Origin of the sequence: Rhodococcus sp. IEGM 27, from assembly GCF_033142305.1 — a bacterium.
GTDB classification, from domain to species: domain Bacteria; phylum Actinomycetota; class Actinomycetes; order Mycobacteriales; family Mycobacteriaceae; genus Rhodococcus_F; species Rhodococcus_F oxybenzonivorans.
In genome coordinates this window covers 1-41,728 of sequence record NZ_JAWLSG010000022.1, presented here as the reverse complement: position 1 = coordinate 41,728, position 41,728 = coordinate 1, and the positions used below count along the sequence as shown (strand labels likewise).

Here is a 41,728-nt window from a genome sequence, read left to right as displayed (position 1 = left end):
AACCGAATCCTGACCGGCCGAGAACGGCCGAATCATGCTCACCGGGGCGCCTCGTTTTTCAGGTCGAAGTAGCTAGCCCAGTGCGCGACAGCCCAGGGCATGGGCACGGCCGGTTCCTGTGCAGCGTCTCAAAATGCCACCGGCAGTGAGACGCTCCAGCCATGTAGGGTCTCGCGGCTGACGTCGTAATCTCACGGGCCGCGTCGTACCAGTACGACATCACCGTGAGACTAGCGTTTGGGTGGTGCTGCTCAGCGCCTCGTCTCGTACCTGGTCACGACCACGCCGCCGGGAAATGTCCGCGTCTCCACAAGGTTCAGGTTCACCCAGCTGTCCAGCGCGGTGAAGAACGGCGTGCCGCCGCCCACCAGGACTGGATAGGCGGCGATCGCGTACTCGTCGATCAGCCCGGCGCGCATGGCCGACCCGGCGAGCGTTGCGCCGCCGATGTTCATGGGGCCGCCGTCCTCGGCCTTGAGCCGGGTGATTTCGGCGATCGCGTCGCCGGTGACCAGGCGGGTGTTCCAGTCGACCTGTCTGTCGATCGTCGAGGAGAACACCACCTTCGGCGTGTCCCGCCAGTTCCGCGCGAACTCGATCTCCGCCGGGGTGGCGTTGGGCTGTTGGTCGCCGGTCGGCCAGTAGGAGCTCATCGTCTCCCACAGCTTGCGCCCATACAGCGAGAGGCCACTCGCCTGCTCGTGGTCGAGCCACCATTGGAACAGTTCGTCGCTCGGCGGTCCGCCCCAACTTATGTCGTCGCCGGCCGCAGCGATGTAGCCGTCCAGGGTCAAATTCATGCCGTAGATCAGTTTCCGCATGGCACAGCCTTTCCGTCCGTGGGTGCCCGGCGTATAGACCGGCGCGGCGCGAGAAACTCATCGGTGCGCGATCTGGGCTCGCCGGTAGTCCTCGTGCTCGCTGCTCAGCGTGGTGGACGCGGCCGACTCTTGCAAGCCGCCTGATCTCGACCGTCCGGAGTGCCTACGCCGTTCTGGGCAGGGTCGTGCCGGCATGCGCCTGCATCCGCAGCGCCTCGAGATTCTGTCGAATCTGGGGTCGCATGTCTCGATGCTGCGGGAGCAGACGTAAATAGAGCGCGAGCAGTGGGCGGTACGGCAGTCGGTCGATCCGATACGAATGCGTCACCTGCGTTCCGTCGCCGTCCGCTCTGAAGGTGTAGGTCCAGGTTGTCGAGTCGTGGTACAGCGGGTTGCGACGCTCCGAGACCGTATGGAACTCGAACGTCCTACCCGGGTCGGCGACGGTCACCTCGCACAGCCGCGACCAGCGCAGGTGATGTGCACGGTTGTGCCCCCGGAATCGGGCGCCCACGGATCCCGGTGACCGTCCCGGCAACCATGCGCAGCGTCGGCACTCGGGGCTGCGTTCGTCGATGCGCGTGACGTCGGCGACCGCGTCGTACAGCTGTCGGGCCGGGGCGTCGATCCACAGCTCCACCGACCCCTCGGTGCGAGGTGGCCGGTGGAGACGGGGGCTGACGTCGAGATGAGCGCCCCACCGGGCGGCGCACGCCCGCCGATAGGGTCGCGCGAACGTATGGAGCAAGATGAACCGAGTGACGGGACCGACTTTACGGACGGCGACGTCGCAATCCTCGCGATCGACACCGTCGACGATCCAGTGAGCTTCGGTTCCCAACTCCCGCTTGGTTTTCGAGGTGATGAAGACGCGCTGCTCAACCTCGTCCCATTGCCGACCGGTCAGGGTCCGGGCGACGACCGGCATCATCTCGTCCTCTTCACGCTGCAGATGCGGCAGGAGAACGTGCTTCAGAACGGTAAGGGAATGTAGAAGGTCCTGTCGGGCAGCGAAATCGGCACGATATTCGATTGCCGCGGCGGTGACCCGCTCGATCTCTGGGCCGATCCGAGCATGGTCGGCGTCCATCACGTCGAGGAGTGCTCCGGCGGCCGGGTTCAACTGACGGACGAGAGGCCATAGGGCATCGTCCTCGCCGCTGTGGTGCAGGTGAAGGAAATGCATCATCCACACGAGGTGGTCGGCGAGGGCGACCCGCTGGGCCGATGTGGGCGCAGGGGCAGCGCCCAGCACCTGTATCGCGCGAGCAAGGTCGCGGCGTAGCGCGTTGTGCACGATGCGCATGATCCGGGTGTCGGCGTGGGGCAGAGTGTCGGTTGTCATGACGGACTCCAGATAAAGGCGCACGAGAATTCAGCTCGGGCGGTTGAGGATTTCTGCGATGCGGTCGATCAGCCACGACTCGTATCGGACTCGAGTCCAGCCGCATTCTTGTACGAACAGGGCATACACCTGGTCGCTGGTCTGGACGCACAGTTCGTCGACCTGACCGGGGTCGGACTGACGGCCCATGATCATATTTGCGACGTCGGCAGCCGAGCGCCTGCGCTGCCCTTCCAGGTCGACGGACACCGCTGCCAGCGTGGTATCGACCGTCGCACCCTGGCGGACTGCCCCGGCCAGGCGGTAGATGCGCTCGTTGATCAAGGCGATCATGCGCGCAGCGATCTCGATGCGGTCGCCACCCGTGCGCCCCGCACCGATTGCCGTGTAGACGGGCCGGTCGGCCAACGGCACCTGCGCGTCATCGCCGACAATGGCGACCTCGAGCGCCGCCTTCAACAGGTAGGCCTTGGAACCGAACGTCGTGTAGACGGTTTCGACGGACACCGTCGCGGCCTGCGCGACATCCCTGATGCCGGTGCCTGCCCAGCCGTGCTCGGCGAACAACCGCGCGGCGGCCTCCAGTACGGCCGCTCGAGTTTGAGCTGCCTGCATCCGACGCAGCGGAGAACGATACCGGCGGGATTCGGACCCGCTTGGCGCCGCCGAATCACGACCGACCGTGGCCATACCTCAGCCTAGAACGGGCAAGTTTTCGATACAAGAGCGTTCAGGTGATTTCGGTGCTGCCTTCACGCCCGGACCTTCGGCACGTGCACCTCCTCCCGCCGTCAGACGGACGGCGCGGTGGCCATGCGGTCGGCGGCGCCGCGTAGTGCGCGTGAGATCGCGTACATGGCGGGGGTGTACTGGCGGCGGGCGAGAGAGGCGATGTAGATGACGCGCGTCGGCACGCGGTCCTGCTTACGAAACGTCACCGTCCGGACGTCCGGCCGGTGGTAGGCCACGGCGAGCCTCGGAACCATGGCGATTCCGACGCCGGCGGCGACCATCGCTTCGATCTCCTGGTAGTCGTGGGCTTCGTAGACGACGTCGGGTTCGAATCCGGCTGCGCGGCAGCTACGGAGAAGGACCTCCCCTGCCGGATGGTCGTTGCTTCGGATGATCCAGCGAGCATCGCGAAGATCCGGTAGCGCGATCTCGTCGTCGCTCTGATGATCGATGGGAAGCAGCAGGACCGTCTCGTCCTCCATCAACGATTCAAGCGACAGCGACCGCTCGGCTTCCTCAGTCCACGAGTAGCTCCACAGCAATGCCAGATCCACCTCGCTCGAGTGCAGCATGTCGAGAAGCTGCGGGCGTACCGCTGAACGCACCCGCACGTCGACTTCAGGCCACCGTGAGTGGTACTCCTTCAGCGCGTCAGAGAGCAGCGACGCGCTGACAGTAGGGAAAGAACCGAGCCGCACCGACCCGCGCTGCAGGCCCCGGATCGCTTCGAGGTCGCCGCTCGCGGCGCGCATCTCGCGTCGGAACAGGCGTGCGCGGCTGGTCAGGACTTCACCGGCCTCGGTGAGCTGGACCCCACGGGGCAGCCGGGTGAGCACCGGCTGCTTGATGCTGTGTTCGAGCTTGGCGATGCGCTGCGACGCAGCCGAAGGGGTCATCCGAGCGCGCTCGGCACCGGCAGTCAACGAACCCGCTTCCGCAATGTCGAGCAACAGGAACAGCGTGACGACGTCGAATGAGTGCTGCACTCGACCTCCCGACTTCAGTTGAGCTAAAGGGATCTATAGCGAAACGGTATTGCCCTTAACCGGTGCCGTCAATAGTGTGATTTGGACGACGTTCAAGCGCTGAATGTGACCTTCTGCCCACGCCTGGAAAGCTCTCTTATGACCTCCATCGAGATCCTCCCACTCATCGCGCTCGTTGCGATGTTCGCGATCGCCACCTTCTTTCCGATCAACATCGGCATTCTCGGCTTCATCGGCGCTTTCGTCGTCGGCTATTTCGCACTCGGGTACGACGACAAGGAAATTCTCACCGCGTTTCCGAGTTCGATCGTGCTCACCATCGTCGGAGTGACCTACTTCTTCGGCATGGCCAAGCGCAACGGCACCATCGACCTGCTGGTCAACAGCTGCATTCGTGCGGTGAACGGACGGGTCACGGTGGTTCCCTGGGTGTTCTTCTTCACCGCATCCGTGCTCACCGCACTGGGAACATTCAGTCCCGCCGCCGTCGCTCTGATCATCCCTGCCGCGATGGCGTTCGCCGCCCGCACTCACATGAGCCCGCTGGTCATGGGCATCATGGTCATCAATGGGGCCCACGCCGGCGCCTTCTCGCCGATCTCCGTCTCCGGTGTCCTGGTCCGAGACATCGTCGAGTCGAACGGCCTCTCGATCGCCCCGTGGACGTTGTTCTTCTCCAGTTACGGCATCAACCTGCTGCTCTCGGTGCTGACGGTGGTCGGCTACGCCGCGCTCGCCCGCACCCGAGGACTGGAGTTCTCCGCGACCGGATCGACTGATGTAGCGCCCCTCGGCGGTTCACGTGACGGCGCGCCGCACCGGACCACACCGCCCACGGGCGGCGGCAGCAGCAGCTCCGGAGCGCCGGGCACGCGGGTACTCACGCGGCCGGTCTCGACGACCCTCATCGATGCACCCGCAGCCGTTACCCGCGCCCAAAAGCTGACGCTGTTCCTCATTGGCGCCCTGCTGGTGCTGGTCCTGGTCCTGCATCTGCCGATCAGCTTCATAGCCATCGCGGCGGGAGCTGTCCTGGCGTTCACCGATCTGAAGAAGCAGAACGACGCGATCGCGGACATCAGCTGGTCGACGGTCCTCCTCGTGGCGGGCATGGTCACCTACATCTCCATCCTGCAAGAGGTGGGCACCATCGACCACCTGGCAGAGATGGCCATCACCATCGGCGCACCGCTCATCGTCGCGCTCGTGCTCTGCTACGTCATCGGCGTCACCTCCGCCTTCGCATCCTCCACCGCACTGCTCGCCGCGGTGATTCCGCTCGCCATGCCGCTGCTGGGAACGGGAGCGCTACCAGTGGTCGGTGTCGTCGCCGCTCTCGCCATCTCCGCCACCGTCGTCGACGTGTCCCCGTTCTCGACGAACGGCGCCCTCGTTCTAGCCAATGCCCAGAACATCGAGCGGCCGCGCTTCTACCGTCAGCTGCTGCTCAACGCAGGCATCGTCGTCGCCGTCGCCCCGGCGCTGTGCTGGCTGATCCTGGTCGTCGTGCCGGCACTGCTCTGACTCTTAAGCCGCACTGAACGACCACGACAGATTTCTCCATTGTGCTTGAACCTCGCGGACCACAGCCTGGAAGCACAGACACGATCGAAAGGTCCACCCGATGTTCACTCTCCGAGGCACCTGGATGCGAGGCGGGACCAGCAAGTGCTGGCTCTTCAACGCCGTCGACATCGACCCCTACATCGCCGGCGCCGGCGGACTCGACAACATCCTCACGGCCGCTTTCGGGTCCGGCGATCCGAGGCAGCTCGACGGCGTCGGAGGCGGTAGCTCCACCACATCCAAGGCCGCCATCGTGCGGCGATCCACCGTGCCGGACATCGACGTCGACTACCTGTTCGCTCAGGTGGCGATCGACGACCGGACGGTCGAATGGGGCAGCAACTGTGGCAACTGCGCCACCGCGATCGGCCTCTACGCAGTGCAAGCCGGGTTGGTCGCCATCGACGACACCCTCACGATCGTGCGCATGCGGAATCAGAACACCGGAGCCGTACTGCGGGCAGAGATCGCCACGCCGGGTGGCCACGTCCCCACCGAGGGAAGCGCCTCGGTCCCGGGCACGCCCGCACTCGGCGTGCCGGTGGGTCTGACGTTCACCGGGTTGGACGCCGATCGCACCACCCTGCTGCCGACCGGCCAGGCCGTCAACCGAATCGAGCTCGGCAGCAACATGTATCGAGGAACACTCGTCCGGGCCGGCGCTCCCGCCGCGCTGTTCGACGCGACGGACCTCGGGCTCACCGGCGCAGAGGACAACGCCACCCTCGCCGACCGGCTTCCCACGCTCATCGCCCTTCGCCGCGAGGCTGCACTCCTGATGGGACTCGCACGGCCCACCGATCCGATAACCCACGCCATCCCGAAAGTGGGAATCGTCGGACCACCCACGGACTACCGCACCGCAACGGGAAGTCTGGTGCGCGCCGAGGACTACGACGTGTCGGTACGCATGATGTCGATGATGGCGCCCCATCCCGCGATCGGTCTCACCTCTGCTGTCGCAGTGGCGGCAGCCGTCACCGTGTCGGGCGGGACCGTCGCCACCAACGCCCGAATCGGCTGGCCGGGTTCGCTCCGTATCGGCACCGCTGCAGGCGTTCTCGACGTCGACTACACCCTCGACCCTCACGGCATCCTGCAGACGGTGACCCTGCATCGAGCCGTACGACGAATTGCAACCGCAGATCTCTTCGTAGCAATCTCGGCTTCCGCGCTCGTGGGTGCGGGAGCCTGAAGGGAAACGGTTCACGCTCGTCCGGACCTCCTCGGGACGCGTGCCAACGTCGAGAGCGAATCAGACTGCGTCTCGAGTCCGACTCCGATGACGCACACCCGGCGACCACCGTGCTGACCAAGAGAACCGGGGTCATGATCCCTGCGCGCCCTCAGCCCGCCGCACCAGCCATTGGCTGTTCTACCACACCCGGGGCGACGCCCGAGAAGTCCTGACCTGACAGGGAGCGTCAGTTTTCCACGGGTGCAAGGTCACTCGCTACCAGCGCGAGAATGTCGTTCGCGTGGCTGACGGCGATGAAATGACCACCACCACTGATCGGGTGCCAGACGGCGCCCGGGGTCTTGTCCGCTACCGTCTTGTTGATGATCTCCGGCACCAGGGTGTCGGCGCTTCCCTGCCAGAAGTGCACGGGGCGAGACACTGTCGTCATGTCGAACGGCCAGGCCTGGTAGAGCATCGTGGCATCGGCGACAAGTCCGTCCGCGCCATGCCGAAAGCACTCGCGCCCTGCCCTCAGAAACGCGTCGAGGACCTTTTCGTCAGCCAACACCTCCCGATCCGCGGTGCACGCCGACTGCGTGATCGCCTTCGCGTAGCGATCCGCGAAATGGGTGGCACTGATACCGAGCACGTCGTACATGAGTGTGAAACCGGGATGGAAGTGAAGCGCCAGGCGGCCGCCCAGCGCGTCGACGCTACTGAGGTACTTCGCGGCCCAGTTCGATCCGAACGTTCCGTAATTGCCCCCGGCGATGCACACGACATTGACCAGCCGTGCGGGATCCAGATACGCGGCGGCCGCGAGGGCCCACGGTCCACCCTCGGACCAACCGGTTACTGCGAATCGGTGTGCGCCGAAGGAGTCGGCCAACAGCAGGAGGTCATCGGTCCAGCCTTCGAAGGTGCGGCCCCGCTGAAGATCTGACCCGCCCATGCCCGGCCGGTCTGCGCATACGAATCTCAGTCCATTGGCCTTCGCATACGGATCGAACAGTTCCGCCTCCAGTCGGCTCGAGGGTCCCCCGTGGTTGTGCAGCACGAGTGGTCCGCCCGGGTCACCGGCTTCGAGATACGTGATGGTCCGGTCGCCGACCCGGATACTTCCCTCTCGCGTCACGTGGACTCCTCACAGTGTTGGCCGGAACCCGAACCCGGGTCGGCGGCGTCGAAACCGCAGTTCCCTCGCAGACGTCAGCGACGCTGCTGAAGCCAGTCCCGATAGTGCGTGGACGCCAGACGAGCGTCTGAACCCGCTGTGAGCACGTCTCCGGTAACTGCGCCGAACAAGCCGGCGTTCTCGTCGAGAGTCACGGTCCGGGCATCGCCCTGCGCCGCCAACGTGATTCTGCCGAGTTCATCGAGAGGAAAACCTCCGGACCGGCAATGTCTCGGATACCTCCCAGCGGTGTACCGGTGGAGACTTCGACGAGCGCATCGACCACCTCCGCAGCGGCAATCGGCTGGAGTGGGGTGGAGGGCAGCCGCACTGTGTCACCGTCGGAGGTCCACGACAAGACGGCGTCGACGAACTCGAAGAACTGGGTGGCACGAAGAATGGAGTACGGTGTCGGCCCGTGCCGGAGCAGGTTCTCCTGGAGGGTCTTTGCCCGGTAGTAATCCAACTGGGGCACTTGATCGACACCGACGATCGAGAGGACCACCTGATGCCGGACACCGGCACGTTCCCCGGCCGCCAGCAGGTTACTCATGGAGGCGCGGAAGAAGTCCAGGGACGCCTCATCGAAGGTCGGAGAGTTCGAGGCATCGATCACCACATCTGCACCCGCGAGTGCGCTGTCCAGACCCTGACCCGAGATCAGGTCGACGCCGGTCGACTGCGATGCGGGAATGGCCTCGTGGCCGGATTCGTTCAGCTTGCGGACCACCTGCGATCCGATCAACCCGGTACCACCGATGACTGCAAGCTTCATCGTCTCACCTTTCACGGCCGTCGCCGACGGTCGGCGCCGAGATGCCGGAGGCCTCTGCCCATTCTCCTCGCTCGGCAACGCGCTGTGAACCGCTATCGCCGGGTTCGTTCGTACCTCGACATCATCGGACGACGGGGACTTTGACCGGATGCGCCTTCATTATCGGAGCGGGCTTCGACCCCGGTCCTGCGCGCTCACGATCGCTGCCGCGGTGGACGCGATCGTCCGGTCGCCGTCGTCGGTGAGCCTGTCGAGTGCCGTCCGTGCCGCCGTGCCGGGAATCTCCGCGAGGGCCTGTGTGATTCGCAACCGGGTGGGCGCATCGTCGGCGTGGTCGAGCTCGCGCTGCAGGGCCTCGACGATATCTTCCGCCGGACATGCAATGGTCGTCAGCAGGCCAAGGACTTCGGCCGCCTCGACATCGCGCCGCCCGTCGACGACCATCTCGAGGAGGGCGGGTATCGAGTCGATGTTTCCACGAGAGCCGAGAGCCAGGGCGGCATATCCGCGGATGCCGGTATCCGGATCATCGAGGGCTCGTCTCAGATGTACCGTTGCCTCCGCTGTGTGGACAGCCGCTATCGCGGCAGTCGCGCGACGCCGGACGTCGACCTCCTCCGCGTCGAGACCCTTGGCGAGATGCGCAAGTCCGTGACCGGCGACCCTCGCCAACGACCAGTGCAGCGCACCGGCCACATTGGGGTCTTCCTCCGCGAGGGCGGCCTCGACCAGCGCTTCGACGGGTAGCGATGCCTTCCCGCTCTGCGACAGGATCGCTTGTTGACGACGGGCCGCAGACTCCGATTCGAGTGCCCGCAGCAGGGCGACGATGCGCAGCACATCTTCCCACTCCGCCGGGGAGGCGGCGTCTACACGTTCGAGTTTCGCGAGCAGTTCCTGATCGGCAGCGATTCGCTGGCGGGTGTGCCGGATGAGGTCTCCCACCAGATCGGCCGGAGCGAAATCGGGCCCGTCCAATGCTCGTTTGACTTCGTTCAACGACAGCCCCAACGTCCTCAGGCTTTCGACGTGGAACAGCCGTCGGATGTCGTCGGCGGAGTATTCGCGGTAGCCGCCAGGGGTGCGGCCGGTGGGACTGACCAATCCCAACGTGTCGTAGTGACGCAGCATTCGCGTACTGACGCCGCACCGCCGAGAAACCTCGCCGATCAACATCCCCTCTCCTTCCGCTACGTGCCCGGGCCGGCGACCGCGACGCGCGTCGCCATCTCGAGTGCAAGGCTGAATCCGGTGTCGGGGTCGTAGAGCTGCTTCGTAGCACCGGCATGCGCACGAATCCGCGGATCGGGACTCGCCCCCGCGTCGTCGAGGACCGGTAGGACAGCGTCCCCGAGTCCGACCAGCGCACGGCTCAGACTGAGCTGCAGGTGCTGATCGCCCCGACCTAGTTCTGTCGCCAGATCGGCCGCGAGCGCGGCCTCCTCGCCCGGCGGCACGAGCACCACGGCCGCCCGCCACGCGCTGCGCGCGACCTCGTCGTGCTCGTCGTGCAGCAGTCCCGACACCCCTGGCCAGGCAATCCGATCCCCGATCTTGGACAGGGTGTGCAGCGACTGACTACGGGCCTGCGCAGTGTCGGACCCGAGCTCTCGGATCAGTCTCGGCACTGTGAGCTCGCTGGGCAGGCGGCACAAAGCCCAGGTCAGCATGTCGCGGACGAAGAAGTCCGGTTCGACCGCGCACCGAGCGACGAGAGCGTCCGCGAGCTGGGGGTCTGGGCGCGTGCCGGCAGCGAGCGCCGCCCGAAGCCGGCTCGATGGGCCGCCTGCTGCCAGAGTGTCGACGAGGTGAGCGTTCGGCCCACCGTGGTTGGTTGTGTTCACGACAACCACCTCCTTCGCCGACCATTGGAGTCCTTGTCACTGTGTCAGGGTCAAGCGTTGTCGTCAGGGTGGGCGTGGTTCAACTCGCAGATCCGGTTGCACGAGAGAAGTCGCCGGCATCTCTACTGTGAGGGGTGCGAGTTCCACCGATGAGTTTGTCCGGCTCGCGGAGTCCAACCATCATCACCCTCTTCGACAGTGCAGGAGAAACTGAATGGATCAGCTGCTGAGAGTCCAGAACTTCACGGTGTCTCGTGACGGGTTCGGCGCCGGTGAAAACCAGACCTTCGAGAGACCGTTCGGCCACGCCGACCCCGGTGAGATGTTCGCCTGGGCCGGCGCCACGGCGAGCTGGCCCATGCGGACCGACCCCGGTGGGAGCCGCGGACTCGACGACTACTTCACGCGGGATTTCGCCCGAAATATCGGCGCCGAGATCATGGGCCGCAACAAGTTCGGACCCCAACGCGGGCCGTGGGAGGACCACAGCTGGCGCGGCTGGTGGGGCGACGAACCTCCGTTCCATACCCCGGTATTCGTGATGACTCATCACGAGCGTCCGTCGTTCACCCTCTCCGACACCACATTCCACTTCGTCGGTGGTGACCCTGCCACGGTTCTCGAGCAAGCGCGTGACGCCGCGGGCGGCAAGGACGTCCGACTCGGCGGCGGGGCTACCACCATCCGGCAGTTCCTCGACGCCGATCTCGTGGACACGATGCATGTGGTGGTCTCTCCGGTGCAACTCGGGTCCGGCGTGCGCCTGTGGGACTCCCCCGATGAGCTGCTGGACCGGTTTCACCTCGAGGTTGTGCCGAGCCCCAGCGGTGTGGCACACCACCTGTTCTGGCGCAGGTGATCACTCTGCCCGACGCACCTGCGGGGAACCGGCGCCTGCCGGTTCCGTCGCAGGGCCGAATCGGAGCCGCGCGGCGAGTTCGGCGCGACTGCGAACTCCCGTCTTCGCATAGACGGATTTCAGGTGATCCTGCACGGTATTGGCAGTGATGGCACGACGCTGCGCGATGTCGGACGTGGCGTATCCCGCCACGACGTCGCTACAGATTTCGCGTTCTCGTGCGGTCAACCCATAGGCGGCGAGCAGCAGACCGGTGAGGTCGCTGCCACCGGCCGATTCGAAAGTGACCACGGTCTGCGGTTCGTCGCCACCGAGCATGGCAGTTGCTCGCACCAGAATCCAGCCGCCGTGTGCGTCACGGATGCGGGCCCGGAATACCCCGGAACTGCTGGACCGTGCACCGAATGTCGCGGCTCGTAGCACCACGGTCATCCGCCCGTGGGCGACTTCCTCGACGCGATCCCGCCAGGTTCGGGCCGCGGAGGTGAAGGAAAGGGGTTCGCCCGTGGCACTTGTCAACACCACTGCCAGCCCCTGATCGTCCGGTGGGTGGGTAGTAGCCGGAGCGTGCACTGCCGCTGCCCGGGTCGCGGCCGCCAGCCCCGGCGCCACCAGCGCGAGGAACTCGAGATCGCGGTCGGAAAAATCCGGCCCCGATCGAACGAAGCCGGCTCCACCCCAGCAGGTTCCGTCCACTCGGAAGATGACCCGAACCTCGCGTGGGAGACCGAGGGGCCGCCACACGGAACTGTGCCGGAGACTGCGCGCCACCTCGTCGACGGGCAGGTCGGAGGCACGTGCGACTCCACGACCGGTACAGGCGAGATCGGCGAACGTCGCGGGATCACTTCCGCCGTATTCCGATTCGGCAAGCAGCGGCTCGTATTCCTGAGGAATTCGAGTGCGCCCGCTGGTCATCGAACTGATCGCGAGCGACTCCGGGTCGATCATCGCCCAACACGTCAGGTCACTGCACACCGTCTGCTCGACCAGCTCGATGGCGCGCTCGTGCACCTGAGTGACGCCGGCACCCGATGCCGCCAACGCCACCAATTCCCGGCGGATCCTGTCCGCTCGGATCTCGAGCATGCAGCCAAGTATGCGCTGCTCACACCGTCGCGGCTATCCCAGATTTCTGGGATAGGCCACCGATCATCCCGGTCTTACGGTCGCAGTATGTCTACTGACGTTCACATCCTCCGCTCCTGTGAAGGCCCACGCCTCACCATTCCCGACGCCGATATCACGGTGCTGGTACCCGGCGAGGTCACCCGCGGGGCGTACGAGGTCTTCCTGGTCGAGAGTCGGCAAGGCAGACCGGGGCCACTGCATACCGAGCCGTGGCCGAAGTCCTACCACCTGTTGCGCGGCCGGATTCTCGTTCAGGCGGCCGACACCGGTTACGAACTCGCCGCGGGTGAATCCATCACCTTCCCCCCGGGAACGATGAACACCTTCACCGTTCTCAGTGAGTCGGCCGAGTTCCTCCTCGTCACGGCCGGTGCGGACATGAGCGGGTTCTTCACCGAACTCGACGCTCTCGGTCGCGCTCAGCACTCGGAGGAGGACGCCGCGCCCCTTCTCCACAAGCTCGCGAACGAGTACGGGATCACGCTGGCGAGCCAAGCAGGTGCGTCATGATCGTCATCGCTCAGATTGCGACGCTGATCGCGGCGGCCGTTCATCTACTGGCGTTCGTGTGGGAGTCGGTGGTGTTCCTCCGGCCGTCGGTGCACGAGCGGCTGTTCCGGATTCCCACCTCCGACGTACCGGCCGTCCGCCTGTGGGCGTTCAACGTCGGTTTCTACAACTTGTTCCTCGGTTCCGGCGCGGTGGCCGGTGTTGTTCTCTGGTGGGCCGGGTCGGACACCGCAGGCCGCACCCTCGTGATCTACACCTGCATCTTCATGTTCCTGGCAGGAATCGCCCTGGCCGTCTCGGACCGTATGGCCTTGAGCCGCCCTCGCGGGTCGGGCGTCGCTGGAGCCCTGTCCCAGAGCACACCTCCACTGGTGGCGTTGGTGGCCCTGGCGATCGGATGAGCACGATTGTCTCGCGATTGCCAGTAAGTTCTCAGGCTCCGAACCCACCCGGGAGCGTCGCCGGGCGGCACCATGGAGTGATGTCACAGATGACCGTGCTCGCCGTCGGTGGCACCGGCGAATCCCGTCCCGATGACCGCCGCACCGAAGTCACGGGCCTCCTCCGCGAGGTGACCGTCCGACTCGACGACCGTTTTGCGCCCCGATGGGTCGGTTATCCGGCGTCGTACGGGCCGGTCGCGACGGGCGGCCTCAGCTACGTGCAGAGCACCGAAGCGGGAGTCTGCGCGTTACTCGACCGACTCCGGGAAGACCCCGGCCCGATCGCCCTGATCGGCTACTCGCAGGGGTGCACGGTCATCCGGGAACTTCTCGGAATGATTGCTACGGGCATTGTCCCAGTGGGCCGCATCGTTGCCGCCGGATTCATTTCCGATCCGCAGCAACCGGCCGGGGTGGTGCCAGGCTGCGAGGGACGCGGCGTCGCCGGCGAAGGCCCGCCACTCCCCGCCGGGGTTTCGGTGATGTGGGTGGCGAACCCCCAGGACATGATCTGCAATGCCAGCGACGACAGCTACGTCCGCGACATTGCGGATCTCACCCGATCGATGTCCTTGCACACCGTGCACACCTGGTGTGCGCACATGTGGCAGCTGCTCCGCCACAACAGTTTCCAGAACGCGGCGAAAACCCGCTTCAGCCCCCGTCAGTGGCGTACCGACCTCCGGCGTCTGCGTATCGCACTCGTCGAAATTCTTGGCTACCTCCCGCCACGGCTGGCCTGGCGTGGCATTCGTATCGCCAACCGGCGGGGTGGACGGCACATCGCGTACGCAACCGAGCCCCTCGACGCGCGTGGGCTGACCGGATGTCAGGTGTTGGCACGCTGGCTATGCGACACGGCGGATGACCACACGGTCTCCGAGTCACTGAGCCCCGCCGCCTGAACCGAACGCGCTACGACAGCCATCGACGCTCCCTCACCGACCGCACTGTGCACTGCCATCAGTCCGCCGAGCGAAATGAGAGCCACGCCCGCGTCGAGCGCCAACCTCCCGACAGCGAGTGCATCGGTCACCGTTTGTCGCACACTCATCTGGATCTCCCTCCGGTGGTCGACCGCTCTGACACCTTCCTATACAGACGTGCCCGGATACCCGATTGCTCAACCACAGCTTCAGACCTGCGCCTTGAACGCCTCCTCTGGCGCCGACCGCCTCCGAAGTTCTGGAACGCCCTGGTTCCACATCGAAGGGGCGCGGGGTCATAATGGGTCGTTATGGACGCATATCACGCTGATGCGGCCACCGCAGACTCCGTCCTCGCCTCACCCGAGGACGCCCCCGCGGTGGTGAAGAAGGTTGCCCGGTCTGCCGCGACGCTGAGCGTCGAGCGGTTGGCCGCGTTGGTGACCGCTATGGGTGGATCGATCTCCGACGAAGATCACCTGGTGGTTGTACTGCAGCGAGCAGTGGAGATCGCGCACGAGGCGATCGACGGCGCCGACAGCTGCGGCATCACCATCGTGTCCGGCGGCCGTACCTTCACCGCAGTGCACACCGATGCGCGAACACTGCAGGTCGACGCCCACCAGTACGAAATCGGCGAGGGTCCGTGCCTGCATGCGGCCACCACGGGCGAGACCGTGCGCGTAGACGTCGACAGTGCCGACGCACGCTGGCCCCAGTTCATCGCCGCCGCGAAAGAAGAAGGCGTCCGCTCGTTCCTCGCTGCCCCGCTCTACACACCTAGCGAGCGTTTCGGTTCGCTCAACATCTATGGTCGCAGGCCCGACGCCTTCACCGAGCAGGACGAAGCCGTCGTCGATGCCCTGACCGCCGCTCTGGCCCGTGCCATCGGCGACTATGCGCGCTTCCGGCATGCGCGGGATCTCGCCGACGGGCTACGCGAGGCCCTCGAAAGCCGCGCCCCGATCGAGCAGGCCAAGGGCATGCTGATGGCCATCCACCGGATCGACGCCGACGCCGCCTTCCAGATGCTCGCCGAGAATTCACAGCGCAGCAACCGAAAGCTGCGGGTTGTCGCGAAAGAACTGCTGGCCGCCGTCTCCGGAGTCGACGCCGCAACCGCCGACGAGACGGCCAAAGAACCCTCCTGATCCGCTCACTGCAGCACAAAGTCCTGCCCGGCATACGACCACCGAACAGGACCGTGCGCGCCCTCGGAGCTGCTTTCTCAACTCCGCGCGCTGAGCAGATGCACACGTAGGAACGAGCAGCCACTTCCGGACGAGAGTACGCGTGCTTCGGCGGCCCACGCCTGCGACAATGGGACGGTGTACGACGACGTCACCACACTGGGCAGTGACAAACTGACCGCCATCCTGGCGGAGCAGCGGGCGCTCCTCGGAGAATCTGTTGCCAACGACTACGGCGAGGCGTACTGCATCCACGCCCGTGAGCGCATCGAAGAACTCGAGGCCGAGGTCGCTCGTCGCGGGTTGTAGTTCTCGCCGCACTGTCCCGGGTACGTGATCTGCTCAGAGCTCATAGTCCACGACCACCGGAGCGTGGTCACTCATCCGGCGGTCCGCCGCCGGATCCCGGTCGGTGCCGGCCGCGACCACCGCCCCCGCCAAACCTGGCGTCGCAAGGTGGTAGTCGATGCGCCACCCGACATCATTCACGAACGACTGCCCCAGCCACGACCACCACGAGTACGGACCGTCGATGCCCGGATGCTGTCGCCGGACGACGTCGACGAGCGTGCGCGGCGACAGGATGGAGTCGAACCACTCACGTTCCTCCGGCAGATAACCCTCCACCTGGTTGCTGCGGCGCCAGTTCCGAACGTCGTGACGGGTGTGCGCAATATTGAGGTCACCCATCACCAGCAGTTCCCTGCCCCGTGCGCGTGCCGTGCGGCGCGCGCGGGTCAGCTGTCGCGCGAATGCGGAGAGGAACCGCATCTTGCGGTCGTAGCGGGCTCCACCGTCGGGCGCCTCCCGCATGCGCCCCGGCTTCTGCAGGTGCGCCGGAAGGCCGCCCTTCGGGAGGTACATCGACACCACGGTGATCGGCGCCTCGGCAAGGTCCACCTCGAGGTACCGGCCCTCGTTGGCGAACTCCCCCAGCCCACGGGCCAACGGCACGGGGTCGAGTTCGACTGTCTCCGTGTGCATTTCCCCCGGCCGTTGCACGAGCGCCGCACCACTCCACGTTCGAATCGCGAGAGGCGCACACCGGGTCAGGACCGCGACACCGTTACGGCCCGCGAGCTCCCCCTCGTCGTACGCCAGGTGGTACTCGCCGAACACACCCGGCGGGATGGCGCTGGCACGAGCCCGCATTTCCTGAATCGCGACCACATCGGGTCGACGATCAGCCAGCCACTCCTCGAATCCGCGCCGCTGCGCCGCACGAATCCCATTGACGTTGAAGGTCGCGATCCGCACGAGGCACAGTGTAGGGAACCGTCTCGAGTGGCCGAACTCAGCTGGGTGGTCAGCCGGGTCTAGACGTTGAAGCGGAACGCTTGTGGCGCGCGCGAAGACCGATCTACCTGCGCTTATGCTATGCGCCGGGGGTGCCGTAGCCCCGTTGTAGCCCCCCATGGTGCGACCGTTGTCGGCGCACTTCGTCACAATGATCAACATGGCATCAGAAAAGATCAGGATTGGTAACGACGCCGACAAGACCGCGGATGAACCGGAGCGCAACCCTGACACACTGCCCTACAGCGGGGACCCCAGCGGAACATGCCCCCGATGCGGACGCACGAGCAACTTCGACCAGGTCGCTCAATGGACCCTCGTGAGCCGCGGCATCCCGGGAAGCAGCAACAGGGTAACGATGCAGCGGGTAGTCGTCCTGAGGTGCCATGGATGCGAGGAAAGTACGGTTGTAATTGAGGAACGACAGAAGGCTCCTGCAGGAGCCAGCCGGAGTATGGCTCCGATTCACTGGTGGCCGTTCCCTGGCGCAGACACCTCCAACATGCGAGGCATCGTGCCGGATCGCATGGCGACGATGTATGAGGAGGGTATGCGTTCCCTCTCCGTTCAGGCCCCGCATGCAGCCGCAGTGATGGCACGCGGCGTCCTAGCGTTCCTCGTTCAAGAGCGCGGTTCGGGAGAAGCCAAGAGCCAGCGCAACCTGTACGAGAAGCTTAAGAAGATGGTGGAGGAGGGCGACATCCCGCCTTCCTTCAAGGAGTGGGTGGACGTAATCCGCACAACGGGCAATGCCGGAGCACACCCCGACGAATACGAAGAGGTCAGCCAAGACGAAGCAGCCGACCGACTGTCCCTGGCCTACGGACTCATCGACCAGCTGTACATCCAACCTGACCGCGTGGCGAAGATGAAGCGGGCGCGGAAGGTTCCCAAGGGCTAGCTCCTGGTCGCCAATCGTCAGAGCCGATCCAGGTACTCAGCTATGTCGTCGGCGATCCACGTGTACCGTTCTGCATCTTCTTGAGAGAGTTGAAGATCCTCATGCACAGCTTTGTTCCGAAGAGTCGCGAGGTCCGCAACAATGCTGCGTAGGCCCTGGTCAACGTCCGCCTTCGCAGAAAGGAGCTTCAGCGCCCTATTCGGAGGCATCTGCCGTTGCAGCGCAATGCCGTGACGGTCCAAGGCTCGTGCAATCGCCTTCTCGACAACCCGATATGCTCTTAGCAAAACAACGAGCGGGTCTTCGCCAAGCGCCGTGGTCTCGCGCTGTTCTGCCCCAGCTGTCCGAGTCCCCTCCCCTACCTTGGCACCGTCGGTCGCGCTAGCGCCATCGGGTTCAGCCTCGGTCGCGCTAGCGCCATCGGGTTCAGCCTCGGTCGCGCTAGCGCCATCGGGTTCAGCCTCGGTCGCTTTCGCTCCTGCCGCCGATTTCGTGGCAATCTCTTCGACCTCTCTCTCAAGTTCGTCCAGCTGCTCGCTGAACCTGAAGGAGAAACCTGGTCCATTGAGCTCAATAAGCTCGGCAAATCGCGCGATCAACTTCCCCGCGAGCTCTTTGATCTGGCGACGCAGGACGACTACAACGATCAACACAACGATCGGCCAAGCCAGCGATCCGACTATCGCTGCGATGAATTCGAGGGCACCCACAGGCGGAGCATAGACGACGGCCCAGACAAACCTCGCTAACCCCTGATCGCTCGCACGTTCGTCGGCTCCGCGGTTGCCTGGGCCGTGAAGGCGGCGTCCATGGCATTGGCGACCGTATCGCTGGCATCCTCGTACAGGTGGCCGTAGGTGTCCATCGTGATCTTGAAGGACGAGTGGCCCAGGTGCACCTGGATTGCCTTGGCCGGGACGTTGGCCGCGATGAGCAACGCCGCGCAGGTGTGCCGCAAGTCATGGAAGCGGAGTGCGCCTGGTAACCCGGCCTTGGCAACGGCCAGCTTCCAGTACGGCAAGTAGAAGTCGCGCCCCCACATCATCGGCTCGGTGCCGAACGCGGCCTCCTCGGTCGCGGGACCGGGCCAGACGTACAACTCGGGGGTGAATGCCCCGTGCGAGCTGCGCTCGGTCGCCAGGGCGTTCAGTGCGTCCCGCAGTGCGGGTGGGACAGGCACCACGCGGGTCTTGCCGTTCTTCGGCGGCACGACGGTCCAGTCACCATCACTCAGCGACGAGATGGACTCCGACACGGTAATCCGGCCCCGCAGCAGGTCCACGTTCTCCCATCGCAGGCCGCAGCACTCCCCTGCGCGCATCCCAGACTGTGCAGCGAACCGCACCAGCAACGCCAGGGCGTGGTCGCCGCTGGTCTCCTCCATTGCGACGGCCAGCCGTTCCACCTGGGCCGCGCTCAGGTACGGGGTGGAGGTGGTGTCGCGGTGAGCCTTGGGTAAGTCGTCGCGGGTGAGGCCGTGGGCCGGATTACCGCGCAGGTACCGCGCACGCACCGCTGCGTCCAACACCTGCCGCATCACCCGCACCGCGTTGTGGACCGTCCCAGGTGCGAGCGGCTTCCCGATCGGTGTCTTGCCTGCTCGCTCCCGGTAGCGGGCGTCTCGGGCGGCGCGCTTATTGGACGGGTCCGCAGGTCCCTTGTTGTTGTGGCCGACCCGCTTGCCGTGCAGCGAAAGGTCCGTAACCCAGGCAACCAAGTCCATCGTGGTGATACTGCCGATGGGCCGCTCAGCGAACGTCGGGTAGATCCGCTGTTCCAGAATCGTCCGGTACGACTGCGCCGTCTTCGGCCGCAGGTTGCGACTGCCGATCCAAAGTTCCGCGACTTCTCGGTAGGTGCGCTTTGAGTCGCTGGGGTCTATGTAGTCACCCCGGTTGCGGTCGGCCTGAATCCCGTCCAAGAACTTCTTAGCTGCGGTCTTCGTCCCGAACGTCTTGCTGCGACGCTTCCCTCCGTCGTCATACCAACGCGCCTGGAATCGCCCGGTGGTCTGTTCACGAATTGCGTAGCGGTTCGCCATCTTTCAGCCTCTCGTCTGTCCAACACATACCACCCTACCCGTCCAAACGTTCAGTCCAAACGCCATAGGGTCTGTCAGACTTGATGTTTCACCTGCACGATCATGCGAGGCGACCGTCCACTTAGCCCCACACCAGCCCTGAAACCACGGTTCCTGCGACCATTTCGGGGCTCTCCAGTTTGCCTGCGCGCTTGAGTATTGGCGGGTAGGTGCGCGGGTTGCCCAGCAGCCCCGCAAGGCCGCAGGCGGGACGCTCAGACGGCCGCGAATGGCCTACTGGCGCTTATTGCGGCGGCGGGCCTGTGGTGCGGGTGGCGGCGACGTGGCCTGTAGCTGCGTCAGCGCTTCATCGAGCGGGAGGAGCCCCGAGGACGCAGACTCGGGAGCCGGGGTGGGGTTGTCGCGACGAACGAGTGGACGCGCAGGCTCGTCCTCGTCCACGAACTCGGCATCCACCACGTTCAGTTCGTCCGCCAGCCAACCGGGTAACCCCGAGTCTGGAACTCCCCGCGCCGCTCGGCTTTCCGCCCTACTGCCGCCTTCAAGCATGCCCGTGAGAATCGCTTCAAAGGGCTTGGTCGGGCCGACCTGAACCTCCAGAGCAGTCTTCTCTGTGATGCCGATACGACCCAGTGCGTCCCGGATCGCCGCCAGCTTTATCGCGTCGGAAACGTCCGGATCGTCAATAGCGATGCGCAGCAACTCTTTCGCGAGTTTATCGCCCGCCATTTCGAGACGTATCCGCGCCTTCTCTTTCACCTGCGGGGCTCGGCCCCCGTGCGTAGTGCAGACGGTCGCACCCGTCACGCGCTGCTTGCGGCAGGGTTCGCCGTTCGTCTTCCGCGCGGTGCAGATGCTGTCCGGCCGGGGTGTACGCCCATCCTTCCACTCCACAACACGATTCGATGGGTCGCTTGATTCGTTCTGCTCGAACATCTTCGTTCCTTTTCGTTGAACCTGCGAATAATGCGGAGGGGGTCCGCGAGAGCGATACGGCTACGGAGGCCCGTCGACTGCCCCTTGACCGGGCAAGTGACCGGGCTGGCTGTAGCGCATTTCCCCAGGTGGCGGGGTCTCGACAGGTGCATTTCCCCAGGTGACCGGGCTGACCGGGCAAAACGCACAAACTAGGTGCTATACAACAAACAGGTACCCACTGCCCTATGCACCATGCCCCCTACACCAGTACCCCTATTTACTTGCTACACACCCAAATACGTTGTTTCTACCTGGTCAACCCGGTCAACCCCTGCAGAAACAGCCCTCTACCAGCGAAAACATGTGACCGGGCTCAGGGCCATTTGCCCGGTCACTGCCCGGTCAAGCCCGGTCAGAAGCCTTTCGAGCTTCTGCTCCCCCGTCCCCCTGATCACGGGGCAGGTGGACAGTCCTGCTCTTCAGGGCCAGCCCTTCGTAGGCTGGCCTACCGTCAACTCCTCTCTTCTTGCGGTCGAACGCCACATCGGGGTACGCCCCCTTCATGTAGGACCGCAGCTCAGCGCCGAACTTCGCTTTTCCGAGAGGCTTCCCGTTGCGTCCCACGAAGCGCTCGTACTCGTCGTAGAGCCGTTCCGTGGAAAGGCGGAAGCCGTTGCCAACGTCGCAGCAGTCGCGGACAAAGGCCCCCATCGGCGAACCGAGTTCTGCCGCGTCTTCCAGCACTTCGCGGCCAGACGCAGGCTGTACGAACCTCCCCCGCGTACTCAAACAGGCCAGGCCGTCCAATGCCCAGTTGAGGATTCCCGACACCTCCTTGTTCAGGTCGTGCTCCAAGGTGGAGCTCATCGCGTCTGTCCCTCGGAACTTCTGGTTCATCGCCAGGGCGTAGAGGCGATCCAGCGGAGCTCCCGAGTTGTCTCGGAAGTCGGGCGCGTGGTTGGAGGTGAACATCATCCGACCGGGCAGAACACCTTCCCAGTCGATGCGATGCTTGCGACGTACGGACCCGAATTCACCGCTGGCGATCTCTTTGAACTTTTCCACTGCTGCCTTCGCATTGCGACCGAAGGTCGCCTCGGGGAATACGATCAGCGTCTTACCGATTGCCTTCTCTAAGCCGAAGTTATCGTTGTTCAGGTCGCTCGTGCTCATGCTGACCACGTTGGCCTTGCCGACCAACTTCTCCAGCACCTTGCGGACAGTAGTCTTCCCCGAACCGGGGATGCCCTGAATGTAGAGCGCGGCTTCCAGGTCGAGCCGGCCCGAGATCACATAACCGAACCACTCCTGCAGGAGCTGAATCGCTTCTGCGTCTTCCGGGAACCACTGGTCCAAGCACCGCAGCCACAAGTCGGGTTCAGGGGCGTCCGGGTCGTAAGCGAACGGCAGCGACGACTCGTTAAAGAATTCCCGCACGCACGGAACAAGCTCTCTCGTCCGCCAGTTGAACAGCCCGTTACTGAACGCGATCCAGTTGCCGGGAGCTCCGAGTGGATGGTCGCTCACGGCCGCACCATCGCTGCTGATCCACGCGGGTACCAGCGTGCCGCTCTTCACCAACGAAATATCACGGAGCGCATCAAGCGCCTCGCCGAGATTCTTCCGGTTGGGATTCCACGGAACAGGCACCTGCTCGAGACCACTGTCGCCACTGCCCGACTTGAGATACAACCCGTCTTCCAGAATCTTTCGCAGGTCGGAGCTGACGTCATTCCTGGCTACTCGGCTCCAATGCGCCCCGGTCCAGGTCATCCAGTCGTCCTGCCAGAACAGCGGCGAACCACCCCCGAACGCCTTCCGCTCGACAAGCTTCCGAGCGACTTTTGTGGGTTCGTTGGGGCTGGGCCAGTGCGTCGCGGCTTCGGCTTCCATCTGCGCCTTGGCGTGCTGGGCGTCGCTCTCGTCCACGAGGCGTAGATCACCCGAGGAACGCTTACCCTTGCGAGCAGAGCCGAAGTGGAGGGTGAGCGTGCCGTCCGGATTCTCCGTCTTTCGCATCTCAGGCCTCGGCTTCGGTCAGCTCGATGCGGGCCTTGTCGCCGTCGGGAGGGGTCTTGTACCGCGCCGACGCGATGGCACCCTTAACAGCTCGGTTGAAGTCGTCCTCGGCAACGAACCGCGAACGGCGTTCGCCCGGTAGCTCTCCATCTCTGCGACGCTGCATTGTCTCCAGGTAAGCGTCGCGGATCAACGCGAGAGCGAGCCCGAGTCCGGCTTCGCCTTCGGTCGCGCACTTAATCGCGTGGTAGACGCGGTTACGCATGAGATTGTGCGCAGACGTGTCGTCATCGGTACCGTGCGCGAACTTGTCCAGCATGTCGCGATAGTTGCAGTGCCACCGCAGTGCCGCACCCATGTCGTCGTACTTGGCGTCCCAGCCCGGAACCGAATGAATCCACTGCTCGGCTTCCTCCAGGTCTGTCGCGACCTTGGGAGTCGGGCGGCTCACCTGACCGCCCAGCGAACGAGCGTCCCGTCGATCCAAAGCCGCGAGCAGTTTCGTCCGGCTGACGGCGCGCGCTTCGGAGTTGACGGTCGCCGTCACTACGGGTCTGTCGTCATACTTGTTGTTGACCGAACCAGGGCACCGCAGCACGCGCGCAAGTTCGTAGACGTTGTCGATCTTTGCGCCGGGTCGCACTTCGTCCACGATCTGCTGCACCAGGCCTCCGAAGCGCGCGAGCAGGATCTTCCAAGCCAGCCGGTCGTCTTCGTCGTGAATCGTGTTCGGAGCGCTGGCCGTGTTTGCGATTCGCCAGAACGGCTGCAGACCCCGCCCGGTCTCGATGATGACGGCGGGCTTGATCCCGAGCGCGTTGGTCAGCTTCCCAACAACGCGGTGGCATTCCTTCATGGAACCCAGGGCACCGGACTTGACATCCAGGTCGGCGAACAGCGTCACCACGCGGGTGACATCGGTTTCGCCACCGCGCCCATACTCGAGCCCCTCACGCCGAGGGTTCACCCCGAAGTAAAGATTGACGTCGCGGGGGATCTCTAGTTCGGCGGCTTCATATTCCGCGAGGGGATGGAGCTTAGTCTCGGTGCGATGCGTCGTAGGGTCTACGGCGAGTATAGAGGCAATCTCGTTGTGCCGGAAGCCCAAGGCTCGCCAAACGTCCACAACGGTCCGAGTATGCGTATCTTGCAGGGGCACAATAATACTGGTACCATTTACCACGGTCAATCCTTTCGCATGAGGATGGGGTTCAGCCCCGAGAGGTGACAATCTCGGAAGCAAATTTCATATTCAGCAGACGCCCGTCAAACTCCTTGCCCAAGGTAGGACGGGCGTTTCGCTGTGCCATAACCAGGCAATGCCCACCCTACCACCCTGGTATCTGACTTTGGTTGCGGCACAGCATTTTCCGGCTGTAGGAGTCGCCGGTCTGAGAACACTCAGACCGCCGACTCCACAAGGACGCGGTCACTTTCGGGTCCCGAACGTGTGAACTGCCTCCAATACCCCTGCGTTGCAGTGGCGTATGCTTCTGGGTGGCCAGCACTTCCGGTTGGCTGGAGAAGGCTCCGCTCTCCATGCAGTGAGAAGGCGCGTTTCGGTCGAAGGCCGGAGCGCGTCTTTTCTCTTGCCGCCCGGTGACTTGCCCAACACCCCCGCCCGTACCCCCTCCTGGGGTTGCTGCTCCGATGTGGCGACGCTCAGGGGCCTGCGAATGGCCCTGTAGTGGCGGGGGTGTGCCAGTGCAGTGCTTCTGGGTACTTGTGATCAAGGAGTCGACGGCACCGCCTGCACACCACGAGCGCTACGACGTACTGCCCCCGCGCAACCGTCAGGTATGACGCCTCGTCTCGCACCGATCCCTGGTGGTGCTCGCATTTCATCTCAGCGGGCGGAACAACCATCCGCAGTATGTCCCTCGGACTGAGTGGCATCCGCACAATCCATCGGTTGCCTGGCTTCCAGCTGAAGATGACGACCGAGGCATGCTCGGGGAAATCCTTGCTCCATTTCGGCATTGCCGGATCGATCACAGGGGCAAGGTCGCTCCCGCCTCCGCCATGGAATCCATTATCCCAGAGGTCTTCAGGGACGGTAGTGCAGGCACGTCGCATCCCCGCCATGACGCGATCAACACTTCGGCGTAGCTTCTCGTCCTCTACATCGGTGTCGTACTTCGCGGTCTCCGTGAGTACGGCCAGCACTTGGTCAGCTTCGGCACGCTGCCTTGTTAGCTCGTCCGGCGTCCATCCGTCGCCAGAGCTCCAGTCGGAACCGCTCATGCCCGGCCTCCGCTCGCGAGGCCCTGCAAGAAGTCCCAGAGGTCGCGGTCGGAGTACCAGTTGTGTCCCGCGATCTTGAAACGGCGCAGTTCGCCCTGCTCGGTCGCGTTGCGTATACGGGTTTCGGTGATTCCGGCGACGCCGATCTCGGCAAAGAACTCCACCGCCCCGGCTCGCCCTTTCCTAGTGGGCAGATTGGACAGGTCGTCGGGATTGATCGCTATCCGTCGTGGCCGGTGGTTCGGCGCGGGGTGTGACGCAGCGGGGCGCGTCCGCTCGTATTGATTGGTTGCCTGCTGGCTCATTGGAAGATCCCTTTCTCGGGGTCCCTGAGAACCGCAAAATCCCAGGTACCCACGATGATTGTTGGGAACCTGGGAGTACCGTTCTAATCCCGGCTAGTCTTGAACCTTCCGAAGTTCGAGTGATCGCCCCACCCACTACCGCAGGTGGTCGTATGCTTCGCTCCGGCCAGGCATCCTCTCGGACAGTCATTTAATCAAGCCATTCGCCGCACCAGGTAACGCCGCTGAGGCCGCTTTGGTGCTGCCGCTACTATGCCACGCCCCAGGCATAGGAGGCAAATGCTAGTGCGTCGATAACCGTTGCAGTACAGTCATTTACATCGATACGTCCTGGATTTGCGCGACCACGAGGGTTCTGATTTGGCCCCTGAGGTCCACGGAGAAGCCCTGGTTTCGACCGAGGGTCTGGCGACCCTGCCCAGAAGAAGTCAGGGAGCGCTTCCGAGCACGGCCCCATGCGACAGAACCCCGCCGTGGAGACGACGGGGTTCTGGGTCGTGAAGGCGCGCTTACTGGGCTGCGGCCTCTCTGTTGACCACCAGGACGATGGTGTCGTACGGCATCGACATAAGCAGTGGTGCCGTGATGCAGTCGGTGGCCGTGGCCCCATCCATCTCGCACATCGCGGCGACGTACTTGTCGTGTGCCTCCTGGTAGCTGTCGATCGCCCCCAGTACGTCAGCGCGGGCCTTACTCGGAGGAAGCGCGGTTGCGTCGCGTTCAAACGAGTCGATCATCGCATTCTGAAGCCCGAGGCACACAACGTAAGACGGCGACTTGCTATCACTGCCGCACTTCATCCCGAGGAACTTGGCGTGCTCGCTCTGAAGGTACTTCCACGTGACACCCCCCGCCTGCGTCGTCGTCGCTACTGCGGCGCTTGTTGTGGCGACGTACGCCCGCACCTCGGCGTAGTAGCGCTCCCAGACCGGACCGCTGCACTCGCTCGGGTTCACGTCTGGGTCGTAGTCTGACTTGTCCGAGATGGTTTCTTCGAGAACACGTTTGGCCTCGGCGCGTTGTGCGGCCGACAAAGACATGTCCTCGCTGTCGCGCAGTGCGTACTTCTGCCTCCGGGCTCGCTCGCCCACCGCCTGAAAGGCCTCGCATGCCTCGCTGAATTTCGCGTCATCTGCCGCTTGCGCCGTCGACCTCGCTGCGGCGGTCGTTGACTGAGGGTCTGCTGCATCGCCTCCGCCGCCGTTTGTGCATCCCGCAACAGACAGCGCAGCAATCAGCCCGATCACTAGTGCCCACCGCTTCATCGTTCTCCTATAGGGCCTGGGCGACCCTCCGGCGGGATCGCTCCCGCATCCTATTCTTCCGTTTCTGGTCTTGAACAGCAGATACGACGTTTCCACTCTGGACGTTTGCACCTTAGACGTATGAGCTGCACACGATGCCCGAGCTCAAGCCACCGATCAGCGCCACTGTGGCGTCGTTTGGGGCTCGCGTGCGCGCGAGACGGTTGGAGCTCGGTTGGAGCCAAGAAGTCGCCGCCGACCACATCGGTATCCACTTCACGCACCTGGGCCAGATCGAGCGCGGGCAGCGCAGCTCCCGTATAGAGAACATCCTCAAGGTTGCTACGGGGCTACAGACCACTCCCGGCGCTCTACTCGACGGCATCCCACCACCGAACTAGACAGATCGCCCCCGAGGGGCGAATCCTCAGGGGCGATCTGTGAGTAGCCACCCCAGGGACAAGTCGACCTGTGAGGCCTTGCTCGCGCCGACCGTCAGAACAAGTTCACGTCCGGTCGGCTCTTCCGGCGGGGTAGGGGATGTCCACCCACTGCCGCCGAAGTCTGTGAAGTTGTGCGGCGCGGCGCGGCGCGGGGTGGGCGTTTAGCGGTGGGCTGCGCCGCCGTTTAGACCGGGCAGCTTGGGCAGGAAGCGGGTGTGCCGGGTGGGGTGGGGTGGCAGCCCCCACCCGGCAACCGCTCAAGCGGTTACCGCCTCAGCTTCTTCCCTGCGGACGCCCTCCGAGCGGCGGCAGGGTTGCGGGTTGCGGTAACCGCGAGCTTCTTCTGTTTCTTGTCCAAGACGGGGGTGATGTCGAGCCGGCGATTGGGCGGGCCGTGGTAGCCGACAATCCCTTTGACCACAGCGCCGCGTCCAGCGGGTGTCCTGAACTCGGCTCCCACCTTCAGGCCCTTGTAGGCTCCGCCCCGGCCCACTTCGAGGTTCTTCTCGAACGAACCGTTGACGTAGGTACTGCCGACCTTCCGGGCTCCGGTCTTCGCGGCTGCCTTGGCGACCGTACGCGCACCCTTGGCTGTTGCGGCCACCTTCACCCCCGCACCAGCGAATCGGCCCATCCGGTCACGCCGGTAGTTCCGCCGGGCGCTCATCGTCTGCCCCGGCGTGCCAGCTCGTCGGCCAGGACGGTCAGTCCGCTGTCGTCGGTCATCGGCGGCGTCTTGCCGCGATACCGTCCACCTTCGCTCGGTGGTGCTTCTTCCAGGCCGGGCGGCGTCAGGCCCGGTCCCCAGCCAAACTCGCCGGGAATCTTCTCGGTGTCGCGAGCCATTACGACCACTCCCAGGTCGGCGCGGTGTAGACGCTGCCCGCCGTCACCTGGACGACGCACGCAGCCGAACGGTAGCGAACACCACACCCAAAGGACCGCTGGAAGAAGCTGTCCTGCAACGGGTATCGCTGGTCCCGGCCGGGAATGATCCGCAGTCCCTGGTAGGCGAGGTTCGTATGCTGACGGAAGGCGACCGGGTTGAGGCTGCTGTTCGGCCCACCGGTCGCGACCACCGCCAGGTACCCCTGCGGAACGAAGTAGCTAGGGATGATCCAGGCCGGGCCATAGCTACCGGAGACCTCCAACCCGCCGAACTCACCGGGCGCGATCTTGCCGACGACGTTCTCTTCAGTCAGGTATGCGGGCGCGGTCTCGGACGGGATGAAGTCGAACTTGCTCGTGACGCCGTTGGTCTCCACCCCCGCCTTGAACGTGCTTATCTCCTCGGCCTCGTTTGGGTGGCACAGCACGATCAGCTGCGTATTGCCGCTGATGCCGAAGCCCTTGCTGCGCACCTGGTCGATGGCGTCCACCAGGTCGCCAGGGTCAATGGCGGCATTGTTGGACGCCAGGTAGTGGCTCGTCGTGCTGGGGAACGACTGACCCGCGTGCGGGGGCGGGGTCATTCCGTCAGTGCCGTTCCACAATCCGAACACTCGGTGGGCGTGCTCGTTCAATCCTTCGGTTGGATCGAACAGCCGCCGCAGGAGCGTGCCCGTGACCAGACGGTTGTCGGCCTCGAACGCAGAATTGATCGCAGCAGAGACCTGTTCCGCCGTTGCTGCGCGCAGGAACTTCCACGTCATGCGCGACGCCAGATCGTAGTCCTCGAAATCGTAGCTGAGAATCAGCGCGTCGGGCTGGCTGCGGATACCCTGCGGTTCGCCATACTCGGACGCCTTCTCGAAGTTCGCGCCGCCCAGCGCCTGTGGGATCGCGTCGCCCACGGCCACCGTCGGATACGAGATGAGCGAAGCCAGGGCGGATCGCTCCCGGTTCCACGAGGACAGCGCTTGCGCGGCCTGGTTCCAGATGGAGTTCAGATCGACGCCGTCGCTGGTCTGGTCGACTAGGACGTCACCCTGATTCGCGTACCCCTGTCCGCCGTCGCTACCCCAGGCAAGTAGGGCGGCCACTTCGGGGCGCAGTGCAGCGCGTCCGGGATGGGTGAAGAGCGGGCGGTCGTTCCAGGGCCGAGTATCGGCCGGTCGTGTGGTCGTCATGATGGGTTCCGTTCGGTTCGTAGAGTCAGGCTGTGGAACCGGGAGCAACCTTGCTGCCGGGTGGAAGCCGGTCTCTGACCGAACTGGAATTGCCGCGAGCGCTGCTCGCCGAAAGTGCTGATGCTGATCCCCAGACTGGTGTCCGGAGATCTCTCGTACCCGACCACTAGCCAGGACCGTGTACCGGCTGCGGGGCGCTGCCCTGCGGTGCCGTACTGGGGCCAGGCTAGCCCGCACCTGTGGCGGTGCGCCACTACTGCCGCCGGGTGAACTCAAGCGGTAGGCATTGGGTGGCCACAGCCCCATCTAAGCCCCGTCCGGGGCTAATCAACTAGTGACCAGCCGTGCGCCGCAGGTAGTCAGAAAGTGGTCGTGACCAGGACATTCTTTCGAAAGTAGAACCGCCCACCTGCGGCGACTTAGCCCCACTAAACGTTGAAGCGGAACTCCACGACGTCTCCGTCGGCCATGATGTAGTCCTTGCCTTCCATGCGCACCTTGCCTGCGGCTTTGGCGGCGGCCATGGATCCGGCGGCGACGAGGTCGTCGTAGGAGACGATCTCGGCTTTGATGAAGCCACGTTCGAAGTCGGTGTGGATGACGCCGGCGGCCTGGGGGGCGGTGTCGCCCTTGTGGATGGTCCAGGCCCGTGCTTCCTTGGGACCTGCGGTGAGGTATGTCTGCAGGCCGAGGGTGTGGAAGCCGGTGCGGGCGAGTGCGTGGAGGCCGGGCTCGGACTGTCCGATGGAGTCGAGCATCTCCTGCCGGTCCTCTTCGTCGAGCTCGAGCAATTCCTGTTCGACCTTGGCGTCGAGGAACACGGCGTCCGCGGGGGCGACGGACGCGCGCAGCTCGGCGACCTTCGCCTCGTCCGTGAGCACTGCCTCGTCGGCGTTGAACACGTAGAGGAACGGCTTGGTGGTGAGCAGGCTCAGCTCGCGCAGCAGTGTGAAGTCGAGCTTGTCTTTCGCGCTGAACAGCGTCTTGCCGGTGTCGAGCACCTCCTGCGCGGCCAGTGCGGCCTCGTGCAGGGGCTTGAGGTCCTTGTTCTTCTTCGCTTCCTTTTCGAGCCGCGGCAGAGCCTTCTCCAACGTCTGCATGTCGGCGATGACGAGCTCGGTCTCGATCACCTCGATGTCGGACGCCGGGTCGACGCGGCCGTCGACGTGCACCACGTCGTCGTCGTTGAACACGCGTACCACCTGGCAGATGGCGTCGGCTTCCCGAATGTTGGCCAGGAACTTGTTGCCGAGACCGGCGCCTTCGGAGGCGCCCTTCACGATGCCGGCGATATCGACGAACGACACCGTCGCAGGCAGGATCCGCTGGGAACCGAAGATCTCGGCGAGCTTGTTCAGCCGGGGATCGGGCAGTTCGACCAGGCCGACGTTGGGTTCGATGGTGGCGAACGGGTAGTTCGCGGCCAGCACGTCGTTGTTGGTCAGCGCGTTGAACAAGGTGGACTTGCCGACGTTGGGCAGTCCGACGATTCCGAGGGTAAGGCTCACGGTCGTTGGATTCTACGGCCTCGGCCGCGGTGACCGGTCACCAGTTGCGCGGGTCACCGTTCGGGGTGTAACCCGGTGATAGCCCGGAGCTGCCACACGGCTGCCGAAACTCCTGGCCGGGACCCGTAACGGGGGGCGTCGGGTTGACGATGTAACAAGGCTAAGCACCACACCGGAAGGACACAGTCAGAACGCGGTCCCGAACGATCACCGCACCGTAACTGAAACCCGTACCCCGGGCCCCTCTGACCTCCACGCCCCACGGGTGTGGCGGTCACCCGCGACCCTCGGTCGTTGAATGGAGGGATCCTCCCCTTGGATTCTTCAACTTCATCCGACCCCCACACCGACAGGTTCGGTGCCGGCTTCCCGCTGTCGTCGGCGCAGCGCGGGATGTGGCTGGCGCAGCGGCTGACGCCCGAGGTTCCCCTCTGCATCGCGCAGTACGTCGAAGTGCACGGACCCCTGGATGTGGCCTTGCTCGACGAGGCGTCCGTGACCGCCGCGCGCGAGTTCCACTCCCCGTACCTCCGGATTTTCGAGGTGGACGGCGAACCTTTCCAGGTGGTCGACCCGACCCTCGAGTTGTCGACCGAGTACGTCGACCTCCGGGCCGCCGCCGACCCGGTGGCGGCGGCGCACACGTGGATGGAGGACGACTACACGAGACCCCTCGACCCCGAGGCGGACATGCTGGCCGCATCAGCGGTTCTGCACGTCGGGGATCAGCATTACTTGTGGTACAGCAGGATTCACCACGTTGCGCTGGACGGATACGGGGCGATGACCATGGTCAATCGCATCGCCGCCCTCTACACGGCTGCCGTGCAGGGGCGCCCCCCGGAACCGAATCCCGCGGCGGATCTGCGCACGCTGTACGCCCTCGACCAGCAGTATCGGTCGTCGTCTCGATTCGAAGCCGACCGCGACTACTGGGCGCAGCGGATCTCCGGGTTCGCGGAGGGGTCGAGCCTGTCCGAAGTGGTCTCGCCGGCGGTCGCGAAGAGCATTCTCCTGACTACCTCGCTGTCGGATGCCGCGTCAGAGCGCCTGATGCACTCGGACGAGGTGTTCGGAGTTCCCGCAGCGGGCGTGGTCGTGGCTGCCTTCGGCTGCTACCTGGCGAGAATGAGCGGCCGCGAGAATGTGTTGCTCAGCCTGCCCGTCTCCGGTCGAACCACCACCATCCTGCGACGTTCCGGTGGAATGCTCGTCAGCCTCGCCCCACTGCACATCAGCTCGCCGCCCGAGGACCGGGTGGACGAGATGCTGCGCCGGTCCCAGTTGGAGCTCATGGGCGCACTCCGCCATCAGCGCTACACCCTCGAGGACATTCGCCGTGATGCCGGCGACCGATCGTCTGGCCGCCGGCTCACCGGTCCGATGGTCAACGTCATGCTCTTCCACCCGGAAATCACACTGGGCCCGGTGACCGGGGAATTTCACGTCGTCACGTCCGGTCCCGTCGAGGACCTCCTGGTGAACGTCTACCGCAGCGGCACACCCGAGAGGACGCTGGTCGAGTTCCGGGGCAATCCACACCGGTACACCGACGAGGACTTGCGTCGGCATCATTCCGCTTTCGTCGCCCTGCTGCAGGAGCTCCTGGAGGCCCGCCCCGAAGACGCGACAGCGGACGTTCATCTCGAATCCGCCGCCGAAGGAGCACGCCGACGGCGGAAGGTGGCTGCGCTCGACTATTGGAAGCAGACCCTCGACGGCCTTTCCGCGAACGACATTCTGCCCACCGACCATCCGCGGCCCGTCGATCGCACACTCGTGGCGGACGGACGGGTCGATGTTCGCATCCCGGCCGAACTGCACCAACGCATGCACAGTGTCGGCGCCGACTGCCGATTCGCAGCCTTCTCCGCGATCCATACCGGGCTGGTCGCACTGCTCTCGCGACTGGGGAGCACCGACGACATCGCGGTCGGCACCTCCGGCGGTCCGGGCGGTGGGCCGCTGATCCTGCGCACCCTCGTCGACAGCGCTCAAACGTTCACCGACGTGCTCGGACGGGTCCGCGACACGGAGCTGGGCGCGTACACCCACTCCGACGTCCCCTTCGACGAGATCGCGGCGGCACTGGGCCTACGGGACGAGTCGTCCGGCCGGTACCCATTCCAGATCGGTCTCGAATTCGTGGGTACGGCAACGGACGCGTCACCGACCGACGGCGCGGATCTGTCGGTCGTCTGCTCGGCGCACCCCGACTGTTCGGGCGTCGATATCCAGCTTCTTTTCGCGACGGCCTTGTTCGAACCCGACACCGTGCGGGAGTTCGGGAACCGCTTGGTGCACCTGCTCGATGTCGCCACGCTCGACTCCGGTTCGGCCGTCGGCGATTTCGACGTCCTCACTCCCGCCGAATGCGCGAACCTGGTACCCGCTCTGGGACCACCTGCGCTGCCGCCCCGACTGCTGCCCGACATCCTGACTTCGGCCGCGGAGATCGATCCCGACGCAGTCGCCGTCTCCGAGCGGGGCACGGACATTTCGTACCGGGAACTGGACGAGGAATCGAATCAGTTGGCGCGCCTGCTGATCGCGCGCGGTGCCGGACCGGACACCATCGTCGCGCTCGCACTGCCGCGATCTTCCGAGTTCGTGCTCGCGCTCTGGGCCGTCGCCAAGTCCGGTGCAGCGTTCCTCCCGGTAGACCCGAACTACCCGCAGGCCCGCATCGAGCACATGCTGACCGATTCGGGCGCAGTGCTGGGCGTGACCGATCACCGGCACCGCCTGCGTTCGCCTGCCGTGTCCTGGCTCGACTTGGACGACACACGAACCGATACCACCGTCGCCGGGTGCTCTCCTACCCGTGTGACCCAGGCGGACCGATTGCGGCCACTGCGACGTGACCACGCGGCCTACCTGATTTACACGTCCGGTTCCACCGGCATCCCGAAGGGCGTGTCGGTCGGTCACCGGGGCATCGCCGACCTCGTCAGCGCGGAACGCGAAGGTCTGGAAATTTCACCCGAGTCGCGGGTCTCCCATTTCGCCTCGCCCAGCTTCGACGCCTCCATCTTCGAACTGCTCGGCGCATTCGGAGCCGGCGCGCGAGTGGTGATCGTGCCACCGGCCGTCGTCGGCGGCGCCGAACTGACCCGGATACTCGCCGACGAGCACGTCAGCCACGCAATATTCACGCCGACTACTGCGGCGACACTCGATCCCGCAGCCCTCCCCGAGCTGACCGATCTGGCCCTCGCCGGCGAGGCAAGCCCGCCCGAGTTGGTCGCGCGGTGGGCGTCTGCCGCCCGGAGGGTCCGCAACGCATACGGCCCCACCGAGGCCACGATCATGTCGACGCTGAGCCCACCGCTCGCACCCGGGCAACGGGTGACCCTGGGCGGGCCGATCCGGGGATTCTCGATACTGGTTCTCGACTCCCGACTCCATCCGGTTCCGCCGGGAGTCGCAGGCGAGGTGTATCTGGGTGGTCCCGGCCTTGCCCGCGGGTATCACCGGCGACCCGGCTTGACTGCAGCACGTTTCGTCGCCGACCCGCACGGTCCACCGGGCGAGCGCCTCTACCGCACGGGCGACGTCGCCGCGTGGCGGAAGTGTGCCGACCTTCCGGACGGAACACCCACCAGCCTGTCGCTGGAGTACCTGGGCCGCAGCGACTTCCAGGTCAAGATCCGTGGCTTCCGTATCGAACTCGGCGAGATCGATGCCGTCCTGATGCGGCATCCCACGGTGAGCTTCGCTGCGACGGTCGACCGCGCCACCAGCGCAGGCGACCCCACACTCGTCGCCTATGTGCGACCGGTGCAGGGCGCGCAGGTGGACGTCCCCGGATTGGAAACGCTCCTGCGACGCACCCTCCCCCGGTACATGCTTCCGTCGGCCATCGTGCCGCTCGACGAGGTCCCGCTCACTCCCGGTGGGAAACTCGACCGTGCGGCGTTGCCCGCACCCACTTTCCTGCCCGGCAGCACTCATCGGAAGCCGGCCACCCCGACGGAGGCCACCGTCGCCGCTGTCTGGGAGACCGTGCTGGGAGTCAGCGGCATCGGCGCCGACGACGACTACTTCGATTTGGGCGGGAATTCGCTGACGGCGACCCGGGTGGTGGCCCGGGTGAACGCGGCCCTCGGCACCACGATCGGGGTCGCTGAACTGTTCGAGGCGCCGACGGTGGCGACACTGGCTGCGAGACTCGACCGGGACGAGCATCGCGGGCCCGACCGTCCCGCCCTTGCCCCGGTGGCACGCCCCGCCGTCATTCCGCTGTCCTCCGCTCAACAGCGCATGTGGTTCATCAATCAGTACGACACCACGTCACCTGCCTACAACATTCCGCTGGTCGTCCGCTTGACGGGACGACTCGACGTGCCCGCCCTGGTGGCCGCGATCGGTGACATCGTGGAACGGCACGAATCGCTGCGCACCGTGTTCCCCGCATCACCCGACGGCCCGCACCAAGTCGTGCTGCCGGCCGCCGACGCGGTACCCGTCATCGAACCGATCCCCGTGGAGAACGAAAGCGAGCTGGCGCAACGCCTTTCCGAGGTGTGCTCGACGAGGTTCGACGTCGCCACCGCCGTCCCTTTGCGCTGCACCCTCCTTCAGCTCGGCGACAGCGAGTACCTCCTGGCACTGGTTCTGCACCACATCGCGGCGGACGGGGCGTCGACCGCACCATTGGCTCGGGACGTGACCACGGCGTACGCCGCGCGCACCGCCGGTCACGCCCCGCAGTGGCCACCGCTCGCCGTGCAGTACGTCGACTACACCCTCTGGCAGCGCGCACTGCTCGGAAGTGACACGGACCCGGACAGCCTGCTGTCGCGGCAACTCGACTACTGGACCGAAACACTGAGCGGAAGTCCCGCTCTGCTCGAGTTGCCCACCGACCACCCGCGCCCGGACACCCGGTCGCTGCAGGGGGGCCGCGTCGAATTCGCGATCGACCCCGAATTGCACGGCGCCTTACTCGAGCTTGCCCGTACCTCCACGTCGACAGTGTTCATGGTGTTGCACGCCGCACTGGCAGTTCTCTTGGCCCGGCTCAGTGGATCCGACGACGTCGCCGTCGGCACTCCGGTGGCAGGCCGGGGCGAGGCAGCGCTCGACGATGTGGTCGGCATGTTCGTCAACACCGTGGTGCTGCGTACCAAGACAGACCAGTCGACGGGTTTCGGCGACACCCTTCGGCACGTGCGGGACACCGATCTCGCCGCCTTCGGTCACACCGACATCCCGTTCGAACAGCTGGTGGAGGTGCTGGACCCCCCACGTTCATCGGCATATTCACCGCTCTTCCAGGTATTGCTCGAGTTCGAACACATCCTGCCTTCGGGCAGGGAACTGCACGGTCTCGAGCTGCCCGGCCTCCGCCTGGAGCCGGTCGATTACGACGCGGGAATGGCCAAGTTCGATCTGCAGCTCTGGCTCTCCGAACGTCTCGACACCAACGGCTCCCCCCTCGGTATGCAGGCGGGGGTCGTGTATGCCACCGATCTGTTCGACGAGCAGACGGTGCGGAATTTCGCCGAGCGTTTCGTGCGCATACTGGAGGCGGTCACCGACAATCCGCAGACCCCGATCGGTGACATCGAGATCCTCGATGCAGCCGAGCGGGACGCCGCGCTCACGCCTTGGCGGCAGCCCGTCGCTCTGAGTGAAAGCCACACTCTCGCAGACGCATTACTCCGCGCGGCGGCGACGTCCCCGAGTCACGGAGCCGTCACCTACGCGGGTGACACGGTCTCGTATGCCGAGCTGGCTACCAGCGTCACTCGCCTGGCCCGCCTGCTGATCAACCGCACGCTTACCCCCGAAACCGTAGTCGGCGTGGCGATTCCCAGATCCGTCGATTGGGTGGTCACCGTACTCGCGGTGATCGCAGCGGGCGGTGCCTGTCTGCCGGTCGAGGTGACCTGGCCCCGCCCCCGCGTCGAGCATGCCCTGACGTCGGCGGATCCCGCGATGATCCTCACTCACCTCGACCTCGCGGCTGAACTCCCCGACACCGGTTCTGCTGTCGTCGTGCTCGACGCTCCCGACACGGTGCACGAACTCGCTGCGACGTCGGATGCGCCGCTCACGCATGCTGCGACGCCGGACTCGGCCGCCTATGTGCTGTTCACCGCCGGTTCGACGGCGCCGCCGAAGCCGGTCTCTCTCTCGCACCGCACCGTGCTCGCCGCCTTCGCTTCCGCATCCCAGTCTTTCGGCTTCGACTGTTCCGATGTGTGGACGACGTTCCCCACCCACACCGTCGATCTCTCCGTGTGGGAGCTGTGGGGTGCGTTGCTGCACGGTGGGCGGTTGCTGATCGTCGACGACGACACCGCCCGATCACCGCGGGAGACCGCAGCACTGATTGCCCACGAACACGTCACTGTCCTGAGCCGGACCCCCACAGCATTCGATCCGATTCTTCGCGCCCTGCCTACGGCGGGAAGCACTCCACTGTCAGCTCCGCGACTCGTCGTCCTCGGCGGCGAGGCCGTCTCCACCGACCTGGCCGCACGATTGTCCACGCTGCCGGCGTCGACTACCGCGGTGCAGATGTATGCCTCCACCGAGACCGTCACCTGGGTGGCTGCGTCGGAGGTGCTCGCGACCGCACACCAGAAACAGACCCTCCCGCTGATACCCGCGCCCGGGCGGCCGCTCGCCATTCTGGATCGTCGGCTGCACATCGTCCCCGCGGGTGTCGTGGGCGAGCTGTATGTGGGTGGTCCCGCCCTCGCACGGGGCTATCACGGCCGGGCACGTGCCACCAGCACCCGCTTCGTGGCGAGTCCGTTCGGTGGTCCCGGCGAACGGATGTACCGCACCGGAGATCTGGCGCGAACCGACCGAGACGGGTGCCTGCACATCGTCGGCCGTTCCGACTTCCGGTCGTCGCTCCGCGGATACCGTATCCCCCTCGACGAGATCGACGCCGCGATGTCCGCGCACACCTCGATCGACCAGGCGGTGACGGTCGACTACACCACCCGTTCGGGTGACCACGCCCTGGTGTCCTATGTGACACCGGCCGCGAGTGCCGAAGTGGAGCAGGGCCGTCTGACCGAGTTCGCCGCGACCCTGCTTCCCGCGCACTGCATTCCCGCCGAGATAGTCGAGCTCGACACTCTTCCCGTCGACGATACCGGTGCGGTCGACCGCACCGCCCTGCCCGTGCCCGAGTCCCTCGGGTACGCCGCCGAGTTCCGCGCGCCCAGGACACCACGGGAGGAAGCGGTCGCATCGGTGTTCGCGCAGGTACTCGGTGTCGAAGGTGTGGGCGTCGACGACAACTTCTTCGAACTCGGCGGCACCTCACTGATCGCCACGAAGGTGGTGGCCCGCCTCAACTCGGCGCTGGGCACCGGAATCGGGGTGCGCGCCCTGTTCGAGGCGCCGACCGTGCAGGCCCTGGCCGCCGTGCTCGACGCCGAGGACGAGGAGGCGTCCCTTCCACCGCTCCGACCGAGGGATCGCACCCGGCCGGTCCCGGTATCGTTTGCACAACAACGGATGTGGTTCGTCAATCAGTTCGATACCAGCTCCGCGGCCTACAACATACCGATGGTGGTGCGCATCAGCGGACCACTCGATATTGCCGCTCTCAGCGCTGCCCTGATGGACGTCGTCACTCGACACGAATCGTTGCGGACGGTGTACCCCCTCACCGACGAGGGACCGGTCCAGGTGGTGCAACCCGTCGACGCGGCACAACTCGAACTCACGCCGATACCGATCCTCGACGACAAGCACCTGCGGGAACGGATCGACGACGTCATCGCCACCACCTTCGACGTCACGGTTCGGGCACCGCTGCGTGCCGAGGTATTCCGCGTGGACCCATTCACCCACGTCTTCGCGCTCGTGGTGCATCACATCGCGGCGGATGGGTGGTCGCTGGTTCCGCTGGCGCGAGACATGACCACGGCGTATGCCGCGCGCACGCAGGGTCACGCCCCGGACTGGAAACCACTTCCCGTGCAGTACGGGGACTTCGCACTCTGGCAACGAGAGGTCCTGGGGTCCGCAGAAGACCCGACGTCGCCACTGTCCGAGCAGCTCACCTACTGGCGGACCACGTTGGCCGATCTCCCTGAGAGGCTGGAACTGCCGGCCGACCGTCCCCGACCCTCGACCGCCACCTACCAGGCGGCCACCGCCCGCTTCACCATGTCGCCGGCGACACACCGTCGGCTGACCGAGATGGCGCGGGAACACGATGCCACTCCCTTCGTCACCGTCCACGCCGCTCTCGCGGTGCTGCTGTCGCGGCTCGGGAACACCGGCGACGTCACGGTGGGATCGCCGATCGCGGGACGTGGCGAACAGGCACTCGACGATCTCGTCGGCATGTTCGTCGGCACCCTCGTGCTGCGCACGCGAATCGACCCGGCACTGCCGTTCGACAAGGTCCTGGCCCGCGTCCGAGAAACGGATGTCGACGCCTTCGCGCACGCGGACATCCCCTTCGAGCGTCTGGTCGAGGAACTGAACCCGGCGCGTTCCACGGCTGCACACCCCCTGTTCCAGGTGATGCTCTCCTTCCTGAACCTGGCGGAGGCGAAACCGGAATTGCCTGGACTGCGCGTGTCCACCCTCGACCTCGACTCGCACCTGTCCCAGTTCGACCTGAATGTCGTTCTGCGCGAGCACCTCACCGACGACGGCGCGCCTGGCGGAATCACCGGCGAGTTCGTGTATTCCACCGATCTCTTCGACGAAGCGACCGTGCGCAGGTTCGTCGACATGTTCCTCCGCGTGATCGACACGGTGTCTTACCTGCCCACCACGGTGGTCGGTGATATTCACTTGCTCGACAGCACCGAGCTCGAGCGAGCGCTCGACCGGAAGTTCGTCACCAGACACGACTTACCCGGTGACACGATCCTCGACCTCTTCGATGCCCAGGTCGCCAGGGCACCCGAGGATACCGCTGTCGTGTTCGAGGGGAATGCCCTGACCTACCGCGAGTTCGACTCCTGGACCAATCAGCTCGCGCGCATCCTGATCGGGCGGGGCATCGGACCGGAGTGCGTGGTGGCACTGGCCTTGCCGCGATCGTTCGAACTGCTTGCCGGAATGTTCGCCGTCGTCAAAGCGGGCGCCGCCCTGCTTGCCCTCGACCTCGGACATCCCCCCGAACGCATCGCCTATCTGCTCGAGTCCTCCGCGCCCGCATTGGTGCTCACGGTTTCCGGCGTCGATGTTCTGATCCCTCCCGGCACCGAGGTTCTCGCCCTGGACGTCCTCGATCTCGAGGCTGTGGATGCGCGTCCGGTCACGGACGCCGACCGCATCGCTCCCCTGCATCCGGAGAACCTCGCCTACGTGGTCTATACCTCGGGCTCCACCGGAAGACCCAAGGGCGTCGCAGTGTCCCATGCAGCGATCACCAATCAGCTGGCGTGGTCCCAATCCCAGCTGCCGCTCCTTCCCGGCGACCGCACCCTTCAGAAAGCACCGATCGCGTTCGATGTCGCTATCTGGGAATCGTTCTCGGCATTGTGCGCCGGCAGCGCATTGGTCGTTCTCCGGCCCGACGGCCATCTCGATCTCGAGTACCTGACTACGGTGCTGTCGACCGAGAACATCACCGTCGTCGAATTCGTGCCCTCGATGCTCGAGGTGTTCGTCGGCGACCACCGACGCGCATTCCCCTCGTCGCTCCGCCGGGTGTTCTCGGGAGGTGAGGCTCTGCCTGCCCGCACCGCCGACCGGGTGCTGTCCCGAAGCGTCGCGCTCGGGAACATGTACGGTCCGGCAGAGGCGTCGGTGACGGCCACCTATTGCGATGTCACGTCGCTGCCGCTCACACCCGTGATTCCGATCGGCACCCCGGTGTGGAATACCCGGGTGTATCTCCTCGATCACCGGTTGCACCCGGCGCCGCGCGGAGTGGCTGCCGAAATGTACATCAGCGGTGCGCAACTGGCCCGCGGATACCTGGGACGACCGGACCTGACCGCACTTCGGTTCATCCCGGATCCGAACGGTGCCCCGGGGAGCCGGATGTATCGCACCGGTGACCTCGCCCGCCACAACAGTCTCGGACAGATCGAGTATCTGGGACGCAGCGATTTCCAGATACAGCTGCACGGCTACCGCGTCGAACCGGGAGAGATCGAATCCACACTGCTCCGCCACCCAGGGGTTGCCCAGGCCGTGGTGGCACTCCACCGGGACTCCCACGGCGCCGACCATCTGATCGGTTACGTCGTGCCCGAGCCGGATGCGGAGATCGACGGGAACATCCTGATCGACCATGCCGCCTCTGCCCTGCCGTCGCACATGGTGCCGTCGACGATCCTCATCCTGCCGTCGTTCCCGCTGACACCGAACGGCAAGGTCGATCGCGGGGCACTTCCCGCCCCCGACTTCTCCGTCCGTGCAACGAGTCAGCGGATGCCGAGCTCGGAGGTCGAGCGCGTACTCGCGGCCCTGTTCGCAGAAGTACTCGGTCTCGACGCCGTGGGTGTCGACGATTCGTTCTTCGCGCTCGGCGGCGACAGCATCATGGCCATTCAATTGGTCGCGCGGGCACGAACCGCCGGCCTTACCGTGCAACCGCGGGACGTGTTCGAACACAAGACCGTCAGCCGGCTCGCGCGGGCCGTCTCGATCCAGCCGTTCGCCGCACCCACTCTGGAGGAACTGCCCGGTGGCGACATCGGAGAGCTCCCCCCGACTCCTGTCATTGCCTGGCTGCTCGAGCTCGGCGGCGACTTCAGCCAGTTCTCGCAGGCCGCACTGCTGACCACCCCGGCAGGGGTCGACCAGGAGACGCTCACGCGTACCCTCGAGGCCGTCGTCGAGCACCACGCCGCCCTGCGCGCTCGGCTCCGTCTCACCCCGGGCCGCGACCCGATCATGGAGGTACCCGCGGGACCCGCCCCCGGCGGCGGCGATCTTCTCCGACGGGTCGCGGTCGCGAGCGTCACAGGCCCGGAGTTCCATCGCCTGGCGGTCGCCGAACTGGAGGCCGCAGCCGGCCGGCTCGACCCGGCCCGGGGCGTCATGCTGCAGGCCGTCTGGTTCGACGCCTCCCGGGACCACCGCAACGGCGACCTGTCGGCGCAGGAGGGTCGGCTACTGCTGGTGATCCATCACCTGGCCGTCGACGGCGTGTCCTGGCGAATCCTGGTACCCGACCTCGCCGCCGCGTGGGAAGACATCACCGCCGGCCGGGACCCCGACCTGCCCGAGAACGGGACCTCGATGCGCCGCTGGGCGCACGCCCTCGTCGACACCGCCCCCGAACGGGCCGGTGAACTCGACCTCTGGCGCCG

General features: G+C 65.3%; 32 protein-coding genes. 11 read left to right on the top strand and 21 right to left on the bottom strand.

Translation table 11 applies throughout. The annotated features are described in order from the left end of the window. Positions 1–251: 251 nt before the first annotated feature. The 4 genes from R4P95_RS32850 to R4P95_RS32835 all read right to left on the bottom strand — a co-directional run bounded on the left by R4P95_RS32850 (position 252) and on the right by R4P95_RS32835 (position 3,884). Entirely contained in the window at positions 252–821 is a 570-nt protein-coding gene (locus R4P95_RS32850; RefSeq protein WP_213576993.1) for a dihydrofolate reductase family protein, read from the bottom strand. A 163-nt stretch (positions 822–984) separates the two neighbouring features. Further along, on the bottom strand, positions 985–2,166 hold the full coding sequence (locus R4P95_RS32845; protein ID WP_317747809.1) for a hemerythrin domain-containing protein: 1,182 nt from the start codon (positions 2,164–2,166) through the stop codon (positions 985–987). A 30-nt stretch (positions 2,167–2,196) separates the two neighbouring features. Beyond that, positions 2,197–2,856, bottom strand: a complete 660-nt coding sequence (locus R4P95_RS32840; protein ID WP_317747808.1) for a helix-turn-helix domain-containing protein — start codon at positions 2,854–2,856, stop codon at positions 2,197–2,199. A 101-nt stretch (positions 2,857–2,957) separates the two neighbouring features. After that, positions 2,958–3,884, bottom strand: a complete 927-nt coding sequence (locus tag R4P95_RS32835; protein WP_213576990.1) for a LysR family transcriptional regulator — start codon at positions 3,882–3,884, stop codon at positions 2,958–2,960. 138 nt (positions 3,885–4,022) lie between these two features. On the opposite strand from R4P95_RS32835, the gene R4P95_RS32830 reads away from it, so the two are divergent. Together R4P95_RS32830 and R4P95_RS32825 are read left to right on the top strand one after the other, a co-directional pair. After that, positions 4,023–5,408 (top strand): SLC13 family permease, encoded by a 1,386-nt coding sequence (locus R4P95_RS32830; protein WP_317747807.1) that lies wholly within the window; start codon positions 4,023–4,025, stop codon positions 5,406–5,408. A 100-nt stretch (positions 5,409–5,508) separates the two neighbouring features. Continuing rightward, positions 5,509–6,645: a PrpF domain-containing protein gene (locus R4P95_RS32825; RefSeq protein ID WP_317747806.1), complete on the top strand. Its 1,137-nt coding sequence runs from the start codon at positions 5,509–5,511 to the stop codon at positions 6,643–6,645. A 229-nt stretch (positions 6,646–6,874) separates the two neighbouring features. Here R4P95_RS32825 and R4P95_RS32820 read toward each other — a convergent pair whose 3' ends face one another. The 4 genes from R4P95_RS32820 to R4P95_RS32805 form a co-directional block, all read right to left on the bottom strand. Then, positions 6,875–7,765 carry an alpha/beta hydrolase gene (locus tag R4P95_RS32820; RefSeq protein WP_317747805.1) on the bottom strand — a complete coding sequence of 297 codons (891 nt, stop codon included), beginning with the start codon at positions 7,763–7,765 and terminating at the stop codon, positions 6,875–6,877. A 190-nt stretch (positions 7,766–7,955) separates the two neighbouring features. Then, complete coding sequence (locus R4P95_RS32815; RefSeq protein ID WP_317747804.1) at positions 7,956–8,579, bottom strand: SDR family oxidoreductase; 624 nt, start codon at positions 8,577–8,579, stop codon at positions 7,956–7,958. Between the two features lie 159 nt (positions 8,580–8,738). Continuing rightward, positions 8,739–9,755, bottom strand: coding sequence for a MerR family transcriptional regulator (locus tag R4P95_RS32810; protein WP_317747803.1), 1,017 nt, complete (start codon positions 9,753–9,755; stop codon positions 8,739–8,741). 14 nt (positions 9,756–9,769) lie between these two features. Next, positions 9,770–10,432: a HEAT repeat domain-containing protein gene (locus R4P95_RS32805; RefSeq protein WP_317747802.1), complete on the bottom strand. Its 663-nt coding sequence runs from the start codon at positions 10,430–10,432 to the stop codon at positions 9,770–9,772. 205 nt (positions 10,433–10,637) lie between these two features. Here R4P95_RS32805 and R4P95_RS32800 point away from each other — a divergent pair, with 205 nt between their 5' ends. Continuing rightward, positions 10,638–11,282, top strand: a complete 645-nt coding sequence (locus R4P95_RS32800) for a dihydrofolate reductase family protein (protein WP_213576984.1) — start codon at positions 10,638–10,640, stop codon at positions 11,280–11,282. Here R4P95_RS32800 and R4P95_RS32795 read toward each other — a convergent pair whose 3' ends face one another. Next, complete coding sequence (locus R4P95_RS32795) at positions 11,283–12,371, bottom strand: helix-turn-helix transcriptional regulator (RefSeq protein WP_317747800.1); 1,089 nt, start codon at positions 12,369–12,371, stop codon at positions 11,283–11,285. A gap of 87 nt (positions 12,372–12,458) precedes the next feature. Between R4P95_RS32795 and R4P95_RS32790 the strand changes: the two genes are divergently transcribed. The 5 genes from R4P95_RS32790 (at position 12,459) to R4P95_RS32770 (ending at position 15,791) form a co-directional block, all read left to right on the top strand. Then, on the top strand, positions 12,459–12,923 hold the full coding sequence (locus tag R4P95_RS32790) for a hypothetical protein (protein WP_317747799.1): 465 nt from the start codon (positions 12,459–12,461) through the stop codon (positions 12,921–12,923). Further along, positions 12,920–13,324 carry a DUF1304 domain-containing protein gene (locus R4P95_RS32785; RefSeq protein ID WP_109332199.1) on the top strand — a complete coding sequence of 135 codons (405 nt, stop codon included), beginning with the start codon at positions 12,920–12,922 and terminating at the stop codon, positions 13,322–13,324. Before R4P95_RS32790 ends, R4P95_RS32785 begins: the two co-directional genes overlap by 4 nt. An 80-nt stretch (positions 13,325–13,404) precedes the next feature. Then, positions 13,405–14,271, top strand: a complete 867-nt coding sequence (locus R4P95_RS32780; protein WP_317747798.1) for a PE-PPE domain-containing protein — start codon at positions 13,405–13,407, stop codon at positions 14,269–14,271. 332 nt (positions 14,272–14,603) lie between these two features. Beyond that, positions 14,604–15,443, top strand: coding sequence for a GAF and ANTAR domain-containing protein (locus R4P95_RS32775; protein WP_213576980.1), 840 nt, complete (start codon positions 14,604–14,606; stop codon positions 15,441–15,443). Between the two features lie 177 nt (positions 15,444–15,620). Continuing rightward, entirely contained in the window at positions 15,621–15,791 is a 171-nt protein-coding gene (locus R4P95_RS32770) for a hypothetical protein (RefSeq protein ID WP_317747797.1), read from the top strand. A gap of 33 nt (positions 15,792–15,824) precedes the next feature. Here R4P95_RS32770 and R4P95_RS32765 read toward each other — a convergent pair whose 3' ends face one another. After that, a complete protein-coding gene (locus R4P95_RS32765) occupies positions 15,825–16,739 on the bottom strand; it encodes an exodeoxyribonuclease III (RefSeq protein WP_317747796.1) in 915 nt (304 codons plus the stop codon). A gap of 493 nt (positions 16,740–17,232) precedes the next feature. Between R4P95_RS32765 and R4P95_RS32760 the strand changes: the two genes are divergently transcribed. After that, positions 17,233–17,679, top strand: a complete 447-nt coding sequence (locus tag R4P95_RS32760) for a DUF4145 domain-containing protein (protein WP_317747795.1) — start codon at positions 17,233–17,235, stop codon at positions 17,677–17,679. Between the two features lie 17 nt (positions 17,680–17,696). On the opposite strand, the gene R4P95_RS32755 is transcribed toward R4P95_RS32760, so the two are convergent. From R4P95_RS32755 to R4P95_RS32725, 7 genes are all read right to left on the bottom strand, one after another. Then, the gene (locus tag R4P95_RS32755; protein ID WP_317747794.1) at positions 17,697–18,389 is read right to left on the bottom strand and encodes a hypothetical protein; all 693 of its coding nucleotides are present in this window, start codon (positions 18,387–18,389) and stop codon (positions 17,697–17,699) included. Between the two features lie 35 nt (positions 18,390–18,424). Next, on the bottom strand, positions 18,425–19,720 hold the full coding sequence (locus tag R4P95_RS32750; protein ID WP_317747793.1) for a tyrosine-type recombinase/integrase: 1,296 nt from the start codon (positions 19,718–19,720) through the stop codon (positions 18,425–18,427). A 273-nt stretch (positions 19,721–19,993) separates the two neighbouring features. Continuing rightward, on the bottom strand, positions 19,994–20,656 hold the full coding sequence (locus tag R4P95_RS32745) for a hypothetical protein (protein ID WP_317747792.1): 663 nt from the start codon (positions 20,654–20,656) through the stop codon (positions 19,994–19,996). Positions 20,657–21,040: 384 nt separating this feature from the next. After that, positions 21,041–22,567: a phage/plasmid primase, P4 family gene (locus tag R4P95_RS32740; protein ID WP_317747791.1), complete on the bottom strand. Its 1,527-nt coding sequence runs from the start codon at positions 22,565–22,567 to the stop codon at positions 21,041–21,043. A gap of 91 nt (positions 22,568–22,658) precedes the next feature. Beyond that, complete coding sequence (locus tag R4P95_RS32735) at positions 22,659–23,840, bottom strand: hypothetical protein (protein WP_317747790.1); 1,182 nt, start codon at positions 23,838–23,840, stop codon at positions 22,659–22,661. Between the two features lie 1,057 nt (positions 23,841–24,897). Beyond that, positions 24,898–25,206 (bottom strand): hypothetical protein, encoded by a 309-nt coding sequence (locus R4P95_RS32730; RefSeq protein ID WP_317747789.1) that lies wholly within the window; start codon positions 25,204–25,206, stop codon positions 24,898–24,900. Between the two features lie 509 nt (positions 25,207–25,715). Continuing rightward, positions 25,716–26,567: a hypothetical protein gene (locus tag R4P95_RS32725; RefSeq protein WP_317747788.1), complete on the bottom strand. Its 852-nt coding sequence runs from the start codon at positions 26,565–26,567 to the stop codon at positions 25,716–25,718. Between the two features lie 38 nt (positions 26,568–26,605). On the opposite strand from R4P95_RS32725, the gene R4P95_RS32720 reads away from it, so the two are divergent. Continuing rightward, complete coding sequence (locus R4P95_RS32720; RefSeq protein WP_317747787.1) at positions 26,606–26,851, top strand: helix-turn-helix transcriptional regulator; 246 nt, start codon at positions 26,606–26,608, stop codon at positions 26,849–26,851. 307 nt (positions 26,852–27,158) lie between these two features. Here the strand turns inward: R4P95_RS32720 and R4P95_RS32715 are convergent, their stop codons facing one another. From R4P95_RS32715 to ychF, 4 genes are all read right to left on the bottom strand, one after another. Next, positions 27,159–27,560 carry a hypothetical protein gene (locus R4P95_RS32715; RefSeq protein ID WP_317747786.1) on the bottom strand — a complete coding sequence of 134 codons (402 nt, stop codon included), beginning with the start codon at positions 27,558–27,560 and terminating at the stop codon, positions 27,159–27,161. Beyond that, entirely contained in the window at positions 27,557–27,739 is a 183-nt protein-coding gene (locus R4P95_RS32710; protein WP_317747785.1) for a hypothetical protein, read from the bottom strand. The genes R4P95_RS32715 and R4P95_RS32710 overlap by 4 nt, the downstream gene beginning before the upstream one ends. Next, on the bottom strand, positions 27,739–28,962 hold the full coding sequence (locus tag R4P95_RS32705; protein WP_317747784.1) for a hypothetical protein: 1,224 nt from the start codon (positions 28,960–28,962) through the stop codon (positions 27,739–27,741). Before R4P95_RS32705 ends, R4P95_RS32710 begins: the two co-directional genes overlap by 1 nt. 428 nt (positions 28,963–29,390) lie before the next feature. Then, the gene (ychF, locus tag R4P95_RS32700; protein ID WP_317747783.1) at positions 29,391–30,470 is read right to left on the bottom strand and encodes a redox-regulated ATPase YchF; all 1,080 of its coding nucleotides are present in this window, start codon (positions 30,468–30,470) and stop codon (positions 29,391–29,393) included. Positions 30,471–30,785: 315 nt separating this feature from the next. Here ychF and R4P95_RS32695 point away from each other — a divergent pair. Continuing rightward, positions 30,786–41,728, top strand: a 10,943-nt coding sequence (locus tag R4P95_RS32695) for a non-ribosomal peptide synthetase (RefSeq protein ID WP_317747782.1), incomplete at its 3' end; no start/stop codon positions are given.

Excerpts from the sequence above, each read along its gene's own strand:
- R4P95_RS32850 (WP_213576993.1), bottom strand. The coding sequence starts at position 821 with ATGCGGAAACTGATCTACGGCATGAATTTGACCCTGGACGGCTACATC.
- R4P95_RS32845 (WP_317747809.1), bottom strand. The coding sequence starts at position 2,166 with ATGACAACCGACACTCTGCCCCACGCCGACACCCGGATCATGCGCATC.
- R4P95_RS32840 (WP_317747808.1), bottom strand. The coding sequence starts at position 2,856 with ATGGCCACGGTCGGTCGTGATTCGGCGGCGCCAAGCGGGTCCGAATCC.
- R4P95_RS32830 (WP_317747807.1), top strand. The coding sequence starts at position 4,023 with ATGACCTCCATCGAGATCCTCCCACTCATCGCGCTCGTTGCGATGTTC.
- R4P95_RS32825 (WP_317747806.1), top strand. The coding sequence starts at position 5,509 with ATGTTCACTCTCCGAGGCACCTGGATGCGAGGCGGGACCAGCAAGTGC.
- R4P95_RS32815 (WP_317747804.1), bottom strand. The coding sequence starts at position 8,579 with ATGAAGCTTGCAGTCATCGGTGGTACCGGGTTGATCGGATCGCAGGTG.
- R4P95_RS32810 (WP_317747803.1), bottom strand. The coding sequence starts at position 9,755 with ATGTTGATCGGCGAGGTTTCTCGGCGGTGCGGCGTCAGTACGCGAATG.
- R4P95_RS32800 (WP_213576984.1), top strand. The coding sequence starts at position 10,638 with ATGGATCAGCTGCTGAGAGTCCAGAACTTCACGGTGTCTCGTGACGGG.
- R4P95_RS32795 (WP_317747800.1), bottom strand. The coding sequence starts at position 12,371 with ATGCTCGAGATCCGAGCGGACAGGATCCGCCGGGAATTGGTGGCGTTG.
- R4P95_RS32790 (WP_317747799.1), top strand. The coding sequence starts at position 12,459 with ATGTCTACTGACGTTCACATCCTCCGCTCCTGTGAAGGCCCACGCCTC.
- R4P95_RS32785 (WP_109332199.1), top strand. The coding sequence starts at position 12,920 with ATGATCGTCATCGCTCAGATTGCGACGCTGATCGCGGCGGCCGTTCAT.
- R4P95_RS32780 (WP_317747798.1), top strand. The coding sequence starts at position 13,405 with ATGTCACAGATGACCGTGCTCGCCGTCGGTGGCACCGGCGAATCCCGT.
- R4P95_RS32775 (WP_213576980.1), top strand. The coding sequence starts at position 14,604 with ATGGACGCATATCACGCTGATGCGGCCACCGCAGACTCCGTCCTCGCC.
- R4P95_RS32760 (WP_317747795.1), top strand. The coding sequence starts at position 17,233 with ATGGCTCCGATTCACTGGTGGCCGTTCCCTGGCGCAGACACCTCCAAC.
- R4P95_RS32750 (WP_317747793.1), bottom strand. The coding sequence starts at position 19,720 with ATGGCGAACCGCTACGCAATTCGTGAACAGACCACCGGGCGATTCCAG.
- R4P95_RS32745 (WP_317747792.1), bottom strand. The coding sequence starts at position 20,656 with ATGTTCGAGCAGAACGAATCAAGCGACCCATCGAATCGTGTTGTGGAG.
- R4P95_RS32730 (WP_317747789.1), bottom strand. The coding sequence starts at position 25,206 with ATGAGCCAGCAGGCAACCAATCAATACGAGCGGACGCGCCCCGCTGCG.
- R4P95_RS32720 (WP_317747787.1), top strand. The coding sequence starts at position 26,606 with ATGCCCGAGCTCAAGCCACCGATCAGCGCCACTGTGGCGTCGTTTGGG.
- R4P95_RS32715 (WP_317747786.1), bottom strand. The coding sequence starts at position 27,560 with ATGAGCGCCCGGCGGAACTACCGGCGTGACCGGATGGGCCGATTCGCT.
- R4P95_RS32710 (WP_317747785.1), bottom strand. The coding sequence starts at position 27,739 with ATGGCTCGCGACACCGAGAAGATTCCCGGCGAGTTTGGCTGGGGACCG.
- R4P95_RS32705 (WP_317747784.1), bottom strand. The coding sequence starts at position 28,962 with ATGACGACCACACGACCGGCCGATACTCGGCCCTGGAACGACCGCCCG.